General features: G+C 70.7%; 53 protein-coding genes and 2 tRNA genes (1 of these 55 running past the window's edge). 25 read left to right on the forward strand and 30 right to left on the reverse strand.

What is annotated here, in order from left to right; translation table 11 throughout:
- Positions 1 to 475: 475 nt before the first annotated feature.
- The gene (locus Acor_RS45520) at positions 476 to 7,222 is read left to right on the forward strand and encodes a LamG-like jellyroll fold domain-containing protein (protein WP_170317033.1); all 6,747 of its coding nucleotides are present in this window, start codon (positions 476 to 478) and stop codon (positions 7,220 to 7,222) included.
- Between the two features lie 288 nt (positions 7,223 to 7,510).
- Here the strand turns inward: Acor_RS45520 and Acor_RS21965 are convergent, their stop codons facing one another.
- The 13 genes from Acor_RS21965 to Acor_RS22020 form a co-directional block, all read right to left on the reverse strand.
- Entirely contained in the window at positions 7,511 to 7,939 is a 429-nt protein-coding gene (locus tag Acor_RS21965; RefSeq protein WP_155338598.1) for a MarR family winged helix-turn-helix transcriptional regulator, read from the reverse strand.
- Positions 7,936 to 8,316, reverse strand: coding sequence for a hypothetical protein (locus Acor_RS21970; RefSeq protein ID WP_218034411.1), 381 nt, complete (start codon positions 8,314 to 8,316; stop codon positions 7,936 to 7,938). The genes Acor_RS21965 and Acor_RS21970 overlap by 4 nt, the downstream gene beginning before the upstream one ends.
- 20 nt (positions 8,317 to 8,336) lie before the next feature.
- On the reverse strand, positions 8,337 to 8,480 hold the full coding sequence (locus tag Acor_RS43355; RefSeq protein WP_218034412.1) for a hypothetical protein: 144 nt from the start codon (positions 8,478 to 8,480) through the stop codon (positions 8,337 to 8,339).
- Between the two features lie 38 nt (positions 8,481 to 8,518).
- Entirely contained in the window at positions 8,519 to 8,746 is a 228-nt protein-coding gene (locus tag Acor_RS21975; protein ID WP_155338599.1) for a helix-turn-helix domain-containing protein, read from the reverse strand.
- Between the two features lies 1 nt (position 8,747).
- Positions 8,748 to 9,362, reverse strand: a complete 615-nt coding sequence (locus Acor_RS21980) for a DUF2975 domain-containing protein (RefSeq protein ID WP_155338600.1) — start codon at positions 9,360 to 9,362, stop codon at positions 8,748 to 8,750.
- Between the two features lie 45 nt (positions 9,363 to 9,407).
- Positions 9,408 to 10,334 carry a malonate decarboxylase subunit epsilon gene (gene mdcH / locus Acor_RS21985; protein WP_155338601.1) on the reverse strand — a complete coding sequence of 309 codons (927 nt, stop codon included), beginning with the start codon at positions 10,332 to 10,334 and terminating at the stop codon, positions 9,408 to 9,410.
- A 112-nt stretch (positions 10,335 to 10,446) separates the two neighbouring features.
- Positions 10,447 to 11,055 carry a malonate decarboxylase holo-ACP synthase gene (locus tag Acor_RS21990; RefSeq protein ID WP_218034413.1) on the reverse strand — a complete coding sequence of 203 codons (609 nt, stop codon included), beginning with the start codon at positions 11,053 to 11,055 and terminating at the stop codon, positions 10,447 to 10,449.
- A gap of 162 nt (positions 11,056 to 11,217) precedes the next feature.
- Positions 11,218 to 12,024 (reverse strand): biotin-independent malonate decarboxylase subunit gamma, encoded by an 807-nt coding sequence (gene mdcE / locus Acor_RS21995; RefSeq protein ID WP_155338603.1) that lies wholly within the window; start codon positions 12,022 to 12,024, stop codon positions 11,218 to 11,220.
- Positions 12,025 to 12,386: 362 nt separating this feature from the next.
- A complete protein-coding gene (locus tag Acor_RS22000) occupies positions 12,387 to 13,232 on the reverse strand; it encodes a biotin-independent malonate decarboxylase subunit beta (RefSeq protein WP_155338604.1) in 846 nt (281 codons plus the stop codon).
- Positions 13,229 to 13,534 carry a malonate decarboxylase subunit delta gene (locus Acor_RS22005; RefSeq protein ID WP_155338605.1) on the reverse strand — a complete coding sequence of 102 codons (306 nt, stop codon included), beginning with the start codon at positions 13,532 to 13,534 and terminating at the stop codon, positions 13,229 to 13,231. Before Acor_RS22005 ends, Acor_RS22000 begins: the two co-directional genes overlap by 4 nt.
- Before the next feature lie 177 nt (positions 13,535 to 13,711).
- Positions 13,712 to 14,620 (reverse strand): triphosphoribosyl-dephospho-CoA synthase, encoded by a 909-nt coding sequence (locus tag Acor_RS22010; protein ID WP_155338606.1) that lies wholly within the window; start codon positions 14,618 to 14,620, stop codon positions 13,712 to 13,714.
- Between the two features lie 49 nt (positions 14,621 to 14,669).
- A complete protein-coding gene (gene mdcA / locus Acor_RS22015) occupies positions 14,670 to 16,331 on the reverse strand; it encodes a malonate decarboxylase subunit alpha (protein ID WP_155338607.1) in 1,662 nt (553 codons plus the stop codon).
- 233 nt (positions 16,332 to 16,564) lie between these two features.
- Entirely contained in the window at positions 16,565 to 17,437 is an 873-nt protein-coding gene (locus Acor_RS22020) for a sigma-70 family RNA polymerase sigma factor (protein WP_155338608.1), read from the reverse strand.
- A 95-nt stretch (positions 17,438 to 17,532) separates the two neighbouring features.
- Between Acor_RS22020 and Acor_RS22025 the strand changes: the two genes are divergently transcribed.
- From Acor_RS22025 to Acor_RS22035, 3 genes are all read left to right on the forward strand, one after another.
- Entirely contained in the window at positions 17,533 to 18,333 is an 801-nt protein-coding gene (locus Acor_RS22025; RefSeq protein ID WP_155338609.1) for an SDR family oxidoreductase, read from the forward strand.
- A gap of 234 nt (positions 18,334 to 18,567) precedes the next feature.
- Entirely contained in the window at positions 18,568 to 18,915 is a 348-nt protein-coding gene (locus tag Acor_RS22030; RefSeq protein ID WP_155338610.1) for a DUF488 domain-containing protein, read from the forward strand.
- A 66-nt stretch (positions 18,916 to 18,981) separates the two neighbouring features.
- Complete coding sequence (locus tag Acor_RS22035; protein WP_218034414.1) at positions 18,982 to 19,773, forward strand: aminoglycoside phosphotransferase family protein; 792 nt, start codon at positions 18,982 to 18,984, stop codon at positions 19,771 to 19,773.
- A 92-nt stretch (positions 19,774 to 19,865) separates the two neighbouring features.
- Here Acor_RS22035 and Acor_RS22040 read toward each other — a convergent pair.
- From Acor_RS22040 to Acor_RS22050, 3 genes are all read right to left on the reverse strand, one after another.
- Positions 19,866 to 19,939, reverse strand: a tRNA-Glu gene (locus tag Acor_RS22040).
- A 17-nt stretch (positions 19,940 to 19,956) separates the two neighbouring features.
- Positions 19,957 to 20,032: transfer RNA gene (locus Acor_RS22045), tRNA-Leu, on the reverse strand.
- Between the two features lie 275 nt (positions 20,033 to 20,307).
- The gene (locus Acor_RS22050) at positions 20,308 to 21,792 is read right to left on the reverse strand and encodes an RCC1 domain-containing protein (RefSeq protein WP_170317034.1); all 1,485 of its coding nucleotides are present in this window, start codon (positions 21,790 to 21,792) and stop codon (positions 20,308 to 20,310) included.
- 15 nt (positions 21,793 to 21,807) lie between these two features.
- Between Acor_RS22050 and Acor_RS22055 the strand changes: the two genes are divergently transcribed.
- Both Acor_RS22055 and Acor_RS22060 read left to right on the forward strand, forming a co-directional pair.
- On the forward strand, positions 21,808 to 22,275 hold the full coding sequence (locus tag Acor_RS22055; protein ID WP_155338612.1) for a BlaI/MecI/CopY family transcriptional regulator: 468 nt from the start codon (positions 21,808 to 21,810) through the stop codon (positions 22,273 to 22,275).
- On the forward strand, positions 22,272 to 23,156 hold the full coding sequence (locus Acor_RS22060; RefSeq protein ID WP_155338613.1) for a M56 family metallopeptidase: 885 nt from the start codon (positions 22,272 to 22,274) through the stop codon (positions 23,154 to 23,156). Before Acor_RS22055 ends, Acor_RS22060 begins: the two co-directional genes overlap by 4 nt.
- 158 nt (positions 23,157 to 23,314) lie before the next feature.
- Here the strand turns inward: Acor_RS22060 and Acor_RS44575 are convergent, their stop codons facing one another.
- Positions 23,315 to 24,286 (reverse strand): HAMP domain-containing protein, encoded by a 972-nt coding sequence (locus tag Acor_RS44575; RefSeq protein WP_155338614.1) that lies wholly within the window; start codon positions 24,284 to 24,286, stop codon positions 23,315 to 23,317.
- Positions 24,287 to 24,438: 152 nt separating this feature from the next.
- Between Acor_RS44575 and Acor_RS22070 the strand changes: the two genes are divergently transcribed.
- Entirely contained in the window at positions 24,439 to 25,425 is a 987-nt protein-coding gene (locus Acor_RS22070) for an aldo/keto reductase (RefSeq protein ID WP_155338615.1), read from the forward strand.
- Between the two features lie 2 nt (positions 25,426 to 25,427).
- Here the strand turns inward: Acor_RS22070 and Acor_RS22075 are convergent, their stop codons facing one another.
- From Acor_RS22075 to Acor_RS22085, 3 genes are all read right to left on the reverse strand, one after another.
- On the reverse strand, positions 25,428 to 27,098 hold the full coding sequence (locus Acor_RS22075) for an MOSC and FAD-binding oxidoreductase domain-containing protein (RefSeq protein WP_218034416.1): 1,671 nt from the start codon (positions 27,096 to 27,098) through the stop codon (positions 25,428 to 25,430).
- A gap of 66 nt (positions 27,099 to 27,164) precedes the next feature.
- Complete coding sequence (locus tag Acor_RS22080) at positions 27,165 to 28,031, reverse strand: isocitrate lyase/PEP mutase family protein (protein ID WP_155338616.1); 867 nt, start codon at positions 28,029 to 28,031, stop codon at positions 27,165 to 27,167.
- Positions 28,032 to 28,065: 34 nt separating this feature from the next.
- The gene (locus Acor_RS22085) at positions 28,066 to 28,392 is read right to left on the reverse strand and encodes an STAS domain-containing protein (RefSeq protein ID WP_155338617.1); all 327 of its coding nucleotides are present in this window, start codon (positions 28,390 to 28,392) and stop codon (positions 28,066 to 28,068) included.
- Between the two features lie 117 nt (positions 28,393 to 28,509).
- Between Acor_RS22085 and Acor_RS22090 the strand changes: the two genes are divergently transcribed.
- The 7 genes from Acor_RS22090 to lysA all read left to right on the forward strand — a co-directional run bounded on the left by Acor_RS22090 (position 28,510) and on the right by lysA (position 35,723).
- Positions 28,510 to 29,349: an STAS domain-containing protein gene (locus Acor_RS22090; protein ID WP_155338618.1), complete on the forward strand. Its 840-nt coding sequence runs from the start codon at positions 28,510 to 28,512 to the stop codon at positions 29,347 to 29,349.
- The gene (locus tag Acor_RS22095; protein WP_155338619.1) at positions 29,349 to 29,702 is read left to right on the forward strand and encodes an STAS domain-containing protein; all 354 of its coding nucleotides are present in this window, start codon (positions 29,349 to 29,351) and stop codon (positions 29,700 to 29,702) included. The genes Acor_RS22090 and Acor_RS22095 overlap by 1 nt, the downstream gene beginning before the upstream one ends.
- Entirely contained in the window at positions 29,699 to 30,097 is a 399-nt protein-coding gene (locus tag Acor_RS22100; protein WP_155338620.1) for an ATP-binding protein, read from the forward strand. Before Acor_RS22095 ends, Acor_RS22100 begins: the two co-directional genes overlap by 4 nt.
- Complete coding sequence (locus Acor_RS22105; protein WP_155338621.1) at positions 30,085 to 31,074, forward strand: ATP-binding protein; 990 nt, start codon at positions 30,085 to 30,087, stop codon at positions 31,072 to 31,074. The genes Acor_RS22100 and Acor_RS22105 overlap by 13 nt, the downstream gene beginning before the upstream one ends.
- Entirely contained in the window at positions 31,071 to 32,711 is a 1,641-nt protein-coding gene (locus Acor_RS22110) for an ATP-binding protein (protein ID WP_155338622.1), read from the forward strand. Before Acor_RS22105 ends, Acor_RS22110 begins: the two co-directional genes overlap by 4 nt.
- A complete protein-coding gene (locus tag Acor_RS22115; protein WP_155338623.1) occupies positions 32,704 to 34,260 on the forward strand; it encodes a fused response regulator/phosphatase in 1,557 nt (518 codons plus the stop codon). The genes Acor_RS22110 and Acor_RS22115 overlap by 8 nt, the downstream gene beginning before the upstream one ends.
- A gap of 125 nt (positions 34,261 to 34,385) precedes the next feature.
- Entirely contained in the window at positions 34,386 to 35,723 is a 1,338-nt protein-coding gene (lysA, locus tag Acor_RS22120) for a diaminopimelate decarboxylase (protein WP_155338624.1), read from the forward strand.
- A gap of 30 nt (positions 35,724 to 35,753) precedes the next feature.
- Here lysA and Acor_RS22125 read toward each other — a convergent pair whose 3' ends face one another.
- Entirely contained in the window at positions 35,754 to 36,230 is a 477-nt protein-coding gene (locus tag Acor_RS22125; RefSeq protein WP_155338625.1) for a MarR family winged helix-turn-helix transcriptional regulator, read from the reverse strand.
- A gap of 95 nt (positions 36,231 to 36,325) precedes the next feature.
- Between Acor_RS22125 and Acor_RS22130 the strand changes: the two genes are divergently transcribed.
- The gene (locus Acor_RS22130; RefSeq protein WP_155338626.1) at positions 36,326 to 36,886 is read left to right on the forward strand and encodes an NADPH-dependent FMN reductase; all 561 of its coding nucleotides are present in this window, start codon (positions 36,326 to 36,328) and stop codon (positions 36,884 to 36,886) included.
- Positions 36,887 to 37,064: 178 nt separating this feature from the next.
- Here Acor_RS22130 and Acor_RS22135 read toward each other — a convergent pair whose 3' ends face one another.
- Positions 37,065 to 37,343: a hypothetical protein gene (locus Acor_RS22135; protein ID WP_155338627.1), complete on the reverse strand. Its 279-nt coding sequence runs from the start codon at positions 37,341 to 37,343 to the stop codon at positions 37,065 to 37,067.
- Positions 37,344 to 37,451: 108 nt separating this feature from the next.
- Between Acor_RS22135 and Acor_RS22140 the strand changes: the two genes are divergently transcribed.
- On the forward strand, positions 37,452 to 39,971 hold the full coding sequence (locus tag Acor_RS22140) for a helix-turn-helix domain-containing protein (RefSeq protein ID WP_170317036.1): 2,520 nt from the start codon (positions 37,452 to 37,454) through the stop codon (positions 39,969 to 39,971).
- On the opposite strand, the gene Acor_RS22145 is transcribed toward Acor_RS22140, so the two are convergent.
- Positions 39,955 to 40,545: a helix-turn-helix domain-containing protein gene (locus Acor_RS22145; protein ID WP_155338629.1), complete on the reverse strand. Its 591-nt coding sequence runs from the start codon at positions 40,543 to 40,545 to the stop codon at positions 39,955 to 39,957. The genes Acor_RS22140 and Acor_RS22145 overlap by 17 nt on opposite strands.
- A 95-nt stretch (positions 40,546 to 40,640) precedes the next feature.
- Here Acor_RS22145 and Acor_RS22150 point away from each other — a divergent pair, with 95 nt between their 5' ends.
- A complete protein-coding gene (locus Acor_RS22150) occupies positions 40,641 to 42,182 on the forward strand; it encodes an NCS1 family nucleobase:cation symporter-1 (protein ID WP_155338630.1) in 1,542 nt (513 codons plus the stop codon).
- On the forward strand, positions 42,179 to 42,910 hold the full coding sequence (locus Acor_RS22155) for an aspartate/glutamate racemase family protein (RefSeq protein WP_174876183.1): 732 nt from the start codon (positions 42,179 to 42,181) through the stop codon (positions 42,908 to 42,910). Before Acor_RS22150 ends, Acor_RS22155 begins: the two co-directional genes overlap by 4 nt.
- Here the strand turns inward: Acor_RS22155 and Acor_RS22160 are convergent.
- Positions 42,898 to 43,656, reverse strand: a complete 759-nt coding sequence (locus Acor_RS22160; protein WP_155338631.1) for an SDR family NAD(P)-dependent oxidoreductase — start codon at positions 43,654 to 43,656, stop codon at positions 42,898 to 42,900. The genes Acor_RS22155 and Acor_RS22160 overlap by 13 nt on opposite strands.
- 198 nt (positions 43,657 to 43,854) lie before the next feature.
- Between Acor_RS22160 and Acor_RS22165 the strand changes: the two genes are divergently transcribed.
- Entirely contained in the window at positions 43,855 to 44,313 is a 459-nt protein-coding gene (locus tag Acor_RS22165) for a MarR family winged helix-turn-helix transcriptional regulator (RefSeq protein WP_174876184.1), read from the forward strand.
- A gap of 82 nt (positions 44,314 to 44,395) precedes the next feature.
- Positions 44,396 to 45,295, forward strand: a complete 900-nt coding sequence (locus tag Acor_RS22170) for an LLM class flavin-dependent oxidoreductase (protein ID WP_155338632.1) — start codon at positions 44,396 to 44,398, stop codon at positions 45,293 to 45,295.
- Here the strand turns inward: Acor_RS22170 and Acor_RS22175 are convergent.
- The 3 genes from Acor_RS22175 to Acor_RS22185 all read right to left on the reverse strand — a co-directional run bounded on the left by Acor_RS22175 (position 45,292) and on the right by Acor_RS22185 (position 48,641).
- Complete coding sequence (locus Acor_RS22175; protein WP_155338633.1) at positions 45,292 to 46,023, reverse strand: polysaccharide deacetylase family protein; 732 nt, start codon at positions 46,021 to 46,023, stop codon at positions 45,292 to 45,294. The two genes, Acor_RS22170 and Acor_RS22175, sit on opposite strands and share 4 nt — an antisense overlap.
- Positions 46,024 to 46,180: 157 nt before the next feature.
- Entirely contained in the window at positions 46,181 to 47,857 is a 1,677-nt protein-coding gene (gene sulP, locus Acor_RS22180; RefSeq protein WP_155338634.1) for a sulfate permease, read from the reverse strand.
- Between the two features lie 28 nt (positions 47,858 to 47,885).
- Positions 47,886 to 48,641 carry an SDR family NAD(P)-dependent oxidoreductase gene (locus Acor_RS22185; RefSeq protein ID WP_155338635.1) on the reverse strand — a complete coding sequence of 252 codons (756 nt, stop codon included), beginning with the start codon at positions 48,639 to 48,641 and terminating at the stop codon, positions 47,886 to 47,888.
- A 97-nt stretch (positions 48,642 to 48,738) separates the two neighbouring features.
- Between Acor_RS22185 and Acor_RS22190 the strand changes: the two genes are divergently transcribed.
- Positions 48,739 to 49,317: a TetR/AcrR family transcriptional regulator gene (locus Acor_RS22190; RefSeq protein ID WP_155338636.1), complete on the forward strand. Its 579-nt coding sequence runs from the start codon at positions 48,739 to 48,741 to the stop codon at positions 49,315 to 49,317.
- A 13-nt stretch (positions 49,318 to 49,330) separates the two neighbouring features.
- Here Acor_RS22190 and Acor_RS22195 read toward each other — a convergent pair whose 3' ends face one another.
- Together Acor_RS22195 and Acor_RS22200 are read right to left on the reverse strand one after the other, a co-directional pair.
- Positions 49,331 to 50,488: an MFS transporter gene (locus Acor_RS22195; protein WP_155338637.1), complete on the reverse strand. Its 1,158-nt coding sequence runs from the start codon at positions 50,486 to 50,488 to the stop codon at positions 49,331 to 49,333.
- A 16-nt stretch (positions 50,489 to 50,504) separates the two neighbouring features.
- Positions 50,505 to 51,242, reverse strand: coding sequence for an SRPBCC family protein (locus Acor_RS22200; protein ID WP_155338638.1), 738 nt, complete (start codon positions 51,240 to 51,242; stop codon positions 50,505 to 50,507).
- Between the two features lie 281 nt (positions 51,243 to 51,523).
- Here Acor_RS22200 and Acor_RS22205 point away from each other — a divergent pair, with 281 nt between their 5' ends.
- Genes Acor_RS22205 through Acor_RS22220 form a run of 4 tightly spaced genes read left to right on the forward strand, consistent with a single transcriptional unit; the run spans position 51,524 to position 55,812 of the window.
- Entirely contained in the window at positions 51,524 to 54,484 is a 2,961-nt protein-coding gene (locus Acor_RS22205) for a CHAT domain-containing protein (RefSeq protein WP_155338639.1), read from the forward strand.
- 2 nt (positions 54,485 to 54,486) lie between these two features.
- The gene (locus Acor_RS22210) at positions 54,487 to 54,999 is read left to right on the forward strand and encodes a hypothetical protein (RefSeq protein ID WP_155338640.1); all 513 of its coding nucleotides are present in this window, start codon (positions 54,487 to 54,489) and stop codon (positions 54,997 to 54,999) included.
- On the forward strand, positions 54,996 to 55,661 hold the full coding sequence (locus tag Acor_RS22215; RefSeq protein ID WP_155338641.1) for a DUF6338 family protein: 666 nt from the start codon (positions 54,996 to 54,998) through the stop codon (positions 55,659 to 55,661). Before Acor_RS22210 ends, Acor_RS22215 begins: the two co-directional genes overlap by 4 nt.
- Complete coding sequence (locus Acor_RS22220; RefSeq protein WP_155338642.1) at positions 55,639 to 55,812, forward strand: hypothetical protein; 174 nt, start codon at positions 55,639 to 55,641, stop codon at positions 55,810 to 55,812. The genes Acor_RS22215 and Acor_RS22220 overlap by 23 nt, the downstream gene beginning before the upstream one ends.
- On the opposite strand, the gene Acor_RS22225 is transcribed toward Acor_RS22220, so the two are convergent.
- Positions 55,813 to 55,814: a 2-nt sliver of a response regulator gene (locus Acor_RS22225; RefSeq protein ID WP_155338643.1), read on the reverse strand. 670 nt of this gene lie beyond the right edge of the window; just 2 of its 672 coding nucleotides fall inside the window; its start codon lies off the right edge, out of view; its stop codon straddles the right edge of the window (only 2 of its three bases are visible, at positions 55,813 to 55,814).

The following is a 55,814-nucleotide window of genomic DNA, read 5'->3' on the forward strand; positions in this document are numbered from 1 at the left end:
TTTCGCCTTGATGTCACAACAATGGCGTAGCGGTGTCTTGCGGTCGAAATGGTAGGGCCAAGGCCCATCAGAGTGCGGCTGCCGGGAATTACGCGGAACGCAGGTTAGCGATGTCTGTCTTGCTTGATTGTTATTCGTCACGCAATGTGGGGTCTTAGTCCCGCTGATCGCGGGCGGGACGGTCTTTCGGAGGCGGCAGGAGATTGCCACCCGGCGGGTGACCCAGGCGAGAGGGCGGGTGAGCGGATCTGAGAGCCTAACTGTACTTCCGCAGGAAGGAACGTTCCAAGCAGAGGTCACGGACATCCGCCGCGCCGACGACAGGATTGGCGGTGTCGAGGCCTCACGGGCGTCGGGCCGGTCTGTCCGTAAATATGTTTTTTCCACACGCACCCGTTCGCATGTTTCGGGCATGCGTTTCCTCGCTGGTGCGTGGCTTTTCATGTATTTTCCGGGCCGTAAAAGGAGTTCGGTGATGGATGACAAGAATCTGCTGAGGGTTTACAGCGACAGGGAGTACATCTCGACCACGATGGTGCGCCATGCGGGGATGGTGGTGGCGTTCGCGCTGAGCGCCGACCGCAGGATCTACTACAGCGTGCTGGGCCTGGACCAGGCCGATCGGGCGCGTGGAGCGCTGGACGCGGCGTACTGGAACGCCGAACCGGGCCTGCTGCCCTTCCCCACCGAACTCGTCGATGTCAGCGCCGACGTGCCGGTGCCGGAGGTCATGCCGGTGGTGAAGAAGCGCGGCGGGGCCGAGGTGCTCGCCTCCGAGACGCTGCTGGCCGGGGAGAACGACCCGTTTCTGTCCACCACAGCCCGGCTGACCTCCGCCTTTCCCATCCAGGTCCTGTCAGATGGCCGCCACATTCTGCTGTTCCGGCAGTCGATAGCCGCCGACGAGGGCGACGCGGTGTACGCGACGACCGGGGGCGGCGCGGATCTGAAGGGTACCGACGACATCCTGGTCGGCAGAACGCGGGACGCACTGACCGACGCCTCGCTGCTATGCGACCGGTTCGTCCTGGTCGGCTCCGAACTCAAGCCCGTGGTGGAGGTGCGCTACCAGCGCAGCCGCAGCAAGGTCGCGCCAGCCTCCGGAGGCGACACGCTGGGCACCCGCGACATGGAGGGAAAGCTGTTCTTCGAGCCGACCCTGAAGCTGTCGTTCGTGGGCACGCTGAGCGAGGGGATGCTCTCCGTGCTGCTGCTGCCCACCGCGGTGGCCGGATCCTCGCGCTGGCAGATCTTCACCGGCGATGCCGAGACCGGCGCCATCAGCTCCTACAACCTGGAGCAGAGCACCGACGGCCTGTTCAACGTCAAGGGCACCCAGCTGTACACCAGCCCCGATCCGAAATTCGCCGCCTCGGTGCTGGAACGGGCGCCGGGCATCGACTCCCACACGGGGCAGCCGCTGGTGCCGGTACGCCCGAGCCGCGACCGGGCGGGCACCGCGCTGCGTTTCGAAGGCGACACGAGCGGCCCGGTGATCGCGGGCGAGGCGGACACGGCGGTGCCGGCGGGCCCCTACACGCTGGAGGCGTGGATCAAGCCCGCGAGCCCGAAGGGCATCATCGTGGGCCGGACCGACGCGGACGGAGCCGACACCCCGGTTCAGCTGAGCCTGAACGCCGACGGCAAGCTCGTGTTCACCCACGGCGCCCAGACCCTCACCTCCGCCACGGCGGTCCCGATGAAGGTGTACACGCACGTGGCGGCGGTGTTCGACGGATCGCAGATGCGCCTGTTCCTGGACGGCGCGCCGGCGGGAACACACGCCACCACCACGGGCGTGGAGGTCACCGCCAAGCTCCTCGTGGGCAAACGGCACGTCTCGGGCCCCACGGCCGATCCCTTCACCGGTGAGATCGATGAGGTGCGCGTCTGGAACCTCGCCCGCACCGACTTCACCGGCCGGGCCCAACGCCTGGCCGGCACCGAGCCCGGCCTGTTCGCCTACTTCCCCTTCGACGAGGGGGCCGGCGCCGAGGTGCGGGACCGCAGTGCCAACCGGTTCGCCGGCAGCCTGGAGGCCGGCCCGGTGTGGACGAGTTCGGACGCGCCGCTCTACGACGGACCCGGCGTGGTCCGGCACACCTTTTCCATCGCCGGGCGCAAGGTGGTCGCGGGTCTGACGGCGACGATGTACTACCAGCAGGAATCGATGGCGACGGGGTACGCCACCACTGCGGCGCCGGAGAAAAGGCAGGCGCGGGTGCTCCTGGCCTGCGCCACGTCCGGGCCGCCGCCCGAGGGCCAGCCGACCGGACGCCACTATGTGGCCACCGTGGACTTCGCGTTGTCGCAGGAGGGCAAGCTGGCCACGCCGCCGGGGGTGGTCGACCTGAGCTGGCTCGGCCGACCCAACCCGACCGAGGACGAGGATCGACGCGCGGAGGCCGAGGCCGCGGTGACCGCGGCGCGCGGCCAGCTCTACAACGACCAGGCGCTGGCACAGAAGCTTCCGGGCATCATCGCGCGGCTGGACGCCATCCACGACGAGGTGTACGGAGGAGTGCCGGGCTTCACCCTGCACGACCTCAACGAGAACATCAAAGGCCCCGCCCGCGACTGGGGAGGCCACCGCCAACGGGAGCGAGACCTCCTCGCGGAGGCGGCCGGCCTTGAGGGCCGCAAGGCGGAGGGGCAGGCGGCCAGGAGCCGGCTGGGCTCGGACCAGGCGACGTTCCAGGCGGCGCGAAACGCGCTGGCCATCCTCAGCGGCGGCCTGATGGGCGCGGCGGAGGCCGTTCTGCCGATGCCGACGGTGCACACCGACCGCTCGGGGCTGACCGTGCTGGGGGCTCTGCTGTCGTTCGCCTGGACCACCCACGCCCCGGCCCTGCTGGACAGCTCCACCGGTGACGTGGCGCTGTACTTCCGCGGCGGCAAGAACGAGTTCTTCTCCGCCTACTACTCCACCACCATCCACCCGGCCGCCAAGCAGATCGTCCTGGCCGACCAGAAGGCGCTGCGTCTGACCAGCCGCGACACCGCGGCGAACTTGGCCGACTTCGCCGTGACGGTGAGCGCGGACGGTCCCGGCCGGTGCGCCGTGGTGGTGACCCAGGGCGCGGCGACGGAGACGTTCACCGCGGCGCCCGATCAGGCCGACCTGCTGGCCGCCGTCCTGAACGGCTCCACGCGAGGCACGGACCTGGGCGTGGTCGTCGCCGTCAAGGACAAGACCGTGACACTCGCCGAACCGCCGGCGACCTCTCCGGAACCGGGCTCGGCCATCATGGTGGGCGAGCAAAGCCGCACCGTCGCGACCGCGCCGACCGGCTCCGCGCAGATCACCCTCACCACCGGCAACCTCACCGCCGGGCCGGGCGCCCAGGTGCGCACCGCGGTCTACGACTACACCCACGCCACCAGCACCGTACCCGGCATGTCGGCGGCTCGCGGCTCGCTGCTGGTCAGCGCGCACGCCGAGAGCGCCACCAGCCTGGTGCCCGCCGGGACGGCCGAAGACCTCAGCGAGCCGCTGGCGCCGCGCTGGCACGGCGACGCGCCCGGGCGTGCCTTCTCCTTCGACGCCGCCGACGCCCAGCGACTGGAGATGAGGCGCAGGGCGACCGTGGACGACCTGGCCCCGACCGGCGACCTGAGCCTGGAGGCGTGGGCCTATCCGACGTTCGTCGATGGCCCCACCCAGATCGTGCAGGCCGAGCTGAGCAGTGCCGACTACCGCCTGGGGTTGGACAAGGCCACGCTGCCCACCGGCGAGGCCGGCTACGTCATCGTCGCCGAGGTCGACCGCCAGGCCGCCCGCGGCAGCGAAGCCTTTCCCCTGTCCGAATGGGGGCATCTGGCGATGTCGTTCGAGCAGAGCTGGGCGATGGGCATGGACGGGACCGCCTACCTGGACGCCGGCGGGCCCGGCGGCCTGGACATCGTGGACGACCTGACCATCGAGGCGTTCGTGAAACTGGACTCCCTGGACGTCACGCACGGGCTGGTCGGCAAGGGCGCGCTCGGCGCGGGCACCCACCAGGCCGTCCCCTACAGCTTGTACGTGGCCCCCGGCGGGGTGCTGACGTTCGCCTTCGAGTCGGGCTCCGGCGGAACCGATCAGCTGCAGGTCTGCCCATCAGCGCTGACCCTGTCGAAAAACGTCTTCTACAAGGTCGCGGTGACCCGCAGGAACCCCACTACCCCGGACGGCCCTATGGAGATCCGTTTCTACGTCGTCCCGCCCGACGCCAGCCGCCTCCCGTCCAGCCATTCCTATAACTGCGCCAAGCCAGTGGGCAACGACGCGCCGGTGGAGCTGGGCCGCCACCATGTGGGCAAGAACAGCTACGGCCTGCGGGGCGCGCTGTCGGAGGTGCGGATCTGGAACGTGGCCAGGGAACCCGACCAGATCGGGGCCCCGATCACGGAGAAGGCCACGGGCCTGGCCGCGTGGTGGACCTTCCCCGAGTTCGAGGGCTCCCAGACCGCCGACCGGTGCGGCTCCTACCCCGCCACGCTGCACCACGTGGAGCGGGTGCCCACCCCCGACCCGGCCGGCAACCGATTCACCTTCTACCGCAACGGAACCGCCACGCCCGCCACGGTGAGCGCCGCCCCGGCCAGACCCCGAGTGGCCGACCCCAGACCGACGGACCGGTGGTCCGGCGGTCTCGACATCACCGGCGGGTCTCAGCCCCGATTCCGACCACGCTTCAACCTGGCCGCCTCCGAAAAGCCGGACGGATCCTTCCACGAGGCGTTCACCGGGAACCTGGACGAGATCCGCGTGTGGCGCACGATCCGCACCCAGGAGCAGGTGCTGGACAACATGTTCGGCCGCATCCGCGGGGACCGCCGGGACCTGATCGCCTACTACCCCTTCGACCTCGACGACACCGTGGCCGGGGCGGACGTGAGCGACGCGGGCCTGGGCGGCCACCACCTGACCCAGTCCTCCGCACCGCCGGCGATCGTGCTGTCGAACGCGCCGATCTCCACCGACTCCGCCCAGGTCCGCTCCGCGCTCGCTGGCATCGGCACCGCCTTCCACGCCTCCATCGCCCACACCCCGGCCGCCACCGAGTACGGCGACATCCAGGAGATCGCCCACGGCGGGCTGATCGGGGTGATGAAACGCGCCTACACCTACATCCGGGACACTTCCTGGGTGCTGAGCACCGGCTTCAAGGTCGGTGAGCTGACCACCACCTGGGTGGGCCAGGCCCAGTTCGACCCGCAGCTCATCGGCTACATCGAAGGCGCCCCGCCAGTCCCTTCGGAGAACCTGATCGCCGGCGCCGCCGACGACTACGCGGGGGCCTCCTCGATCGCCTTCGTCCAGGCCGACAACGTCGTCAACGCCCTGTCCTCACACAAGAACACCAGCGTCGACGCCTCCCTGAAGATGACCTTCTCCTCGACCGTGAAGGACGACACCTGGACAGTCAGCGCCCCCCTCGGCGTCGGCATCGCCAAACCCGCAGGCTCCGTGGAGCTCGACATGGGGGCCAGCGTCGAGCTCAAGTTCTCCAACAGCTGGAGCCACGACACCAAGGTGTCCCAAGGCGCCAACACCACCCGCACCAGCAAGGTGGAGCTCACCGGCGGCTGGGAGGGCACCGACACATCCAGGCAGGCCAATCCCGTCGCCGGGCAGCGGTGGGTGCCGGCCAACACCGGCTTCGCCGTCGTGCAGTCCGAAACCGCCGACCTGTACGCGCTGCGCCTGGCCCACAGCGGCGCCCTGGTGGCCTACCGGATGCTGCCCAGCCCCGACATCCCCCGCGACTGGAACCTGATCCCCTTCCCGATCAACCCCCGCTACACCAAACAGGGCACCCTGGACGGCATCATCGGGTACGGCGAGCACGGCACGGCCAAGGAACCGGGGCCCTTCGCCGACCCGGACTTCCCCAACGCCGCCACCGGCGTGCGCGGCGAGTTCAGCTACTACCGGCCCGCGGAGGCGTACCGGATCAAGAAGCGGATCCAGCGCGAGCAGCAGCAGCTGCAGGGCTTCTACGACTCGGTCTCCACCGAGACCCACGTCCCGGACCCCACCCACGGCCAGGCCGCCAAGGTGCTCAACGGGATGATGGGCGGCACCGGCGCCGAGGTGACCCAGGGCGGCAACCCCGAGGCGGGACGGGCGGCCGTCCGGGCGGCCTCTCGCCGCAACATCGTCAACACCTACGTGTGGACGGCCGCCGGCGGGTTCTTCGCCGAGACCACCGGCACCACCGATCAGGTCACCGAGACCACGGCCGGCTCCTTCACCTTCAACGCCACCCGCGGCGGTCACTTCTCTCTCGGCTTCGAGGCGTTCGGACAGGGCCTCAAGTTCGGCGTGGAGGCATCCATGGGCGCCGGCTACAGCGTCACCCGCACCAAGTCCAAGGAAGCGACCAGAACCTTCAGCCTGGACGTCCACTGCGCCCCCGGGCGCCGACTGCAGAAACACGACGGCGACACCCCCCTGTTCGACATCGACGGCCGGCCCGCCCTGGTGCCCGGCCGCGTCGACGCCTACCGCTTCATGAGCCTCTACCTCGACACCACCACCGACAACTTCGAGGACTTCTACGGCAAGGTCATCGACCCCGAATGGCTGGATCGCAGCAGCGACCCCAACGCCCAGGCCCTCAAGGCCGCCCGCCAGGCCGAACGCAAGCCGCCGTGCTGGCGCATCATGCACCGGGTCACCTTCGTCAGCCGCGTCCTGTCCACCACCCCCGCCGCCCATCCCTCCCTGGAACAGGCGATGGCCACCCAGAAGATCATCAGCCCGTACGCCCTCATCAAGAAGCTTGAGCCCTACCTCGGCGCCTCCACTGCCGACCCCACCGCGCTGACCGCCGCCACCCGAACCGCCATCACCGAGCGCTTTCCCGCCTTCATTCCCTACCTCAACAACATCACCGCCCTGCTCATCTCCTACTACGAGGCGACCGGCGCCCCCGCCGCTCCCTCAAGCACGCTCGCCACCGACACACCCACCATCGCCAAGGGAACGTTCTTCACCGTGCGCTACTCCACCGCGCCGGACACTCGCAGCGCCAAGAACTGGATCGGCCTCTACCCCGCCAGCAAAAGGCCATCGGAGCAAGAGGCCATCGACTGGAAGTACGCGCCCGACGCGAGCGGCACCATCACTCTGACCACCGGCACCGTGCCCGGACCGGGCAGCTACAGGGCCTGGTACCTCCACGACAACGGCTACATCGCCCTGACCGACCCGCTCACCGTCACCGTGACCTGACCAGGGCAATCGCCCCCACCACGCGACCACCACGCCGACCGCCGACCGCCGACGGATAAGGATCTCCCACCGACCGCCCCGACCCAGGGCGGGCGGTGAGGAGGGCGGGGATGAGTTGGTCGAACAGATGCCCACGCAGTTCCTTCGAATCGGTGAAACGGCCGGGCTCCAGTAGCAACGAAGGATCGCCCGCTACGCCGCCACCCGCGCAGCTGCCCGTGGCATTCCCCATGTCCTCAGGCGGTGACGTGGCCTGGTGGCGCGTCCGAGCCTGAGCGACAGTGAGGATCAGGAGGTCGCGAGTGACTCCAGGGCCGGAAGTGCGGCGGTGAGGGCGGTGCGCTGGGCTGGGGTGAGGGCGGTGACGCCGGCAATGAAGAATGCCGAGCGGTCCTCGCGTAGGTGGGCGAGGTGGCGGTGGCCCTCGTCGGTGAGGCTGAGGAGGGAGGCGCGGCCGTCGGCCGGGTCGGGGGTGCGGGTGGTCAGGCCGGAGGATTCGAGGCTGGCGACCAGGCGGCTCTGGGTGGGGGCGCTGACCCCTTCGTGGATGGCCAGGTCGACCAGGCGTACCGGGCCGAGCGTGTCCAGGGCGGACAGGGTGGAGCGCTGGCTCGCCGTCAGGGTCTGCGGGGCGTGCTGGCGGGCGCGGCGGGCCAGGCGGGACAGGGTGGCGCGCAGGCGTTCGGCGAGCTCTACGTCGGTGAGCGTGTCTGTCATGGTCCGCCCACGGTAACCGGGTTGAGGGGGGAGAGCTGGGCGAGGGTTCCGGTCGGGGCGAGCAGGCTTTCGATCGGGTTGTAGCCGAGGAAGGCGGCGAACAGGGCGCCGACCGGGGGGAGTTGCCCGATGTGGGTGGCTTCGGCGGTCTGTACGCCGTGCTGGGTGAGGCCCTGGGCGAGGGTGGCGACCGCGGTCAGCAGACCGGCCGCGTTCCCGGCCGTGAAGGCGACCAGCAGGCTGGTCAGCCAGATGGCGAACGTCGCGTTGCCCAGCCAGTCGATCCGGGCGCCTGCCACCCGGGAGACGGTCTCCCGCAGCGACTTGTACGCCCAGATCGTCCCGATGACGCCGATCGGCGCGGACGCGAAGAACACCAGCCGCCAGTCGATCTCGCTCAGCAGTCCGCCCGCGATGAGCCCAGGAAGCTGCCCGCGATCCCGGCGACCTGGTTGACGCCCATGGCCATGCCGCGCCGGTGCACCGGAAAGGCGTCGGTGATGATGGCGGCGGACCCAGCGATAGCGGTCCGTCTGCACAAGGACGACCTTCCAGATATTTGCTTGTGCTAACTAACTATCACTGTAGCTCCTCATGGGTGATGAGGTCTCCGGGCTGGCATCGGAGTTCGCGGCAGAGCGCGCTCAACGTGGAGAATCGGATCGCCTTGGCCTTGCCGTTCTTGAGAATCGACAGGTTGACGATGGTGACGCCGACCCGGTCCGCCAGTTCGGTGAGCGTCATTCCCCGCTCGGCCAGCAACCGATCCAGGTGCACGTGAATGCGGTATTGGGGATTGGGCGGCATGTCAGACGAGCCCGTCCGCGTCCTCGCGCAGGCGCGCGCCCTTTCTGAAGATCGTCCCCAGGCCGATCAGGAGGAGGGCGAATCCGACGGGGGCCGCGGTGAACGGCCAATAGGTGTCGATCAGCCCTTCGGCGGGGGTTCCGTCGACCATGTACACCGCCACGAACGTTCTGAGGGGCTCGACGAGCAAGCCGTATCCGGCCACGCAACCGGCCATCAGGAAGATCCGGCGGGCATTGGCCGGTACGAAGGGGTCACCTGACCTGAGGGTCCGGGCGATCTGCCACAGCAGGAAGACGATGATGGCGGTCAGCAGCGCACCGACCACCAGTGGGGTGTTGAGGACGAGGTTCTGCCACCTGTCCGGCCGGTCGATCGAGATGGTCGCGCTGTATTCCAGGGTGGACCTCAGTGGTCCGATCTGCTGGGGGTTGGTTAACGGCCACTCCCGTAACTGGGGCACCTGCATGCTGGCGTGATCCGAGGGCGGCCCCGCGGCCTGCCATCCGGCTTGGGCCAGGTAGACGACGCACAGCGCGAAAGCCAGGTAGACCAGGTTCTCGAAGATCGCCCACCAGATGCGGACTGACCACGTGCGCAGTTCCGTCCATCCCATGAAATCCTCTTTTATCGTTTTTCGATAACAACGATAAACGATAAGTCATGGGCTGTGAAGGCCGCGCGCGAGCGCTGCCGCGTCGGTGACGCGGGTGTCGGCGAGGGTGATGACGCGGGCCCGGGGGTGGGCGGCCTGGGCGATCCGGGCCAGGACATGTCCCGGGGGAGTCTGGATGAACACGGCCGTGCCGAGTTCGCCGAGCAGGGCGATTCCGTCACGCCACCGGACGGTGGTGGCGACGCTCCGGGCGAGATCGTCCAGTACGGCGCCGGAGTCGTGCAGGAGCCGCCCGGTGGCGCCGCCGAGGTAGGGGACACGGAGACGGCGCCGGGGGAGCGCGGCGAGGTGGTCCGCCATCGCGTCGGCGACCCGGGCGAGCAACGGGCAGTGCGAGGGCACGCTGACGTCCAGGCGCTGAACGCGCCGCGCGCCCGCCTGGGCCGCCGCCGCGGCGAGGCGCTCCAGGGCGGCATCGCTGCCGGAGACCACGGCTTGGTGGTCGGTGTTGACGATGGCCAGATAGACGGGTTCACCCTCGGTGCCGGCCGACTCGACCAGCCGCCGGACCTGCGGAATGCTCAACCCCAGCACGGCCGCCATGCCGTAGCCGGAAGGGCAGGCGTCGCGCATAAGCTCGCCACGCCGGCGTACGGCCATGAGGGCTTCGGCGAACGTCAGCACCCCGGCGGCGACGGCGGCCGGAAATGCCCCCGAGGAGTGCCCCGCCACCGCGTCAGGGATGACGCCTTCGGCGAGCAGGGCACCAGCCGAAGCGACTCCGGCGACGCACAGGGCCACCTGCGCGGTGACGGTCGACGCCAACGCCTCCGCGCCGTCCTGCCGGGCCGACCCGGGCAGGACCCGCTCGGCCTCGGCGAGCGCCGCCGCGACGGCGGGGTGATCAGGCAGGTCGTGGAGCATCCCGGGCCGCTGTGTGCCCTGACCGGGGTACAGAAACGCGACCCTCATCCGAGGGTCCAGGGGTGGGTGAGCCCGGCCCGGCTGTCCGGGCAGGGCGCGATCCTCGTTCGGGAGCTCACGGGTGGGCGAGCGCCCCGGCTGTTCCGACAGAACGCGACCTTCATTCGGGAGCCCACGGATCGTCCACCAGTTGCGGGCCGTGCGCGGTGCGGATCATGACGAGACCGTCGGCGTGGGCCCATTCGGTCAGGCTCAGTCCGCCTCGGGGGGTCTCCAGCTGGCAGTCGACCGTGACGGGGACCCCCGTCAGGGCAGTCACCAGCCGCGCAGCCTGAGCCCGGTCCAGTCTGCGTGGTGCCCGTATCAGCAGGTCCAGATCGCTTCCCGGGTGGGTGACTGGCCGCCCGGTGGCGAGTTCGAAGCCGAGGCTGCCGGTCGGCCCCCAGACGGCGTCGTCGCCGAGTTCGGCGGACAGTCGCAGGGTGACGGCGGAGAGGGCGGTGGCGAACTGGGGGAGTCTGGGCGGCCGTTTCCGCAAATCCTCGGGCGTTACGACGCGAACGACCGAGTCCGATGGAACGATGGCGGCGTGCCGCAGCCGCCGTTCGGTTCCGCGCACCCCGACGGGGATGAGACCGGGGGAGCATGGCGCCCGCCGGACGACCGCCCAAGGGCATGCGGCCAGCGACGCGCGGGCCCAATCGGGGAGGGCGGCGTCGGGTGCCGACCTCCCGCTGAGCAGAAGCAGGTCGTGCGGGCGCGCGATCATCCCCATTGGGCGCTGACCCGATTGGGCGCTGACCCGATTGGGCGCTGACCCGATTGGGCGCTGACTCCCATTGCGCAATCACCCCCATAGCGCGGCCACCCCATAGCGCGGCCACCCCATAGCGCGGCCACCGCTATTGCGCGGTCACGTGTCATTGCGTGGTCACCCCCACTGGGCGGTCATCGCCTCGCGGACGCGGATGGACGCGGCCCGGGTCTGGTGCGCGCCGGGGGAGGTCAGCCGGTTGCTCAGGTCACGGGGACCGCGGCGGGCCCGCGCCACGGCGGCCACCAGTGCATCCTTCACCTTCCGGACATCCGTGCCAGCCGGGTCGGCCGCGTTCTCAACCTCCAGCAGGTCGTCACACAGCCCGAGCTTCGCCCACTCGGCGACGTCGTAGGAGAGCGGAGGCACCCGCCGCGCCAACTCGTCAAGCTCCGCCACACTCCGCAGGGTCACCCTCGCCGCGGCCTCCTTGTGCATGGCGTGAATCACCACACCCGGATCGTTGAGCGCCAGGATCTGATTCGCCTGGAATCCGTGCGCCAGGAACCCACCCGACAGCGCCGCCCCGACGATGAGCGCGATCACCGGATGCCCCGCGATACGAGCGCGCACATAGGCGTCCACTGTGACAGCCAGCGCGTGATGCAGCCCAACCAACTCCTCGACCCGCCCATACGCCTGACTCGGCAAATCGACGACGGCGACGATCGGACGCCGCCGATCCTCGGGCAGTCCCGCGTCCGCCCCGACGACGCCGCCCACCGCCCCGGCAAGGGCGAACGCCTCACGGAGACCAACCTCGCCCTTCCGCGCCCGATGGTACGGACTCCCCGGATCCGGAACGACGGCGATCAGCCGGGCGGTGTCGTCCCCCAGCACGGCATCAGCGGTGATCACCGACGGAACCCCCTGGCCGACCTCACCTTCGGCCAGCGCCCGCGTCCAGCTCCAGCCGCGGCTCATGACCGATCCTCCTTCGACGGTACGGTTCGCGCCCCCACCCAGATCACGAGCGATCCATCCTCGACGGCGCGGCCAGCGCCCTCAATTCGGCTCATGGCCGATCTCGCTTCGCTGGCACAGCCAGCGCCCGACTCATGACCGATCCTTCGCCGGACGAAGGTACGACTCGCGCCCTCACCCCGGTACATAGCCGTTCCCCTTCAACGGCACGGCCAGCGCCCCTGCCCGGATCGCGGCCGATCCTTCGACAGGACGGCCAGCACCCCCGCCTGGCTTACGACCGATCCTCCTTCGACAAGACAGCCAGCGCCCTCGTCCTGGCTTATGGCCGTTCCCCTTCGATGGCACGGCCAGCGCCCGGCTCATCGTTCATCCCCCTTCGACGGTATGGCCGGTAGGTCGGCCGGTTCCGGCGGGTCGGTCGGGTCGACGGCTGCGAGTAGCGCCCCCAGCGAGTCGATCCACCCGGAGCGATGATCGGCGGGCACGCCACGGCCAAGGCCCTCGATAACGGCTGCGCGGATGGCCGCGACGTCGTCGGGAACCAGCGTGTCCGCCAGGCCGGTCCGAATACGTTGGGCGCCGCCGTCGATCGACCAGATCAACGGGTGGTCGGAGGCGTCGAACTCGGCGACACCGGCCTCGGACTCGATCACCTGGGGGCCGTCCAGTCCGAGCCGCCCCTCACTGGTGATGATCAACTCGGTGCACAGCCCGGCCGCGATGCTCATTCCGCCGAAACAGCCCAGCATTCCGGCGATGACGCCGATGACCGGCTGCAGCGGCCGTAACTCCAGCAGCGCCGCACAGACCTCCGCGACCGTGGCCAGGCCCAGGTTGGCCTCCTGGAGCCGTACCCCGCCCGTCTCCAGCAGCAGAACCGCCGCGGTGGGGACGCCCGCGCGGCTGTCGCGGGCGGCCAGCGACAGGGCGGTGGCGATCTTCACGCCGGAGACCTCGCCGATGCCGCCGCCCTGGAAGGCCTGCTCGATGCCGATCACGACGACGGCTCGCCCGGCGAGCTTTCCCCGTACCACGACCACCCCGTCGTCGGACTGCGGGACGACACCCTGGGGTTCCAGCCACGGTGACTCGATCCGGTCGAAAGGGCCGCAAAGTTCGCGGGCGGTGCCGCCGTCGAGCAGGGCGAAGGCGCGCGCCCGTGCGTCCAGTTCGATGAAGCTGGCCCGAGCCGTCATCGATGTCATTTCCCGTCCTCCTCCATGCTCTCCTCGACGGCTTGCCGCAGCCGCAGCGCGACCACACCGGGGGTCGCCCCGGCGTCGTTGAGCTCGAAACCGGCGGACACCGGGTGGCGGGCGAAGAAACGCTCCAGCACGACCCGCCACACGGTGTCGAACCCATCGACGCTGGTGCGGACACGCACCCGGGCGACACCTACCGGCCCCGGCGTCATCAGCACCTCCAGATCCCCCGAACCGGCCACCCCGACGTGAGCCCGCCGCGCTGGCGGCCGATCGGCTGGGAACTCGAAGTTCAGCGTTTGCACGAGGCCACCTCCAGATCGCTCGGACCGGGGACCTCGACGTGTGCCCGCCGCGCTGGCGGCCGGTTGGCCGGGAAGTCGAAGTTCAGCGTTTGCACGAGAGCACCCCCAGATCCCCCGAATCGGCGACCTCGACGTGTGCCCGGCGGGCCGGTGATCGGTCGGCCGGGAACTCCATGTTCAGCGTCTGCACGAGACGGCCTCTCGGTCGGTTTCGGCGCCGGACCCATGCCGCGGCACCATGTCAAGGAAGAGCGCGGCGGCCAGGAGATCGCCGCTGCCACCCGGTGACAGCCCGTACGCGCGCAGCCGTTCGTCTAGCTCGGCGAGGGCCGTTCGGCCCGGGACCGTCCCCGTACCGCCCTCGGCCAGGACGCGGGCCGCGCCGGTGCGCACTACCCGCAGTCCCGCGAGGCCGCCGCGATGCAGCACGCAGGTGTCGTTCAGGTGGCTCATCACCGCCAGCAGCGCGTCCAGCCGGGCGACGTCCTCGGCGTGTCCGGCCGCCCGGCCCTGGCGTAGCCGCGGTAGCGCGACCTCCACTACATGCGGGAAACCGGCCGCCGCTTCGCCGCGGGCACCGGGCACTCCGAACCGCCGCCGTACCCGTTCGCCGTGGGAGAGCACACTCGCAGGGACGTCCGCGTCCGGGCTGGCCGCGCTCCCGGACGCGCCCTCCGCGTCGGCCGCGTCGGGGAGCGCGGCCAGCCGGGCCGCCCGGCCGACGGCTGACGGCTCGTCGGCGGCGGTGGCGGCGCCCGCGACCAGCAGCCCGAGCGCCCACAGCGCACCACGGTGCGTGTTCACCCCACGGGTGGCCCCGAGCATGACCCGCTCGCCCGCACGCCCGATCCGCCCCAGTTCGGTACGGAGCCCGCTCCCCACGGCCATCCGCTGCGCCGCCACTGCGAGCGACCGGAAGACGGGCCGCAGCGCCTCGGCGGAAGCCAGCATGAGCGGCAGATCCATGTCGCCGTGCGCGCCGCCGCCACGATGGTCGACCAGGCCTGGCTTGGGCCCCAGCCGCGCCTCCGCGCCCAGGGCCCGGACCGCGAGATCGGCCAGCATCGCCGCACGCCCACCGGTCATCACCGGATCACCAGGTCCGGGTCCGGGCTGGTGGGTGGTCATTGCCGGATCACCAGGTCCGGAACTGGGCCGGCGGATCATAGAGACCTCCCGACCAGGTGACCAGATCCTCGATGCTGCGGGCCGCCAGTAGGGAGCGCTTGGCTTTGCGGACGTCCACTCTCAGGTCCTCGGGTAGTGCCACCAGGCCGTCGCGGCGTAGTGCTTCGACGCGCCGCTCATTCAGGTTTCGGCCGACCGGGGTGGCGCCCGCGATGGCGGCCAGGGCTTCACGCCGTTCGGCCAGGCTGGAGGCCTTGTAGAGGTAGGCCACTCCCTCTTCGGTGACGACGTGGCTGACGTCCGCGCCGTAGATCATGACTGGGGGGATGGGCATGCCGGTGTCCGCGCCCACCTGGATCGCGTCCAGGGACTCCACGAAAGCGGGCGTGCCGCCGGCCCGGAAGGTCTGGGTGATCTGCACGACGAGCTTGCGTCCCCGTAGCGCGGGTGGTTCACCGGCGGGCAGGCTCAGCCACGCGGGGGAGGAGTGGCGGCGGCCGTGCGGGTCGTGCCCCATGTTGGGAGCGCCGCCGAAACCGGTCAGCCGACCCTCGGTTACCGTCGAGGAGTTCGCGGAGGCGTCGATCTGTAGTGAAGAGCCGATGAACATGTCCACCGCGTACTGACCGGCGAGCTGGCACAGCACCCGGTTGGAGCGGAGCGAGCCGTCGCGGCCGGTGAAGAACACGTCGGGGCGGGCGGCGACGTAACGCTCGGTGCCCGGTTCGCCGCCGAAGCAGTGCACCGACTCCACCCAGCCGCTCTCGATCGCCGGGATGAGCGTCGGGTGCGGGTTGAGCGTCCAGTGCTTGCAGATTTTCCCGCGCAGGCCCAGTTCCTCGCCGTAGGTGGGCAGGATGAGTTCGATCGCCGCGGTGTCGTAGCCGATCCCGTGGTTCAGCGCCGTCACCCCGTGCCGCTCGTAGACGCCGCGCAGCGCCAGCATGGCCATCAGGATGTCCACCTGGCCGATCTGGCGCGGGTCCCGGGTGAAGAGCGGCTCCAGCGCGTACGGCCGGGGGCTGGCCACGACCAGGTCCACCCAGTCGCCGGGGATGTCCACCCGGCGCACCTTGTCCACCAGCTCGTTGACCTGGACCAGCACGACGCCGTCGCGGAACGCCGCCGCCTCGGCGATGGTCGGGGTGTCCTCGGTGCCGGGCCCGGTGTACAGGTTGCCGTCCCGGTCGGCCTGCTCGGCGCAGAGCAGGACCACGTCGGGGGCGAGGTCGACGAACATCCGCGCGTACAGCTCGACGTAGGTGTGGATCGCCCCGACCTCGACCTTGCCGTCGGCCAGCAGTTGCGCCATCCGGACGCTCTGCGGCCCGGCGTAGGCGAAGTCGAGGCGGCGGGCCACGCCGCGCTCGAAGACGTCCAGGTGCTCGGGCAGGCTGATCGAGGAGATCAGCAGATGCAGGTCATGCACCACCTTCGGGTCGCAGCCTGCCAGCGCCTCGGCCAGGAAGTCGGCCTGCTTCTGGTTGTCGCCCTCCAGCGCGACCCGGTCGCCGGGACGCAACAGCGCCTGCAGGGCGTCCAGGATCCGCCCGGCGTCCAGCACCCGGCCCGAGGCGAACGGCTCGACGGCTTCCAGCCGTTCCCGCTTCGCGGCCCGCCGCCGGGTCCAGCTCCGCGCGGACGCCGCGGCCTGCCTCGATGCCGACATGGGCTTGTGATGCCTCCGACGGCGGCGCGGCTAACCCAACGGGAGTTAAAGGTGGCCCTTGACCGGCTGCGCGCCGAGGGCGTGATCGAGTTCGAGCGCGAGGAGAGCGTCGAAGACTGGGCGCGCCGCCACCGCCACCCGCCGCCTGCGCCACGCTTCGGCCCCTCCAGGCAGCGCACGTTCGCGCTGGCTGGGCTGGTCGCCGAACCCCTGGGTGACCGTTCGGGATGGCGTCAGAGGTCGAGTACGGCGAGATCGAGCAGGCGGAGACGCTCCGGGTTCGCGATCACGTCGATCTCGGTGATCCGGTCGGCGGCGATCGTGAAGCCGAGGACCACGCGCAGCCGTCCGCGCGCGGCCATCACGAGTCCGACCGACCCGTTCACCAGCGCCGGTTCGGTGAACCTGACCCGTTCGGCGGCGGCGAACGCGCCCCTGGCGACGTTGCGGGAGCCGCGGACGACGACGGGCGAGCGGGTGGGGCCGGCCTCCCGGTCGGCTCGGAGGACCACGTCGGGATGGAGGAGCGCGACCAGCGCGTCGAAGTCGCCGTTCCGGGAGGCGGCCTGGAAGGCGTCCACGACTCGGCGCTGACGATCCAGGTCGGTGTCGGGGGCCGGATCGGCCCCTTTGACCCGGCGGCGGGCGCGGCTGGCGAGTTGCCTGGCCGCGGCGGGAGAGCGTTCGATCATCGGGCCGATCTCGTCGAACGGCACGGCGAACATGTCGTGCAGCACGAAGGCGAGCCGCTCGGCCGGTGTCAGCGTCTCCAGCACGACCAGGAGGGCCAGCCCGACGGAGTCGGCCAGCAGCGCCTCCCCCTCCGGGTCGCTTCCTTCCGACTGGTCGGGCATGCGTACGTCCAGGGGGTGTTCGCGCCGTGAGTCGCGGCTGCGCAGCATGTTGAGGCACACCCGCGCCACCACCGTGGTCAGCCACCCGGCGAGGTTCTCGACGCCGCCGGTCCCGGCGCGGCTGAGGCGCAGCCAGGCCTCCTGGACGGCGTCGTCGGCTTCGCTCGCCGAGCCGAGCATCCGGTAGGCGACCGCGCGCAGACGAGCCCGGTGTTCGCCGAAACGCTCGGTCAGCAATTCCTGCTCGTCCACGTGTCACATTCCTTCCTCGCCGGGTGTCACAGACCTAGACCCCCGAAGCTCCGCGGATGTGACGGGGAGATGGTCCGGACGAGTTTGGAGAAGCCATGACGTCACTCATTCTGGTCACCGGCGGTATGGGCACGCTCGGGCGCCTCACCGTACCGCTGCTGCGGGCGGCAGGAAGCAAGGTGCGGGTGCTCAGCCGACGCGGCCACGAGTCCGGTGACGGCGTCGAGCACGTGACCGGTGACCTGCTCAAAGGCGAGGGGATCGAACCCGCGGTGGACGGCGCCGAGATCGTCCTGCACCTCGCGGGCGGCTCGAAGGGTGACGACGTGGCGACCCGGAACCTGGTGCGGGCCGCCTCGCGGGCCGGGGTGCGGCACCTGGTCTACATCTCCGTCATCGGGGCGGATCGGGTTCCGCTGGGCTATTTCAGGTCCAAACTGGGCGCGGAGCGCGCCGTGACCGGCTCCGGGCTGCCGTGGACGACGTTGCGCGCCGCGCAGTTCCACGACCTGGCCCTGAACGTGGTGCGGACGATGGCGAAGTCGCCGGTGATACCGGTTCCTGGCGGGCTCAGGTTCCAGCCGGTCGACGCGGGCGAGGTGGCGGCCCGGCTGGCGGAACTGACGCTGGGCCCGCCCGCCGGGCTGGTGCCCGACCTGGCCGGGCCCAAGGTGTACGGCCTGGCCGAGCTGAGCCGTGAATACCTGCGGCTGTGCGGCAAGCGTCGTCTGACGATGCCGGTCCGGATGCCGGGTAAGGCGGGCCGCGCGTACCGGGCCGGTGAGAATCTGTCCCTGGCGAGGGCGGACGTGGGCGGGCGGACGTGGGAGGAGTTCCTGGCCGACCGGCTGGGCCGCGCGGTGTCGGAGACGATGGATGAAGGAGACGATGGATGAATGGGTGCGGAGCCGGTCGAGCACGCCCCGGCAGCAGAACCGTCACGGCCAGAATGATCCGCATGCCCAGACCCCCGGCGAAGCGGCATTCCGGGGAGACTATCCACCTTGCGCCGACAAATGGCGCTATTTCGGCAGTTTGGGAACGCGCGAAACATCAGCTGCACTCAGTTTCAGCAGGTCAAGGGCGCTGCGGAACCAGCGTGCCGGTCGCAGGGGTGCGACGATGGAGCCGTGTCCTTCCGCATCAAACGGATCTACGACGAGGTGGATCCCAGTGACGGCTTCAGAGTCCTCATTGACCGGCTGTGGCCCCGGGGCGTGTCCAAGGAGCACGCCTGTCTCGACCTGTGGCTGAAAGAAGTGGCCCCAAGCCCCGAGCTGCGCACCTGGTTCGACCACCGGGCTGACCGTTTCACCGAGTTCACCACCCGCTACACCGCCGAACTCGACACCAACCCGGCAGCCCGCACCCTCCGGCAGCTCGGCCGCGCGCACCCGACGGTGACCCTGTTGTACGGCGCCAAGAACCCTGAAATCAATCACGCCGTCGTGCTGGCCGAATACCTGACCCCGGATTGATCGCCGAAAATCGTTTGCCGTGGCCGGGGCGGGCGGCCGAGGATGACGGCGATGAGCCGGACCAAGATGCATGCCGATGAGATCCACACCGATGGCGCGCTTGTCCGCCGTCTGGTCGCGGGGCAGTTCCCGCAGTGGGCCGGGCTGCGGATCGAACCGGTCCCGTCCTACGGGACGGAGAACGACATCTACCGGCTTGGCGATCACCTGGCTGTCCGGCTGCCGCGTATCGGGTCGGCCGTGGGAGCGGCGGCGCTGGAGGCGCGGTGGCTGCCGGAGTTCGCGCCGCGCCTGCCGCTCGCGGTTCCGGTGCAGGTGGCGGTGGGGGAACCGGCCGAGGGTTACCCGTTCGCCTGGTCGGTGAACGAGTGGTTGCCCGGCGAGAACGCCAACGGCAGCATCCATGATCTGGATCGCGCGGCCGTCGATCTGGCCGAATTCGTGAGAGCACTGCGTCAGATCGACACGGCCGGTGCGCATCCGCGGCTGCCGCATGCCCGCGGCGGGCCACTCGCCGAAGGCGACGAGCAGGTTCGCCGTTCCATCGTCCAGCTCGGCGATCGTATCGACGGCGCTTCGACACTCCGCCTGTGGGAGGAGTCGCTCGGCGCCGCGAAATGGGCGAGCCCGGAGGTCTGGGTGCACGGCGACCTGCTTCCCGGCAATCTGATCGTCGCCGACGGCCGTCTGTCGGCGGTCATCGATTTCGGCGGCCTCAATGTCGGCGATCCCGCCTGCGATCTCCAGCCCGCGTGGAACGTGTTCGCGGGTGCCAGCCGGCAACGTTTCCGTACCGAACTCGGGTTGACGACGCGTCGTGGTCGCGTGGCCGCGGCTGGGCGCTCTATCAAGCGGTGACCGGGCTGGCGTATTACTGGGACACCAATCCCGGAATGATTCGCCAGACCGCGCACGCCCTGGCGCAGATTCTCGCCGACGATTCCCGTTAGTACCCCGTACCGGATTCGAACCGGCGATCTCCCGATTGAAAGTCGGGCGTCCTGAACCGCTGGACCAACGGGGCTGGTGGTTCCTTTCGCGTGCCGCCCCGGGGATTCGAACCCCGACTGCCCCCGTGTCCTGAGCACGGTGCCTCCTGCCGTTGGGCTAGAGCGGCGAATGTCCGGCGCTGCCGGAGCACGATTCGAACATGCGGGAAATCAAAAAGCCGCCTGGTTTCCCGGGCGGCTTTGCGGGTGGTTCCCGTGGGGGTTACCCGGAAGCTCGCCGAGGTCGCAGCGCGAGGCCACGGAGGGACAGCGCGCCGCGCGCCTGTTCCGAGCTGGCTTCGTAGTTCACTGTCCTGTTCCTTCCGGTGCCGATTAAAGGGAGCCGCTGTTTGAATTGCTATTCAGAACCGTAGCCTTCCGGCTTCCCGGCCGCGACGTATTTTCACTCGATGGGACCGGACACCGTCAGGTCGAACGTGGTGGATGCCAGAGACGTCCTGCTGCTGTCGTACCCGTGGACGGTCACCGTCTCCGACCGGATCGGCGCGTCGGGCCCGGCTGTCACGGTCATGACCGAGGTCTGGCCGGGCGGAACCAGCGGGGGATCGAAGGTGACGGTCACCCCTGACGGGAGGCCGGCCGCGGTCAGCTTCAGCGACTCGGTGAGGCCGTTGATCGGTTCGACCAGCACGGTGGCGGTGGCCGAGCGGCCGGCGTTCACGGTGACGCTCTCGGGCTGGACCGTGAGGGTCGCGCCGGGCGGCGCGGGCGGCGGGTCGGCTTGGACGGCGAGGAGATGGCCGTCGCCCATCCCGGCGGTGACGCCGATGGCGGGACCGACGCCGGGCACGATCGCGGGGGTCGGCCGGGCGGCCGGCGCGTTGCCGTCGCCCATCTGCCCCGCCGAGTTGCCGCCCCAGGTGTAGACGTTGCCCCCGGACAGCGCGGCGCTGGTCCGCCGGCCGGCGGTGATGGCGGTGACCTGGGTGAGGGCGGGCACCGGTCTGGGCGCGCCGGGGTTGTGCGGCGTGGTGAGGGTGCCGTCCCCGCGCTGGCCCTTGTCGTTCCGGCCCCACGCCCACAGGCGTCCGGACGCGTCGAGCGCGAGACTGTGGTCGTACCCCGCGGCGACCTTGACGATCTTGGGGGCGCCCGTCACCTGGACCGGCGTCCTGAGCTCGCCGCCGTAGCTGGAGCCGTCCCAGCCGTAGGTGCTGTTGCCCCACGCCCAGACGCTTCCGTCCTCCCGCGCGGCCAGGCTGTGATATTTGCTGACCGCGATGGAGACGACGCCGCCGAGGCTGGGCACCCGTACCGGGGAGAGACGGCGGGTGAAGGTGCCGTCGCCCAGCTGGCCTTCCGCGTTGCGGCCCCAGCCCCAGACGGTGCTGTCGGTACGGCGGGCCAGCACGTGCGAGCCCTTGGCCGCGATCTCCACGACGCCGGTGAGACCGGGTACAGGAGCCGGGACGCCCCGGCTGGCCTGGGTGCCGTCGCCGAGGAAGGGGTAGACGCCCCACGCCCAGACGGTGCCGTCCGAGCGGAGGGCCAGGCTGCCGCTCCACCCGGCGGCGACCTGGGTCACGCCGGTCAGACCGGGGACTCTGGCAGGGGTGCGGACGGGATCGGCGGCGTGGTCGCCGACCTGACCGTCGTCGTTGCGGCCCCACGCCCAGACCGTGCCGTCCTTGGCCAGGGCGACGGTGTGCTCGTAGCCGGCCGCGACCTGGGTGAAGCGGGCGAGCACGCTCCGTACCGGGACCGGGGTGGTCCGGGTCTCGTCGCTGGCGTCGCCGAGCTGACCGTAGGTGTTGGTGCCCCAGGACAGGGTGCGGGTGGACCAGTTCGGTGCGGCGGCGTGCGCGGCCGGAGCCGGCGCGCAGGCCAAGGCGAGGACGGTCGCCACCGACCAGGCCCGTTTCGTCATGGATGGCATCCCTCCATGGAACGCACCAGGGAATGGGGTGAACAGCGCCACTGCTGGGTCAGACGGAGAGGTGAGTGGTTCTGTTGTGTCCGCTATCGTCGTTTGGTAAGTCCTCGCCGGCCACCGGGGACGCTGGAGACGGAGATCCTTACCGTGCTCCACGAAGCGTCCAGCGATCTGTCACCACGTGAGGTCCGGGAGCGGCTCAGCGCCCGGGCCGGTGCCGAGCTCTCCTACAGCGCGATCGTGACCACACTGACCCGGCTGCACGACAAGGGCATCGTCACGCGCAGCCGTTCGGGGCGCGCCTACCGCTACGCGGCCCCTTCGGACCCGTCCGGGCTGGTGGCCTGGCGGATGCGGCGGCTGCTGGACGCGGAGGCCGATCACGCGCGGGTGCTGACGCATTTCATCTCGGGGCTGTCGCCGTCGGACGAGGAACTGGTCCGGCGGGTGCTGCGGCAGGAAAGCGAAGAGCCGTGATCGATCACGTGGTCGTCTCGGCGATTCTGGCGCCCGCGCTGCTGGTGCTGGCGATGCTCGTCATGGTCGACCGGCAGCATCCGGGGCCGACGGCGGTGACGTTCGTCTTCTCCGCCCTGCTGGTGGCGGTGTCGAGCCTGGTGAGCCTGGCGGCGGTGTCGGTCGAGGCGGGGATGATTCTGGCGGGCGGGGATCTGCCGGGTTTGCCGCATCTGGGGACGGTCGTGTTCCTGCTGCTGGTCACCGCGGCGATCGGGGCGGGGGTGTGGCGGGAGCGGCGGTCGCTGCGCGCCGCGCGGGCGCAGGCGGCGGCGCTGCCCGGTGACGACGTCGTGGTGCTGCTGCCCGCCGAGGAGCCGGCCGCGTTCACACTGCCCGGGCGGCCGGGCAGGATCGTGGTGACGCAGGGCATGGTGGGGGCGCTGAGCGCGGCGGACCGGGCCGTGGTCATGGCGCGCGAGCGGGCCCATCTGGCCGGGCATCACCACCGCTGGCTGCTGGCCGGCCGGTTGGCGGTGGCCGCGCATCCGCTGCTGTGGCGGGCGGCCAGGATCTTTCCGTACCTGATGGAGCGGTGGGCCGATGAGCGGGCCGCCGAGCAGGTGGGGGATCGGCGGGCGACCGCGCGGGCGATCGGGGCGGCGGCGCTGGTGGCGGGCGCGGACCCGGCGCCCGGGGCGCTGCCGCTGCTGACCGAGCGTGGGCCCGGGTCGGTGCCGCGCCGGATCGCGGCGCTGCTCAGCCCGCTTCCCGGCGGGCAGGGGGCGCTCATGCTCGCGGTTCCGCTGCTGGTGGCGGTGGGGCCGGGCGTGTGGAGCGCGGAAGCGATCGTCGACGTGATGCAGGCCGGCGGGCCGTGCACGGAGAAGAACGAGCGCTGAGCTTCGAGCGGGGACCTTCGGTCTGCCGGCCTGCCCACGACTAGCCGGGTCGCCGAACTTAGGTTAGGCTCGGCTAACTTCTACAGCCGGAGTGAGTCGCCGGTCAAACCGCTGCTGGACAAGTTCACCCAGCAGAGCGGGATCGCGGTGGAAGCCCGCTACGCCGCGACCGCGGCCATGGCCACCCAGTCCTGGGAGATCGAGTCGTGCAGCTCGCGGGCGATCCTGACCCGTTCGGCCTGCCGCGCCTCGGCCTGCCCGGCCGCGCGTTCCGCGTTCAGCGCCGACTCCAGCCGTTCGGTCATCCGGTTGAAGGACTCCTCCAGCTGGCCGATCTCGTCGCCCTCGGTCACCGGCGCCCGGGGGCGGAAGTCGCCCTGGGCGACCGCGGTGGTGATGGTGGCCAGGTGCCGTACCCGGCCGATCAGGCGGCGCGTGCTCAGCAGGCCGAAGACCAGCCCCACCGGCACGACCAGGATCAGGACCAGGACGCCGGGCGTGAGGAGGCTGAGCGAGTAGTCGGCCGTCGCGCCGCCGTAGCCGATCGGGGCCGCGACCACGACGTATCCGGCCAGCTTGTACGAGCCCGGCGCGGCGGACCTGGCGGTCGCGCCGCGCAGGCCGGGAGGGTAGATCAGCACCGGGCTGGACCACCAGGCGACCGCGCCCATCCGGGTCTTCCCGCTGCCGCCGCCCTCTTGGGGCAGGCCCAGGTCGAGGCGGCTGCCCGGCGGGTAGGAGCCCTGGGCGGAGCCGGCGACCACCAGCCCGGTGGGGTCGACCAGGATTTCGACGGGCTGGTCCACGGCCTTGCCCGCGGTGTAGGTGATCCGCAGGTTCTGGTCCTGGGGCGTGGGGGAGCCGTTCAGGGAGAGGTCCTCGCGCGCCGCCTTCTGGGCCACGTCGAGCAGGTCGGCCAGGCCGGTGCCGGGCACGGCCGCGCCGATGTCGCTGACCGCGAGGCTGAGGATCTTCGCGTCCCGGCCGGCCTGGGCCTGCAGCCGGTTCTGCAGGTCGGAGTCGCCGACGATCGTCGGCAGGTAGACGCCGAGCAGCGCCGCCTCCACGACCAGGACGGCCGCCGCGGTCACCAGGACGTAGGAGGCGGCCATCCGGCGTCTGAGGCCCATGCCGCGAAGCCTAACCTCGCGGCCCGGCCCTTTCCTCTCCCAAAAGAGGGAGCTCTTCTCCGTTGACGTGCAAGTTCTCACAAAGTCGGAATTGTCGATCTTTGGTTGGATATGGCGGGATCGGAAGGGGATCTGCAGAAAGGTGCGTCGCGATGAGTATCAAGTTCCTGCCCGGACGGCTCGGCTTCGGCACGGCGCCGCTGGGCAACATGTATCGGGCCATCCCGGACGAGGAGGCGGACGCCACCCTGGACGCCGCCTGGCAGGCCGGCGTCCGCTACTTCGACACCGCTCCCTTCTACGGCGCGGGGCTGGCCGAGCTGCGGCTCGGCGAGATGCTGGCCCGTCACCACCGGGACGAGTTCGTGCTGAGCACCAAGGTCGGCCGCCTCGTCCTCGACGAGGTCGAGGATTCCGCCTCGAAGAAGCTGTTCGGGTACGGCCGGCCGAACAAAATCGTCTACGACTACAGCGCGGACGGCACCCACCGGTCCATTGAGGACAGCCTCACCCGGATGGGGACCGACCGCATCGACCTCGTCTGGGTGCACGACGTCTCCCAGGACTTCTGGGGGGACGAATGGCTCGCCGCCTTCGACAAGGCCCGAACCGGCGCCTTCCGGGTCCTGCAGAAACTGCGGGACGAAGGGGTCATCAGGGGCTGGGGGCTGGGCGTCAACCGGGTCGAGCCGCTGGAGCTGACCCTGGGCCTGGACGAGCCGCAGCCGGACGCCTTCCTGCTGGCCGGCCGCTACACCCTGCTCGACCACGAGAGCGCGCTGCGGCGGCTGCTTCCCGAGGCGGACCGGCAGGACGTCGACATCGTGGTGGGCGGCCCGTACAGCTCGGGCATCCTGGCGGGCGGGAAACACTTCGAATACCGGGACGCGCCGCGCGCCGTCGTCGCGAAGGTCGAGCGGATCAAGGACCTCTGCGACCGGTACGGCATCAGCGTCAAGGCCGCGGCCCTCCAGTTCTGCCTGGCCAACCCGGTCGTCAGGGCCGCCATCCCCGGCGCCTCCCGCCCGGACCGGATCGCCGAGGACATCGCCGCACTGCACGAGAACGTCCCGGCCGAGTTCTGGACGGCGCTCCGCCAGGAGCGGCTGATCGTCCCGGCCGCCCCCGTCCCCGCCTGAGGTCACAGATCGAGCACCAGGTCGCCCTTCGGCCGGGCGCAGCAGACCAGCACCTCGCCGGGGCCGGGCGGTTCGAGGGGAAGCGGCCGGTATTCCACGTCGCCGGCGAGCAGCGGCGTGACGCAGGTGTGGCACACGCCGGTCCGGCAGGCCCAGCGGGTCGGCACGTCGCAGGCGTCGGCGAGGTCCAGCACGGAGCCGTGCCGGGGCGACCAGGGGACCGACAGGCCGCTGCGGGCGAAGGTGATCATCGGCCCGGTGCCGGGTTCGCCGGGCGGCTGGTGGGGCGGCACGCGGAGGCGGCCGGCCACGCCGGGGTTGACGGGGGAGCGGGCGCCGAACAGTTCGGTGTGGATCCGGTCCGCCGTGAGGCCGATCCGTACCAGCGCGTCCTGAATCGCGGCCATGAAGGGGCCGGGCCCGCACAGGTAGGCCGTGGCCTGGCCGGGGATGCCGAGTTCCGCCAGGCTCGCCACGGTCGGGCGGCCGTGGCGCACCCCGGGGGCGGCGGGTGCCGCGGTGTAGAAGACGTGCTCGTGCGCCTCCCGGAGCGCGGCCAGGAGGGTGTGCGCCTCCCGGGCGAAGGCGTGCTCGCGCCGGTTGCGCGCGACGTGCACCCACCAGACCGGCCGTCCGGCGTGTTCGGCGGCGAGCTGGTGCAGCATCGCCATGACCGGGGTCACGCCGATCCCGGCGGAGACGAGGGCCACCGGGCCCGTGCCGGGGGCCAGCGTGAATTCGCCCCGGGGGGCGGCGGCCTCCAGAACGGCGCCGGCCCGGAGGCTCGCATGCAGATATTTGCTGACAAATCCGTGTTCCTCCCGTTTTACGCTCAGGCGGTAGGCGGGGGCTCCGGGAGCGGAGGAGAGGGAGTAGCTCCGTACCGGGGGAGGGTCGGCGGCGCCGTCGATCCGGAGCGTCAGATACTGCCCGGCCTCGGCGGCGGGCAGCTTCGCGCCGTCCTCCGCTTCGAGCTCGATGGACAGCACCGACGGGGTCTCGTGCACGATCTTGGTCACCCGCAGCGGGCGGAAGCCGTCCCAGCCCGTGGATCTGGCGGCGGGGGCGGCGGCCAGCTCGCGGAAGGACCCCTGCCATCCCGGGCTCAGCGCGGGAATGGCCAGCGCCCGGCGCAGCAGGTCAGGGTCACGGCCGGGAAGGTAGAGCAGCGCGTCGAGGTCGGCGACGCTGAGCGCTTCGGGACCGACCCGCGTCCTGACGATGTCTTCGCCCGCCCGCACGTTCCCCTCGGTGATGACCCGCAGGTAGAAACCGGGCCGATGATGCGAGACCAGCAGCGCGGGCAGCTCCGGTTCGCCGAGGCGCAGGCCCACCCGGTAACAGGTGACGCGCGGCTGGGTCACCTCGAACTCGGCCTCGCCGATCCGGTAGCGGTCGCCGACGCACACCTCGTCGTCCGGCAGGCCGTCGACGGTGAAGTTCTCCCCGAACTGCCCGAACACGAAGTCGGACCGCCCGAAATACTCCTGCCAGTAGGCGTAGGACTGGATCTGGTAGACGAGCACGGCCCGCTGCTCCCCGCCGTGCCCCTGCAGGTCGCCCTGCCCGTCCCCGTCGATGTTGAGCCGCCGGGCCATGCGCGGCCCGGCGGCCGCGCTCTTCCACACCCCGGTGTGTACGGTTTTCCCCTGCCAGGAAACGTCCTTCGGCATCCCGACATTGACTGACAAAAGCTTTGCCATCATGCCCCCGCATTTGGACGACCGCGAAATAGCGTTTCACGACTGGTATCGGCGTTCCAGTTCCGAGTATTCGTCCAGCCCGATCAGCTTGTTGAACTCGTCGAACACGATCATGCCCGTATGCCGGGTGTCGCCCCCGGAGGCCAGTACGTCCAGATAGTCCTTCATACCCTTGGCGGCGGCGAAAGCCAGTCCCAGGGAGAAGATCGCCAGCGCGTACCCCATCTTCTGCAGCCGCGCCACCCCCGGCATCGGCGTCCGCCCGCCCTCGATCTGATTGCTCAGCACCGGCACGACACCGCGGAACGAGTCGCAGATGGTCCACATCTCCGCCTCGCTCTCGGGCGACTCGACGAACAGCACGTCGGCCCCCGCCTCGCGATAGGCCGCGCCGCGATCCAGCGCCTCCTGAAGCCCGTGCGCCGTCCGCGCGTCGGTCCTGGCGATGAGCACGAAATCCGGGTCGGTACGGGCGTCCACGGCGGCCTTGATCTTCGCGACCATGTCGGCCATCGGGATCACCTCCCGCCCAGGCATGTGCCCACAGCGCTTGGGCCAAGTTTGATCCTCGATGTGCATCGCAGCGGCCCCGGCCTTCTCATAGGCCCGGACGGCCCTGCGCACGTTCAGCGGATTGCCGAACCCCGTGTCGCCATCCGCGATCAGCGGCAGGTCCACCACATCCGCCAGCGCGGCGACCCGCTCCACCATCCGCGTCTCAGTCAGATAGCCCACGTCAGGCTGCCCCAGGACGCTGGCGGAAGTCTCGAAGCCGCTCAGATAGACCGCCCGGAATCCGGCGGCCTGCACCAGCCGGGCTCCCGTCCCGTCATAGGCCCCCGGAACCACCAGGATCTCCGGGTCGCTCAGCATCCTGCGCAACCGCGTCGTATGCTCCCCCATCTGATCCCCCGCTCCCACGCTACAACCAGCGGCGTTACCCGCCCAAAGCCTCCTGAAGCGTGTCGTGAATGGGGATATGCCCGGCAAGCCCGACAAGCTCCATCACCTTGCGCGGCGACGGGCGCGGCGCGCAGACCGACACCGTGCCGCCGTGGGCGCGCGCGTGGTGGTAGGCGTCCAGGAGGACGCGGATGCCCGCGCTGTCCATGAACGACATACCCGCCATGTCGAAGATCAGGTCGCCGGAGAGCGTGCGGGCCGCGCGGACCTCGTCCTGGAGCTGGGCCGTGGTCGTGGCATCCAGGTCACCGGTCACCGTTATCACAGCAAAATGTCCATTACGCTCGGTGAGTACATGCATGTGATTCCTCGTCCCGTTCACCTGGCAGGCGTCTACACCTACCACAGTGGTGCCATTTTCAGGACATGCCCCATACTTGGCTGCCTCTAAGGTGAGCTGACCGGAAAAGGAAGTGCGATGGCGGCCGAGATTTTCGGAAATGTAGTGGAACGGTGCCGCGCGGAAGAGGAGTCCCTGCTCGGCCGGTGGCGGGAGATCGTCGCCGAGTCGCTACGCGGCCGGATGACCGGCGCCGAGCTGGACAAGGAACTGCGTGACCTGCTCGACGCCCTGCTGTCCGCACTCGCCACCGGGGGCGGGACCGACCTGAACGCCGAGCCGTACGCGGAGGTCCGGGCTCTGCTGGTGGAGTTGTCACGCAATCGTGCCCACCAAGGTTTCAGTCCCCGGGAGACGGCCGTCGGGGTGTACGCCCTGAAGCGGGCGATCCGCGACACGGTCGGCGCCGAGGCGGGCTTCGCGGCGCTCTCCGATGTGATCGACGAGCTTGGCCTGCTCACCTTTGAGATCTACACCAAGGCCCGCGAAGAGGTCATCACCAACCAGGCGGAGCAGCTGCTGGAACTGGCCACCCCGGTGGTGAAGCTGTGGCACGGAGTGGTGGCGCTGCCGCTGGTGGGCACGCTGGACTCGGCGCGGGCGCAGGTGGTGATGGAGAAGCTGCTGCAGACGCTGGTCGACACCGGCTCAGAGCACGCCATCATCGACATCACCGGCGTGTCCGCGGTCGACACCCAGGTGGCCCAGCACCTGCTGAAGACCATCGTGGCCGCCCGGCTGATGGGCGCCGACTGCATCATCTCCGGCATCCGCCCGCAGATCGCCCAGACCATCGTCGCGCTCGGCATCGAGTTCGGCGACATCGCCACCAAGGCGACGCTGGCCGACGCGCTGATGCTGGCCATCAGCCGCAGCGGGGTCGACTTCGGCACGGAGATGGCGAAGCGGGGTCTGTGATGGAGCGCATCCCGATTCTCAAGATCGGGGACCTGCTGCTGGTCTCCATCCAGGTCGACCTCCAGGACCAGACCGTCATGGCGCTGGAGGAGGATCTGGCCCAGAAGATCGTCTCCAGCGGCGCGCGCGGCGTGATCATCGACATCACCGCGCTGGACATCGTCGACTCCTTCATCGGCCGGATGCTCGCCACCATCGCCTCCATCTCCCGGGTGCTGGACGCCGAGACGGTCGTCGTCGGCATGCGCCCGGCCGTCGCGATCACCCTGGTCGAGCTGGGGCTCTCCCTGGACGGGATCAAGACGGCCCTCGACGTCGAGCGTGGCATGCGGCTGCTGTCCGGCCGCAGATGACCGCGCAGGAGCAGGCGATCGCCGGCGACGCGGATGTGGTACGGGTCCGCCAGCTGGTCCGGACGGTGGCGGTGGCCGCCCGGCTCTCCCTGGTCGACCAGACCAAACTGGTCACCGCCGCCAGCGAACTCGCCAGGAACACGCTCATCCACGGGGGCGGCGGCAGCGCCTCGGTGGAGCAGGTGACCTCCGCCGTCAAGCCGGGGGTGCGGGTGGTGTTCCGCGACAAAGGACCGGGCATCGCCGACATCGCGCTCGCCCTGACCGACGGCTACACCTCGGGCAGCGGGATGGGCCTGGGCTTGGGCGGGGCCAAACGGCTGGTCGACCAGTTCGATATCGTGTCGGACCCGGCCGAGGGCACCACGATCACGGTGGTCAAATGGGCGCGATGACGCCCGGCGTCTGGATCGACGTGGCCGAGGAGAGCGCGGTCTCGGCCGTACGGCGGGCGCTCACCGAGGAGGCCGTGGCGGTCGGCCTGGCCGAGCGGCGGGTCGCCGAGCTCGGGATCGTCGCCGCCGAGATCGTCACCAACCTGTGCCGGCACGCCGGGCGGGGCACCGTGCTGGTCCGCAGGTCCGGGCCGGGCGTCGAGGTGGTCGCGCTGGACTCGGGGCCGGGGATGGCGGACGGCGTGCCGTACGCGGCGGACGGGCATTCGACGGCGGGCACGCTCGGCATCGGGCTCGGCGCGCTGGCACGGCTCAGCGACTGGACCGACGCCTACTCCCGGCCGGGCGGCGGCACCGTCTACGCGCTGCGGGTCGGCGACGCGGAGCCGGCCCAGGACGCCTGGCGGGTGGCCGGCCTGGTCCGGGCGATGAGCGGGGAGAGCGCCTCGGGCGACGGCTTCGCGGTGCGCCGGGAGGGCCCGCGCGTCACCATCATGCTCTGCGACGGCCTCGGCCACGGCCCGCTCGCCGCCTCAGCGGCCAACGCCGCGCTCCGCGCGTTCGAGGACGCGCCCGCGGGCGCCCCGGCCGACCTGCTCACCCACGTGCACAAGGAGATCACCCACACCCGGGGCGCCGCCATCGCCATCGCCGCCCTGGACCTGGCCGCGGGCACGCTCCACTACGCCGGGCTGGGCAACATCGCCGGCGTCCTGGTCGGCGACCGGCAGCGCGGCCTGGTGTCCCTGCCGGGCATCGCCGGGCACCGCGCCGTCGCCATCCGCGCGTACGAGTACCCGCTGCCGCCGCGCCCGCTGCTGGTCATGCACACCGACGGGCTCAGTCAGCGGTGGGACCTCGCCGACTACCCCGGCCTGGCCGGCCGCGACCCGCTGGTGATCGCCGGGGCGCTGCTGCGCGACCGGGGCGTGCGCCGCGACGACGCCGGCGTCCTTGTGGCCAAGGTCGCGTCATGACGCCCGACATGCTGACGATGGCGATCCGTACCGAACCGGACGTCTTCACCCTGCGCCGGATCGGCCGCGAGGTCGCGGCCGGGATCGGCCTCGACTACCAGGACCAGGTACGGCTGGCCACCGCGCTCAGCGAGGTCGGCCGCGAGGTGCTCGCCCAGGCCGGCGGCGGCACCGTGGTGTTCGCCTTCGACGGCACCCTGAACGTGACCGTGCGCGCCGAGTACCGGCTCAGGCCCGGCACCCACGGCTTCGCCGCCGCCGCCCGGCTGGTGGACGAGGTCAGGTACGCGGACCAGAGCGTCACCCTGGTCAAAGGCGTGCCCCCGGCCAGGCTGACGCAGGACCGGCTGGAGACCCTCCGTACCCACCTGGCGGGCCTGGCCGCGGTGAGCCCGCTGGACGAGCTCCGCACCCAGAACCAGGAGTTGCTCACCGCGCTGGAGGACGTGCAGTCCCAGCGGGACGAGCTGGAGGAGACCAACCGCGGCGTGCTCGCCCTCTACACCCAGCTGTCGGAGGAGCTGGAGCACACCAACCAGGGCGTCGTCGCCCTGTACGCCGAACTGGAGGACAAAACCGTCCAGCTGCGGGAGGCGAGCGAGGCGAAGACCCGGTTCCTGGCCAGCGTCAGCCACGAACTGCGCGCCCCCGCCAGCTCCATCCTCGGCCTGGCCCGGATGATCCTGGAACTCGGCGACCCGCTCGACGACACCCGGCGGCACCAGATCGAGCTGATCCGCTCCTCCGGCCGGGACCTGCTCAACCTGGTCAACGAGCTGCTCGACCTGGCCAAGGCCGAGTCGGGGCGGCTGGAGCCCACCCTGTCGGAGGTCGAGCTGCGGCCGGTGGTGGAACGGCTGGCCGCCCAGCTCCGGCCGATGGCCAGGGACGGCGTCGCGCTCGTCGCGGACCTGCCCGGCGAACTCGACCCGCTGCTCACCGACGACGTCATGCTCACCCAGGTGCTGCGCAACCTGCTCACCAACGGCCTGAAGTTCACCGAACACGGCCAGGTCCTGATCCGGGTGACGGACGACGCCGACACGGTGCTGGTCGAGGTGTCCGACACCGGGATCGGCATCCCGGCCGACCAGCTCGACCAGATCTTCGAGGAGTTCTACCAGGTGCGCGGCCCGATCCAGACCCGGGTCACCGGGACCGGGCTGGGCCTGCCGTACGCGCGGAGCCTGGTCGGCATCCTCGGCGGCGACCTGACCGTGCGGAGCGAGGTGGGGGAGGGGACCACATTCGAACTGCGGCTGCCCCGGCTGGACCGGATCACGCTGCCCCGGGTCCTGATCGCCGACGACGACCCCGGATTCCGGGCCACCCTGCGCGACTTCCTGCGCGGCGTCGCCGACCAGGTCGAGCAGGTCGGCGACGGCCGGGCCGCGCTGGCCGCGATCCGGCGCGAACGGCCCGACCTGCTCCTGCTCGACCTGCGCATGCCGGACCTGGACGGCGGGCAGGTGCTGGCCGAACTCCGGTCCGACCCGGAGCTGCGCGACCTGCCGGTGATCGTGGTCACCTCGGCCGAGGCGGGGCCGCTGGCCGGTTCGGTGGCCGTGCTGGAGAAATCCCGGCTGAGCCGGGGCGGTCTGCTACGCGTGATCAGAGGGGTCGGGACCGGTGGCTGAGCGCATCCTGGTGGTCGACGACATCAACGCCAACCGGTATGTGATCGGGCGGTGGCTGGAGCATTCCGGCTATGAGGTGATCGAGGCCGCCAGCGGCCAGGAAGCCCTCATCGCGGTTCGCGAGCAGCTGCCGGACCTGGTCCTGCTCGACGTGCGGATGCCCGACATGGATGGCTTCGAGGTGTGCGAGCGCATCAAGGCCGACCCCGCCACCGCGGCGGTGCCCGTCATCCACCTCACCGCGTCGGCCGTCGAGGTGCGCGACCGCACCCAGGGGCTGGCCCGCGGCGCCGACGGCTATCTCACCGAACCGGTCGAACCCGAGGTCCTGCTGGCGACCGTGCACGCCATGCTCAGGTACGCCGGGGCCAGGCGGCGGGCCGAACGGCTCGCGGGCCAGCTGGCGGCGCTGGCCGACACCACCCTCGCCGTCAACTCGGCGCGCAGCGTCCCGGACGTGGCGCTGGCGGCGGCGCGGGGCGGGGCCCGGATGTTCGGCTGCGCGGTGTCCGTGGTCGCCGCCGACCTGGACGGCACGCACACGCACACCGCCATCGCCGACTCGGACGCGGGCGGCGACGTGGTCCGGATCCCCGCGGCGCAGGCCGACTTCGGCGGGGCCGCGCACGGGCTCACGGTCCTGACCGGCCCCGGCTCCGCCTGGGCTCCGCTGCTGGCGCCCTCGGCGCGGGACGTCGAGGTGCGGGTCGCCCTGGCCCGGCTGCAGGCCCGGCCGCTGGTGGCCGTCCTGGTCCCGGCCGACGTGACCGCGAGCGAGGCCGACCTGCACGTGCTGTCCCAGCTCGGCCAGACCGTGGCGCTGGCGGTGGAGGGGCTGCGCTCGCTGGACGTGGAACGGCGGATCGCGCTCACCCTCCAGCGCAGCCTGCTGCCCCGCTTCCTGCCGGAGGTGCCCGGCATCGAGATGGCCGCCCGGTACATCCCCGCCACCACCGAGGCCGAGATCGGCGGCGACTTCTACGAGGTGATCCAGCTTGGCGACCGGCTGCTGGTGGCGGTGGGCGACGCCATGGGGCACTCCCTGCACGCCGCCACGGTGATGGCCGAGATCCGGCACGCCGTCCGCGCCTTCGCCAGCGAAGGGCACACGCTGGGGGAGATCCTGCGCCGGACCAACCGGCTCATGCTGGACTTCCTGCCCAGGGAGCTCGCCACCGTCGTGCTGCTGCTGGTCGACCCGGTAGGCGGTGAGGTGCTGATGTGCAACGCGGGCCACCTGCCGCCCCTGGTGGTCACCGGCGGCCGGGCCGAATACACCGTGCTCCCCGGCCCGCTCCTCGGCGCGGACCTGCCGCGCCCCGACGAGACCATGATCATGCTGCCGCCCGGCGGGGCGCTGGTCCTGGTCACCGACGGCCTGGTCGAACGCCGCGACCTCAGCGTCTCCGACGGCCTGGCCCGGCTGCGCGAACTGAGCGCCACCATGGAACCCGACCTGGACGTGTTCTGCGACCGGCTGATCGCGGGACTGATGCTCTCCGACCACGAGGACGACGTCGCCCTGGTGGTCCTGCGGCGGACGACGTGAACAGGCGTCAGGATCGCGTACATAAATGCTGGTCCGCCGTCGGGATCCCGTAGGGACATCCCATTTCGCCTGTTATGCGTGCCTAGGTTGGCGGTGTTGGTCTTTTCAAGAAAGATCGGAGCCGCATGATGTGCGCCCTCACCCAGGAACTCGCCGCCACCCGGGCCGGAACCACCGGCCCGTGGAGCAACACCACGCTGTTCGGGCCGCGCGGCGAGGCGACCGTGGGGAGCGTGTCGCTCACCGAGATCGCCGACCGCTTCGGCACCCCCGCCTACGTCGTGGACGAGGCCGACCTGCGGTCGCGCTGCCGCGCCTACCGGCAGGCCCTGCCCGGCGCGACCATCGCCTACGCCGGCAAAGCCTTCCTGTGCCGGTCGGTGGCCAGCTGGATCCGCGAGGAAGGGCTCAGCCTGGACGTGTGCTCCGGCGGTGAGCTGGCGATCGCCCGCGCGGTCGGGTTCCCCGGCGAGCGGATCATCTTCCACGGCAACGCCAAGACCCCGCACGAACTGCAGGACGCGATCGCCTACGGGGTCGGCCGGATCGTGGTAGACAACCTCGCCGAGATCACCCGGCTGGCCGCGCTCGTGCCGCTGGGGCACCACCAGAAGGTGCTGCTGCGCGTCATCCCCGACATCGAGGCGGGCGCCCACCCCGCCATCCGCACCGGCGGCCAGGGCCAGAAGTTCGGCTTGTCCACCCTGTCCGGCGAGGTCGACTCGGCCGTGGCCCGCGTGCTCGCCCAGCCCGGCCTGCGGCTCGTCGGGCTGCACTGCCACATCGGCTCACAGATCACCACCGCCCAGCCGTACGCCCGCGCGGTGCGCATGCTGGTCGAACAGCTCGCCCGCATCCGTGACGCGCACGGGATCACGCTGCCCGAGCTCGACCTGGGCGGCGGCCACGCCATCTCCTACCGGGCCGGCGAATCCGGCCTGGACCTGGCCAAACTCGCCGCCGCCGTCCGGCTGGCGCTGGTGGACTGGTCGGCCGCCTTCAGCCTGCCGGTCCCGGCGCTGACCGTGGAGCCAGGCCGGGCGATCAGCGGCCCGGCCGGGGTCACCCTCTACCGCGTGATCGCGGTCAAGCGGCACGGCGCCCGCACCTTCGTGGCGGTGGACGGCGGCATGAGCGACAACCCCCGCCCCTCCCTGTACGGCGCCCGCTACACCCTGCGCATGATCGGCCGCCCGAACCTGGCGGGCACCCGGCCGGTCACCGTGGTCGGCCACCACTGCGAGGCCGGGGACATCCTGGCCGAAGACGTCGAACTCCCCGCCGACGTCCGCCCCGGCGACGTGCTCGTGGCCGCGGCCACCGGCGCGTACAACCATTCGATGGCCTCCACCTACAACCTCACCGGACGCCCCCCGGTGGTCGCCGTCGACGACGGCCAGGCCAGGCTGGTGGTCAGGCGCGAGGAGCCGGAGGACTTCCTCCGCCGCGACGTGGGCCTGTGACGCGGTGCGGCTTCCGGTGGCCGCCCGTCGCTAAAGGTCGCTGTCCGGATCGGCGGCGACCCGGTCGAAGGCCGTCGCGAGTGCCGCCAGGTCGATGCCCTCGAAGCGGTCGAGCACCCGCCGCCGGGTGCTCACCAGGTTGGTGGGGTAGGCGTCCTCCAGGCGGGCGAAGCCGGTGTCGGTGAGCACCGCGTTCCAGCCCCTGGCGTCCTCGCCGCATCTGACCCGCAGCACCAGCCCGTCGCTCTCCAGGCGGGCGACCGCCCGGCTCATCCCGCTCAGGGACAGGTCGCAGGCGGCGGCCAGGTCGCTCATCCGCATGTGCCGGCCCGGCGCTTCCGACAGGTGCATGAGGATCCCGTAGTCGGTCAGCGAGATCCCGGCGCCGCGTCTCATGTCGGCGTCCATCAGCTTCGGCAGCACGGACATGACGCGCGCCAGGGCGCGGATGGCCGCCTCCTCGGCGGCGCTCAGGGGGCCCGGCTGGTCAGGTGTGACGCGAGACATAGTCCCAGTTTACTTGCTTGCGCAACAAAGCACTAATATGTTTGCTTGACGGAACAAGGACTTTGTCCATGCCGCTGACCAGCAAGGGAACAGTTGTGTCCAAGATCGGAATCATTCTCGGCAGCACCCGCCCCGGCCGTAACGGCGAAGCGGTCGCGCGCTGGGTGCTCGATATCGCCAAGCAGCGCTCCGACGCCGAGTTCGAGCTCGTCGACCTGCTCGACTTCAAGCTGCCCCACCTCGACGAGATCAACTCGCCGATCATGGGGCAGTACACCCAGCCGCACACCCTTGAGTGGGCGCGCAAGATCGCGTCGTTCGACGGGTTCATCATGGTCACGCCCGAGTACAACCACTCCACCTCCGGCGCGCTCAAGAACGCGATCGACTTCCTCTACGCCGAGTGGAACAACAAGGCCGTCGGCTTCGTCAGCTACGGCGCCCTCGGCGGCGCCCGCGCCGTGGAGCACCTGCGCCTGATCGCGGGCGAACTCCAGATGGCCGACGTGCGCGCCCAGGTGGCGCTGTCGGTCTTCACCGACTTCGAGAACTACAAGGTCTTCAAGCCGAACGACTTCCACGCCGAGACCCTGCACACGGTGCTCGACCAGGTCATCGCGTGGAGCAAGGCTCTCGCGCCGCTGCGCGCCGCCTGAACGCACCCGTGGCCCCGGCCCGCCTGGTAGTACTGCCAGGCGAGCCGGCCACCGCCAGACCAAGCAGGTCTGCGACGTGGCCAAGAACGTCCCGTCGGGTTCGATTCTCTGAGCTCCGGAACAGCGAACCCCGACCAGCCGGTCGGGGTTCGCTGCTGTATTGGGCGAAATTTCCGGATTAGTTTCTGTCCGGAGGTAGTTGCCGTACCTCAGGGGAGAGCGCGGCTTGGGGGAAATGCTGGGTATCGCGGGACGCCGGCCGGAATGATGGGCGGAGCAAGTGCCGCAGGGACTGGGCGCAGGCGTCGAGAAGCGCGGGCCGCTCGCCGGGCCGGCTGCCCCACAGCACCATCGCGAGTGCCAGCAGGGCGATGAGCCTGGGTATGAGCACGTGGGCCAGGCCGCAGAGCAGAACGGGCAGGAGCAGGGCCGTCTCGGAGTGCGCGAAGGCGTTCAAGAGCTGTCCTCTCGGGGGTTGTCGACGGGCTTACGCCTTCAGGTTTAGACCTTGTTCCCCTCCGGCCATAGGGGCTCTGACCAGCAGTGAATGGGTGAATGGCAGAAGATGGCAGATCGTGTCGGGCAGCAGAAGAAGCGGGGCAGCGGCGGGCGGACGACCCCGGGGATCGTCCCGCCCGATCCGCTCAGTGTGGATCCCGTCATGCGGCCCTGGGCGGAGTTCACGCGCCTCATCCACGACGAGCTGTATGCCGTCGGTGACCCCGCCACGCGACTGAGCCAGAGCGAGCTCGGCCGGAAGGCGAACATCTCGCGGGCGCACATGTCCAACATCTTCGCGGGCCGCGCGTACACCTGGCAGACGTGCCGGGCGCTGGTGGCCGCGCTCGGCGGTGATCCGGCCGAGTGGGAGTCGCGCCACCGGATGACCGAGGAACGCGTCCGGCAGGGCGCCGTCGATCTGGCCGGCCTGATCCCCCTGCCCGGGGCCGGCTCGGCGACCGAGTCCGCGCGGGAGATCCGTGACTGGGACAGCCGCCGCGGCCGGCGGTGGCGCGGACTGACCCGATGGCTGCGCGCCCTGACGCGGCGGGGCGAAGGAGGCAGCGACGAGAGCCGCGAGGGCACGCTGCACCGGACGATCAGCGCCGCGGCGAAGATCGTGCGGCGGGCCGAGGCCGACTATTACCTGACCCCCCGGTTCTCCGTCCTGGCGGATGCCCCCGTCGCTTCCCGCCGGAAGCGCTCCATCCGGAGAGCGGGCTGGAAGCGTGAACCTCCCCGCCCACGGACCATCCGGGAGTTGTACGCCGCGAGCGGCAAGAGCCTGATGCTGATCGCCCAGCCGGGCCTAGGCAAGAGCACCCAGCTGGCCAAACTCGCCCGCCACCTGGCGGCCGAGGCGCTGGCCGCCTCGCAGGCGGGTCACCGCCACCAGCTCCCCGTCCTGCTCGACCTGGCCACCTACCGCAAGAGCGAGCGGCTGGAGGACTGGATCGCCACGGCGGCCCACCGCCAGCGCGGAGTGGCCGAGGCGCGGGCGCGCCTGTTGCTGGCAGAGGACGCACTGCTGCCGATTCTCGACGGTCTGGACACCGTGCCCGAGGCCGACCGGGAGGAGTGCGTGACCCAGCTCCGCCGGTTCCAGGAGAAATGCACCGGGCTGGTGGTCAGCTGCCGTACCGCCGACGAGGAACTGGCCCGCCGGGTCGGAGCCCTCCTCAGCGTCGAACTCGCCGCGCCGACCACCGACGACGTGCAGAACTACCTGCTGGCCGACCAGGCCGCGCTCACCGACGTGAAAGCCGCGCTCGACGACGACGAGTCGCTGTGGGAGCTGTTCCTGTCACCCTTGATGCTCAAGATCATCCACCGTACCTACGCGGGACGGACCGCACCGGAACTGAAGGTCTCCGCCGATCTCCGGACACGCACCGAGCTGATCTTCGACGCCTATGTGAAACGCATGCTCACCGAGGGCCCGGAGAGCCGTTACCGCCCCGAGCAGACCCTGACCTGGCTGACCTGGCTCGCCCGCACCCTGTCCGGGCGGGGCGAGCAGATCTTCCACCTGGACCGGGTGGGCGTCGACTGGCTCCCCAAGCGCGGGCACACCCTGTTCGCGATCCTCGACGGCTCCTTCGCGCCGACCTTCGTCACCCTGCTGACCTGCCTGTGGCTCATGGCCGCCGACCGGATGGGGGTACTGGACACCGACTTCGCCCAGGCCGGGCAGGTCGTCCTCATCGGCGCGATCATGACAGTGGCCGTGGCCATCGGCTCCAGAGGCGGCTTCGCGGACCAGGACGAGAAGGGCGGCTATCTCTGGATGTTCGGCTGGATCGCCGGCGGCGCTCTGCTGTGCGGCCAGGTCGCCCCTGACGTGCGCTGGTCCGACTCCGGGGTCAGGGTGCTCTGCCTGGTCTACCTCTGGGTCGCCGTCGCCAGCCTGGAGGGCACCTTCCGCTCGGCCCACGTCCCGGTCGAGCAGATCAGATGGACCCTGCGCCCCCGGATGACGATCGCGCCCTCCCAGCGGTTCTTCGCCCTGGGCGTGATCCCGCTCGCCGTCATCGGCGCCCAGGCGGTCCTGTTCGGCTACGTGTTCTCGCTGCTCCTCCCCGGCGGCCTCTGGTTCGCCGCCACCCTCCTCCTCGTCCTCATCTACGGGCTCGGCGACAACATCGAACCGTCCCTGCGGGACAAGCGCCCCCGCCCGAACGAAGGCACCCGCCGCTCGGCCCGCTTCGCGTTCCTGCTCGGCTCCGCCAACGCGATCGCCGTCGCACTCACCATCCTGCTGCTGTTCTGGATCGCCGCCCCCGGCACCCCGCCGGACCGCCTCTGGCTGGCCGTCGGCCTCTTCGCCCCCCTGTACGGCGTGCTCCGCGCCGTCCGCTTCGGCGGCATGGCCGCGGCCCTGCACTGGATCATCCGACTGATCATGGTCATCCGCGGCGGCACGCCCCTGCGCTACCAGCGATTCCTGCACCACGCCGAGCAGTGCATCCTGCTGCACAGCACGGGCAACGGCTTCGTCTTCCCGCACAGCCTGTTCCAGCAGTACCTGAACACCCCGGCCAGGGACCTGACCGCCCGGCTGGGCCTGCTCAGTGATTCACGATGAGCCAGGTCGCCACCGCGGTCGTGGTCTCCGACCGGTTGCCGATGATGTGCGGGAGCCCGCAGGGAAAGGTGATGGAATCACCCGCCGCCAGGGTGACCACTTCGGTTTCGAAATCGATGGTCAGCTCGCCCTGCGTGACCGTGCCCACTTCGTACCCGTCGTGCCGGAGAAACTGCCCGTGCGCGTTGGAGATAGAATTGGGCGGATAGGTCGACTCGAAGAACTCCACATCCGGTATCGGCACCGGGGACAGGCGGCGGAAGGTGATCCCGCCGCTGAGCTGGATGGACGCGATCTCGTGCGCCCGCCGGATCGCGAACCCGTCGACCGGCTTGCTCTCCGGCGCCGTGTCGAAGACCGCCGCCAGCGGCGCCCCGATGGCCGACACGAACGCGATCAACCGGCTCACCGACGGGCGCATGGCGCCCCGCTCGATCTGGGAGACCGCGCTCGGGGAGATGCCCAGCTCGCGGGCGAGCGCGCGTAGCGACATCCCGGACTGAAGCCGCAGTTCACGCAGCCGCCCTCCGAGCCGTTCGGTCGAGAGCGCCTCGATGCGGGGTTCGGCTGTCATGTCACAAAGCCTTTACGTGCGCGAAATTCCGGGCCGGGTGTTCAGTCATACATTCACGTCAAGTGTGAAGTCGGGACTTAACAAGGGGAGTCGCGATGACCGAACCAAGTGCATTATCCCAGCCCAAACCCCACGATCTCGTCGAAGCCGCCGGACATCCCATCGGCGCCGGTCTGATCAAGCCCGGCTACGACCCCCGGCTCGCCAACGAGGACCTGGCGCCGCTGCGCAAGCAGACCTGGTCCTCCTACAACATCTTCGCCTTCTGGATGTCCGACGTGCACAGCGTCGGCGGGTACGTCACCGCGGGCAGCCTGTTCGCGCTCGGCCTGGCGAGCTGGCAGGTGCTGTTCGCGCTGATCATCGGCATCATCATCGTCAACGTCTTCTGCAACCTCGTCGCCAAGCCCAGCCAGGTCACCGGCGTGCCGTACCCGGTGATCAACCGGGCCATCTTCGGGGTGCTCGGGGCGAACATCCCGGCGATCATCCGCGGGCTCATCGCCATCGCCTGGTACGGCGTGCAGACCTACCTGGCCTCGCAGTCCCTCATCATCGTCTTCCTCAAGTTCTGGCCGGCCACCGCGTCCCTGAACGAGGGCGGATTCCTCGGCCTGTCCGCACTCGGCTACATCTGCTACGCGATCCTGTGGGTCGCCCAGGCCGCGGTGTTCTGGAAGGGCATGGAGGCGATCCGCCGTTTCATCGACTGGGCCGGCCCGGCCGTGTACGTCGTGATGGTCGTCCTGGCTGGCTACCTGGTCGCCCAGGCGGGCTGGGAGAACATCAGCCTCGACCTCTCCCAGGGCGAGAACCTGGACTTCGCGGCCTCGGTCCCGGTGATGCTCAGCGCCATCGCCCTGGTCGTGTCCTACTTCTCCGGCCCCATGCTGAACTTCGGCGACTTCTCCAGGTACGGACGGTCGTTCGAGGCGGTGAAGCGGGGCAACTTCCTCGGCCTGCCGATCAACTTCCTGTTCTTCTCGCTGCTCACCGTGATCACGGCCTCGGCCACGGTGCCGGTCTTCGGGGAGCTGATCACCGACCCGATCCACACCGTGGAGCGCATCGACACCCCGGTCGCGATCCTGCTCGGCGGGCTGACCTTCGTGATCGCCACGATCGGCATCAACATCGTGGCCAACTTCATCTCCCCGGCCTTCGACTTCAGCAACGTCAACCCGCAGAAGATCAGCTGGCGGACCGGCGGCATGATCGCGGCGGTCGGCTCGGTGCTGCTGACGCCGTGGAACTGGTACAGCAACCCGGACGCCATCCACTACACACTCGGCCTGCTCGGCGCGCTGATCGGGCCGCTGTTCGGCATCCTGATCGCCGGCTACTACGTGATCAGCCGGCAGCGGGTCTCGGTGGACGAGCTGTTCACCCTCGACCCCGGCGGCCGGTACTGGTTCCGCGGCGGATACAACCCGAACGCGGTCTGGGCGACCGTGGCCAGCGGCGTACCGGCGGTCGTCTCGGTGCTGGTGCCCAAGATGCTGCTCGACCTGGAGCTCAGCACCCTGGATCTGACGTGGATCGCCGACTACAGCTGGTTCGTCGGCTGCGGGCTGGGATTCGTGGCGTTCGTCGCCTTCGAGCGTCTTTCGCCGAGGATCGTGGTCTCCGACGCATGATCCATATTCAGGTGATCAACCCCAACACCGCCCGGGCGATGACCGAGACCATCGGCCGCTGCGCCCGGGCGGCCGCGGCGCCGACCACCCGCGTCACCGCCGTCAATCCGGACATGGGCCCGGAATCCATCGAGAGCCACTACGACGAGGCGCTGGCCGTCCCCGGCCTGCTCGCCGAGATCGGCAGAGCCCAGGCGGACGGCTACGTCATCGCCTGCTTCGGCGACCCCGGCCTGGACGCCGCCAGGGAACTCGCCACCGGCCCCGTGATCGGCACCGCCGAGGCGGCCATGCACGCCGCCACCCTGCTCGGCCGCAGCTTCAGCGTGGTCACCACCCTGTCCCGCACCACCGGCCGCGCCTGGGACCTGGCCACCCGCTACGGCTTCGCCGGCGCGTGCCGAACCGTGCACGCGTGCGACATCCCGGTCCTGGAACTGGACGATCCGTCGTCCTCGGCCCGGGAGGTCCTGGCCGACCTGTGCGCGTACGCGGTGGAACACGACGGTTGCGACTCGATCGTCCTGGGCTGCGCGGGAATGGCGTCCTTCCGCGAGGAACTGACGGCCCGGCTCGGCGTCCCGGTGATCGACGGGGTCGCGGTCGCCGTCAAGCTGGCCGAATCACTGGTCGCCCTCGACCTGCGAACCAGCAAACGCGGCGAATTCGCCCGTCCAGGCCCGAAAAAGTACACCGGCCTGCTTGAGGATTTCGGTCAGAGGTTGTAGCCGCCGGAGACTTCGAGGTTCTGCGCGGTGACCCAGCGGCCCTCCTCCGAGAGCAGTGCCGCGATCATCATGCCGATGTCGTCGGGTTCGCCCACCCGGCCGAACGCGGTCTTCGCCGCGATGGCCGGGATCACCTCGGGGAAGCGCTCGAAGGCGTCGCCGGCGATCCGGGTGCGGGTCGAGCCGGGGGCGATCGCGTTGACGCGGATGCCCCGCTTGCTGAACTCCTTGGCCATGTAGCGGGTGAGCACGGTCAGGCCGCCCTTCATCGTCGCGTAGGCGGAGTAGCCCTCCTCCAGGCCGGAGGCCAGCGCCGAGTTGCTGGTGACGTTGACGATGGCGCCGCCGTCCGTCAGCAGCGGCAGCAGGGTCTGGGTCAGGAAGTACGGCCCCTTGAGCAGGACCCGCATGAACGTGTCGAAGAGCTCCTCGGAGGTGTCCTCGAACATCGCCATCTGCCCGAAACCGGCGTTGTTGACGAGGAAGTCGAACGTGTCCCGCTGCCACGTGTCGCGCAGGGCCGCGACGACGGACTCGCGGAAGGCCGGGAAGATCTCGCTTCTGCCGACGTCCAGCGGCAGCGCGACGGCCTGCCCGCCCTCCTTCTCGATCGCCGCGACCGCGTCGAGCGCTCCGGGCTGGTTGCCGTTGTAGGTCAGGATCACCCCGGTTCCCCGCTTGGCGATCTGGACGGCGGCGCTCCGCCCGATCCCGGAACTCGCCCCTGTGACGATTGCGACCTGCATGGTTCGCCCACCTCTCAATGTCCGATGAGAATCTGTCCTTCTCATTTGACCAGCGTGAGCTGCGGAGATGTTAGAACAATGCTCTTCCATCCTTGCACGATCCTGCTCATGTCCGGAAAGCCCGCAGACGTCATGGGCTTCGGCCTCCGGATAGTTCGCCGCACGAATTACATGGATGGCCGATGTTATCCTGACCGCGTGGGTAAGCATGATAATGGCCAGATAGGAGTGGTGGCCGCGCTGGTGCGGTCCTCGTTCTTGGTGAATGCGGTGTACGCGGATTCGGGGCGGGAGCACGGTCTGACCCCGCAGCAGGGGCAGTTGCTGTGCGTGCTGATGGCGCAGCCGTACGGCATGAGCGAGCTGGGTGTGGTGCTGGGGCTGGCCAAGTCGAGTCTCACCGGCCTGGTGGATCGCACCGAGCGGAACGGCCTGGTGCGGCGTGAACCGGATCCGCAGGACCTGCGCGCGGTCCGGGTCGCGCTCACACCGCGGGGGAGCAGGCTCGCGGAGGAGTTCTACTCCGAAACCTGCCGGCGGGTCGAGAAGTTGTCGGCAGGGCTCACTTCGGCCGAGCGTGACACGCTCGCGGACCTGCTCGGCCGCGTCGTGCTGGACAACAATGTCCCGATGGTCTTTCTGGAACCGGGCGAATAAGCCTCCGCCGGGTTGTAGTTCGTTCCACGAACTAATATAGTTCGTGGCACGAACTTGGCTCTTGTCGCGGGGGGTAGGAACAATGGAACTCGTCTTCGGCTTTGGCGCGCCCAGCGGCGTCGGCGAAGCGCCGGAACTGCTGCGCCTGGCTCAGCAGGCCGACCGCGACGGGCTTGACGTCTTCTCGGTGTCGGACCACCCCTACCTCGGCGGGCGCCTGGACGCGTACGCCGCCGTCGGATTCCTCCTGGGACGCACCCAGCGCATCTCGGGCTTCGCGAACGTCACCAACCTGCCGACCCGGCCAGCCCCCATGCTGGCGCGGATGGCGACATCGCTGTCCGCGCTCTCCGGCGGCCGGGTCGTGCTCGGCATGGGCGCGGGCGGGCTGTGGGATCGGATCTCCGACATGGGAGTGCCGCGGCTCTCACCCGGCGATGCCGTGGCCGCCTTCGAGGAGGCGATCGTCCTGATCAAATCGCTGGCGGGCGGCGGCCCGCCGGTCACCTACCGGGGCAGCCACTACCAGGTGGACCGGATCGAGCCGGCGCCGGTGGCCGCGCCACCGGTGTGGACCGGGTCGGTCGGCCCGAAATCCCTGGCCGTCACCGGCCGGGTGGCCGACGGCTGGATCCCCGGCCACGCGGCGGACTGGCTCAGCGCGCGATACCGGGAGTCCCGGCCGGTCATCGACGAGGCGGCGGCGGGCGAGGGCCGCGATCCGCGCGAGATCCGCACGATCTTCAACTTCCCCGGCCGCGTCACCGGCCGACCGTTGCCCGCCACCCGCGACCGCGACGGCCGCTGGCTCGGCGGTTCAGTCGGCCAGTGGGTCGAGGAGCTGACCGGCGCCGTGCTGGAGCACGGCGCCTCGGGCTTCGTGGTCTTCTCGGCCGACCACGCCTCGCCGGACCTCGGCTTCCTCGGCCGCTGGGCCACGGAGATCGTCCCGGCCGTACGCGAAGCGGTCGAGAAGGGTTAGGGAGCTACGGCCACTGCGTGGAAGAACGTGTCGGCGTACGGGATGTCGCGGCGGGTGAAGACGATTTTGCCGGGGCAGAGGCCGCGTTTGCGGAGGTTGCTGACGATCTGCGGGACGGCGTCGACGGACGGCTGGGCCCAGTCGTGCATCAGGATGATTCCGCCGGGCTGGAGGGTGTCGGCGGCGGCGACGATCTCCGCGGTGGTCGCGCCGGCCCAGTCCCTGGAGTCGACCGTCCAGAGGACTTCGAGCAGCTTCAGGCGGGCCGCGTCGGCGCGGACCTGGTCGCTGGTCTCGCCGAACGGGGGGGGGAACAGGGTGGGGCGCTGGCCGGTGATGTGCCGGAGGATCTTCTGGGTGTCGGCGATCTCGTTGAACGCGGCCGGTTCGCCGATCTGGGGGAGGTGCGGGTGGGTCTTGGTGTGGTTGGCGATCCACATGCCGGCGCGCTGCTGGGCGCGGACGAGTTCGGGGTGGGCCTCGGCGGCGGTGCCGGTGTTGAAGAAGGTGGCCTTGACGTTGGCCTGGCGCAGGGCGCGGAGCAGGCTGGAGGTCGTCTCCGGGGTGGGGCCGTCGTCGTAGGTGAGGCCGACGTAGCCGTTGCGGCAGTGGGACGGCGGGTGGGCGGCCGAGGCGGCCTGCGCGGGGATCGTCGCGACCATCAGCGCCGCGGTGGTGAGCACGGTCAGCTTGCCCGGCTGGGTCAGGCGGCGCAGGTGTCTGATCATCTTTGCTCCCGGAAATGCGGTCAGAGGGGATCGCTGGAAACGTTTCGAAATATCTGCGAATTGTTTCGAGGAACATATGACGTCTCCCCGGACAGGTCAACAGCGCGGAACGGGGCGGCCCTCAGCCTTGGCGATACCGGTGAAATGTTCATCCGGATCACTCCGGACGGCTCGACCGCCAGCTCTCGTACGCGGCCACCGCGGTCGGCAATGTGGGGAAGATGTGGTCCTCGCCCACCGAGGCCGTCAGCCCGAACGCGTCCAGGGAATCGCGAAGATCCTTCTTCACCCGGGCCAGGCCGAAGACGATCCCCCGCCCGGTCAGTTCGGCCCGCAGCGACTCGACCGAGTCCAGCGCGGTGATGTCGACTTCCACGTTCGCCTCCGCGTTGAGGACGAACCACAGCACCGGGCCGTCGTGGGCGTCGGCGGCGGCCAGCGCGCGGCGGCGGAAGTTCTGGGCGTTGGCGAAGAACAGCGGGGAGTCGTAGCGGTAGACGACCAGCCCGGGGATGGTCCTGGCCCGCGGATAGTCGTCGACGTCGTGCATGCCGGCCAGGCCGGGCACGACGCCGAGGATCGCGTCGTGCGGGCGCGCCACCCGGGCCAGCATCTCCGCGACGGACAGAGCCACCGCGAGCAGCACGCCGTACAGGATGTCGAAGACCAGGACGCTGGCGCAGGCCGCGAGCGCCAGCAGCAGTTCGCTCCGGCGGAAGGCGAGCAGGCGGCGGAACTGGGCCACGTCGATGAGCTGGGTCGCCGCGTAGATGACGAGGGCGCCGAGGGCGGCGACGGGGAACAGCGCCAGCAGCGGCCCGGCGGCCAGCAGCACCACGATCACCAGGACCAGCGCGACATACGAGTACACCTGGGTGCGCGCGCCCGCCGCGTCTCCCAGCGCGGTACGGCTGCCGCTGCTGCTGACCGGAAACCCCTGGAAGATCCCGGCGCCCACATTGGCGGCGCCGAGGGCGAGCAGTTCCTGATTGGCGTTGATCTCCTGCCGGTGCCGCGCGGCGAAGGACCGCCCGGTGAGCACGTTGTCGCTGTAACCCACGAGAAGCACACCGAGGGCGGGCAGCAGAAGCTCGCCCAGCCCGACGCCGAAGGGCAGCGACGGAGTCGGAAGCCCGGAGGGGATCGAGCCCACGACCTCGATCCCATAGCGTTCCAGGCCGAACACCGCGACCGAGGCGGTCGCGAGCAGAACCGCGAGCAGCGGGGCCGGCAGCGCGGGAAACAGCCGTTTCAGCAGGAAGAGGAAGACCAGCACCGCCACCGCGAACAGCACCGTCCACCAGTGGATTCGCGGCAGCCCTCGCGCGAACGAGGCCAGCTCGTCGAAGAACTCGTTCCCCGACACGGGCACCCCGGTGGTCCGCTCCAGCTGCCCGACGATCATGGTGAGCCCGAGCCCGGTCAGATACCCGACCAGGATGGGCCGGGACAGCAGATTGGCCACGAAACCCAGCCGGAGCACCCAGCAGGCCAGTGCGAACAACCCCACCAGGATCGCCAGGGCGGCGGCCAGCGCCGGGTACCGGGCCGGATCGCCCGCCGCCAGCGGCCCGATCGTGACCGCCGTCATCAGCGCGGTCGAGGACTCGGGCCCGATCGAGAGCTGCCGGGAGGAACCCAGCAGCGGATAGAGCGCCAGCGGCACCAGGATCGCCCACAGCCCGGCGACCGGCGGCAGCCCGGCCACGGTCGCGTACGCCATGACCTGGGGCACCAGATACCCGGCCACGGTGACCCCGGCGAGCAGATCACCCCGCAGCCACGTACGCCGGTATCCCCGCAGATCCGCGAGGACCGGAGGTAGCTGGATCATGACCGTCAGTGTCCCACCCCCGGCCGGCTCAGAGGGAGGTGAAGCCCCCGTCGACGAACAGAGTGGCGCCGTGGATGTTGGCCGCGCCGTCGCCGGCCAGGAAGACCACCGCGGCGGCGACCTCGGACGGCGTGGTCAGCCGGCGGCCGGGAGTGGCCGCGACCATCGGCTCCAGCCGGTCCCTGATCTGCTCATTGCGTTCGGTGCTGGTCGGGCCCGGGGCGACGGTGTTGACCCTGACCCCCGCCGGTCCGAACTCCGCCGCCCAGGACTTGGTCAGCGAGTGCATCGCGGCCTTGGTCATGCTGTAGAGCGCCGACCCGGCCATGCCGCGCACCCCGTTGATCGACCCGAGGTTCACGATCGCGCCGCCGCCCGCGGCGGCCATCCGAGGCGCGATCCGCCCGGTCAGCAGGGTCGGAGCCTTCACGCTGACCGCGAACGCCCGGTCGATCAGCTCTTCGGGCAGTTCGCCGGTGGCCTGCGGATTGATCAGCAGCGCGGCGTTGTTGACGAGCACGTCCAGCCGCCCGCCCGCCAGCCCGGCCACCTGATCGGCCAGCGCGTCCACCGCCGCCGAGCCCCCGGCCAGGTCGGCGGCGACGAAGTCGGCCCGGCCGCCAGCCTCCCGGATCTCGGTGACCACGGCCGCGCCCCGCTCGGTGTTCCGCCCGGTCGCGATCACGTGCGCGCCCTCCTCGGCCAGCGCGACCGCGATGGCGCGGCCGATCCCCGTGGTCGCCCCGGTGACGAGGGCGCTGCGGCCCTTCAGGTTGGTGTTCACGGCGAGCCTCCAAAATGGACTATTTGGTCCAGTGTGGAGCGCGTAGGATTGGACCGTCAAGTCCAATCAGGTAAAGGCGGAGCGCGTGCCACAGGGGATGACGAGCAAGGGAGCCGCCACCCGGCAGCGCATCGTCGAAGGCGCCGCGGTCGAACTACGGCGGCGCGGCCCCGGCGTCTCCCTGGACGAGATCCGCGAGGCCACCCGGACCAGCAAGAGCCAGCTGTTCCACTACTTTCCCGACGGCCGCGCCCAGCTGCTGCTCGCCGTCGCCCGCCACGAGGCCGACCAGGTCCTCGCCGACCAGCAACCCCACCTGGGCGACCTCAGCAGCTGGGACTCCTGGACCGCCTGGCGCGACCAGGTCATCGAACGCTACCGCCGGCAGGGCCGCCACTGCCCCCTCAGCTCCCTGCTCGCCCAGCTGGCGCCCAACGACGAGGGCGGCAGAACCGTGGTCCTCGACCTGTACGCCCGCTGGGAGCACGCCCTCGCCGAGGGGGTCCGGCGCATGCAGGCCGGCGGGCGGATGACCGCCGCCCCGCCGCCCGCCCAGGCCGCGCAGGCCCTGCTCGTCGCCGTCCAGGGCGGGGTCGTCGTGCTGATGGCCACCGGCGTGGCAGAGCACCTGGAGACGGCACTCGACCTCACCCTGGCCAACCTGCGTACCCCGTGAAATCGCCGAACCGTCACGCGTCGGCGGTGACCGGTTCCGGCTGCGCACGCCCCGTCCGGAGGGTGATCGCGGCGGCGACGGCCAGGCCCAGGAAGATGACCGCCCCGACGGCTCCGACCACGTTGAGGCCGGTGGTGAACGCGGCCCTGGCCGCGTCGAGCAGGCCGGGCACCTCGTCGGCGACCGCGACCGCGGCGGTCAGGCCGGTCCTGGCCACCGCCGGGGCGATCATCGAGCCGATGACCATGGCGACGTTCTGCGGGATCAGCCGTACGCCGGTCTCCAGCGGGGACAGTCCGGCGACGTTCTGCAGGTACAGGCTGGACAGCAGCGACAGCCCGGCCATCACCACGCCGCCGAGCAGCATGATGCCGAGGGCGGTGCTGAAGACGCGGTTGGCGAACAGCCGCAGGTCCAGCAGCGGGTCGGGCAGGACGCGCTGGCGGCGGACGAACACCAAACCGAACCCGACGCCGACGACGACCGCGACGAGCGGCAGGAGGTTCCAGCCGTCGCGGGCCAGCGACTTCAGGCCGTAGATGACCGGCAGGATCGCGGCGAGCGACAGGCCCACACTGGCGAGGTCGATCGGGTGCTCCGGCTTGGCCGGCTTGTACTCGGGCAGCAGGATCGGGCCGGTCACCAGCAGCAGCACCATGAACGGCACGCCGAGCAGGAACGCCGAACCCCACCAGAAGTGCTCAAGCAGCAGGCCGCCGACGAGCGGGCCGAGCGTCATGCCGCCCATGAAGCAGCTGAACCAGACGCCGATCGCGGCGCCCATCCGCTTGGGGTCGGGGAACATGTTGCGGATCAGGGCCATCGTGGACGGCATCAGCGTGGCGCCGGCCACGCCGAGCAGGGCGCGGGCGGCGATCAGCAGGGCCGCGCCGGTGGCGTACGCGGCCACGACCGAGGCGACGCCGAACGCGGCGGCGCCGATCAGCAGCAGCCGGCGGCGGCCGATGCGGTCGCCGAGGGCGCCCATCGTGACCAGGAATCCGGCCAGCATGAACGAGTAGATGTCGAGGATCCACAGCTGCTGGGTGGCGTCGGCGTGCAGGTCGGCGCTGAGCTGCGGCAGGGCGACGTACAGGACGGAGACGTCGAGGGAGAGCAGGAGGGCGGGCAGGGCGAGGACGGCCAGGCCGACCCAGGGGTTGTTCTTCATCGGTCCGTATCCCTTCTCAGGCCAGCGCGGCGGCGAGCCACTCGCCCCAGATCCGCTCGGCCTCGGCCGGGTCCACGTCGCTGAAGAGGTGGTGGCCGGTGAGCACCATCCCGCCGCCGCCGACGAACCGCAGCAGCGCGTCGTCGGTGCGCACGCCCAGGAACGACGGCTCCAGCACGGTGTCGACCACGCCGTCCACCTGCTCGCCGCCGACCGTGAAGTGCGCCTTGTCGCCCTCGTGCACGTCCTGGGAGAGTCCGGCGGCGCGGGTGACTGCCGCCCAGACCGTGTCCTGGTCGGGCTGCTGCGGGCCGAACGCGGTCACCGGCACGGCGGTCCGGCCGGGGAAGTGCTTGAGGTACTGGGCCAGGGAGCGCAGGTAGAGCGGGTTGCCCTTGCGCAGCGCGTCGTACTCGAACTCCCAGTCGCCGGTCAGGATGCCGCTGTGCACCATCCGCAGCGCGGTGGCGCCGCCGTCGCTGGCCTCGATCAGGTACTCGAACGCCATGAACGAGCCGTCTTCGGCGGGCGGGCTCTGATGGGCGAAGCGGCGCCCCGGCTCCCAGGCGGTGACCCTGGACTCACCGGTGAAGCCGGGCATCGCCATGCTGGTGACGCCGCCCTCACGGGGCTCGATCTCGTTGCTGCCCATGAACCAGGAGTCGACGCCCGGTCCGGTGGCGATGGCCGCCCACACCTGCTCGGGGGTGGCTTCGAGCTCGATGTCGTGGGTCAGCTGGAATTCATGCGACATATCAGGACTCCTGGATCTCTCAGTTCTTGACCTGCGACCAGCCGCGCCGCGATGGCCGGCGTGACTCCCGCTTCGAACATGCCCTCACGCTAGTCCCCGACAATTCTCATTGTCAAGACAAAAAAAATCGTCGGTGGATTTGCGGCAACACCCCCGGGGGCGGCTGCCGTTGGGACAGAATTGGGGTGTCGTCGGGGAGATCGCGTGGACTACTCGGGTGTGGGAGATGTCCAGATGCACTGCGAAGAACGCGGCGAAAGCACGCTGCCGCCGGCGTCGAGATGAGGCGATCCGATGAGCTGCACCGGATCGTTCAGCAGATCATGTGGCTGGGGTCGCGTTCCCTCGGCAGGTCGGTGGCCGATCGGCCCCTGTCGAGCAGGCTGGTACGGCTCGCCGAGCAGGGCCTGACCCTCCTCCGCGACGAGGACGGCGACGAGGTGCGCGCGTGGCTGCAGATCATCCTGGGCCAGGCGCTGAGCAGCGCCGACGAGGGCAACCGGGTGATCAACCTGGAACGCGCCATCGGCATCCTGGTCCGCGTGGCGCGCGCCGTCTCCCGGCAGGAGCGGCCGGAGGGCTGGGCCGTCGCCCAGTTCGAGGCCGGCCGGGTGTACGAGATGCGCGACATCGGCGACCGCTGGGCCAACCAGGAGCTGGCCATGCGGTATTTCCGCGCCGCCCTGGAGGAGGCCACGCCGGACCGCGATCCCACCCTCTTCGGGCGGGCCCAGACCGCGCTGGCGAAGGTGCTGATGGAACGCGGCACCCAGCTCGGGCGGGAGCCGGTCGAAGAGGGCATCGCCCTGCTCGAACAGGTCGTGGCGCGGCTCGACCCGGCCGGGTTCAAGGAGCTCTGGTGTGACGCGCAGAGCGCGCTGGCCGGGGCGTACAACGTCAGGGAGGCGGGTGATCCGGCCGTCAACCTGGAGCGGGCGCTGCGTATCTACCGGCGGATCGACGCCGTGGAGTCGGCCGAGACCGACCCGGAGCAGTGGGCGAACACGCAGGTCAGGCTGGGGGTGCTGCTGATGAAGCGGAGCCGCGGAGACCGGCTCGACAATCATCGGCTGGCCCGCGAGCACTTCACCGGGGCGCTTGAGGTCTACCTCCGGGTCGGCGATCGCGATGAGGCGTCCAGCACCTACGACAAGCTGTCGATCGTGGCCGGCACGTTCGGCGAGCATGAGGAGCAGCTCCGCCTGCTGCGCGCCGCGCTCGCGGACCGGAGCAGGCAGGGCGCGCCGCACCTCTGGGCGCGGACCGCCCTGAAACTGGGCGCCGTGCTGCTCGACCATCCCGAGGCCGCCGATTCCGGGGACCTGCTCGCGACTCGGCGGCAAGGGCTCCAGCTGGTCGAGGACGGCGTCGCCGCGTACGAGGACGTGGTCACGGTGGGCGAGCACGGCATGGCGCTGTACCGCCTGGCGGTGGCCCGGCGCCGGATGCGGGAGTGGGACCCCGCCGTGTCGCGTACCGACGAGATCGCCGCGCTGGAGGCGGCCGTGGCCAAGCTGCGCGGCCGGTTCGACATGCTGGTCACCGTGGCGGCCGACCTGGGTGACGCGCTGGCGGAACGGGGCGAATGGGCGCGCGCGGCGCAGGCGTACGAGCTGGCGGTGGCGGCGGCCGATGAGCTGTTCCGCGCCTGCCTGGTGAGCACCTCCCGGCGCCGCCGCCTGACCTTCACCGGGAACCTGCACCAGCGGGCCGCGTACGCGCTGGCCCGGGCGGGACGGCCGGGGGACGCGGTGCTCTGCCTCGAACAGGGCCGGACGCGGACCTTCAACGAGGCGCTCTCGCCCGACCAGGACCAGCTCAGGCAGGTCGCCAGGACCGACCCGGAGATCCACGCGGCCTACCTGCGCGCGGCGGAGGCAGCCCAGGACCTGGCCGCGCGCAACCGCGAGCTCGGCCGGTTCACGTCGGCCGTCGATGGCGGGCGCGCGGTTGACTCGGCCGAGTACACGCTGGGTGAGCAGGTCGAGCGAGTGCGGGCGGAGTTGGCGGACGCCATCGCGGGCGTCCGGGCGCTGCCGGGGATGAACGCGTTCCTGCGCGAGGTGACGATGGCGGACGTGACGATGGCCACCCGGCCGGAGGAGCCCGTCGTCTACCTGGCGGCCACGCCGTCCGGGAGCGTGGGCCTGATCGTCCGGCATCCGGACGATCAGGGGCCGCCGCTCGACGTCGTCTGGGCTCCACTGACCTCGGAGCGGGCGGAGGCCGCGGCGCGGGAGATCGCCGAGGTCGGCCGGACCAACGGGCGAGGGTTGCGCGCGCTCCTCACGCTGCTGGGCGACGAGCTGGTCGGGCCGCTCGCCGACCGTCTCGGCCCGGCCGAGGCACTGGGCGGGGATCTGGGCGGGGATCTGGGCGGGGCACTGGGCGGGGATTCGGGCGGAGGTCTGGGCGGAAGTCTGGCGGAGGGCCCGGTGGCGGGCCTGGTCGTGGTGGCCTGTGGCGCGCTCGCGCACCTGCCGCTGCACGCCGCGACCCTGCCGGGGACGGGGGAGCCGCTGGCCGGGACGCACGCGGTGGCGTACGCGCCGTCCGTGCGGCTGCTGCTCGCCGCGCGGCGGCGGGCCGAGGCTACGCAGCCGCCGCCGGTCCTGGTCGCGGCGTACGACACCGGCCAGGGCGGCGGCATCCTGGCCGAGCCGGAGGCGACCGCGCTGCTCGGAGTGTTCGGCGGCGGACGCCGGGTGACCGGCGGGCTGCTCGGCGAACTGCCGTCCGGCACGCACATCCACCTGGCGTGCCACGGCGGCTACGTGCCGGAAGATCCGCTCGCCTCCGGGCTCGACCTGCACGGCGGCCGGATCACGCTGGCCGACCTGCTCGACGCGCGGCCGCGACCGCTGGAACGCGCCAGGCTGGTCACGCTGTCGGCCTGCGAGACCGCGATGATCGACGCCGGGCTGCCGGACGAGGTCGTCGGCCTGCCCGCCGGCATCCTGCTGGCGGGGGGAGCGGGGGTGGTCTGCACGCAATGGGAGGCGCGGGACAGCGCGGCCGTGCTGCTGATGATCGCGTTCTATCGGCGGCTGCTCGGTTCCGGCGCGCCCGCGCGGTCGCTGCGTGCGGCCCAGGCCTGGCTCAGGTCGGCGACGGTGGCCGACATCCTCGCCGAGGAGTGGCTGCCCGCCGAGCTCAGGCGGCGGCTGGCGGCCCCCGGCGTTCCCGAGCGGCCGTTCCGCCATCCGTACATGTGGGCGCCCTTCGTGCTGGTGGGGGTGTGAGCATGGACGAGGTCGCGGCGATGCCCGCGTACGCGCGCATCGCCCACTACCAGCTCGTCGAGCATCCGGCGATCAGGCGCGGCGCGCTCGGCGACGAGGTCGACGCGCGCACGCTGAGTCACGTGCTCGCCCTGCTGTGCATGGCGTACGCGGACGAGGAACGCTACGAGGAGGCGATCGCCGCCGGGGAGCGCGCGCTGCGGATCGCCCCCCAGGACGACGCACTGCGCGGGCCTGTCCTGCTCAACCTGGGCGTCGCCCACAGCAGGAGCGGCGACCTGGTCGCCGGCCTGGCCTGCCACCGGCGGAGCTGGGCGCACGCCCGGCGGGCCGGCGACCTCGGGACGCTGCTGAAAGCTGGCGGCAACTCGCTGCTGGCGCTGGAGTCGGGCCACCCGCTGGGCGAGCCGGAGCTCGCGTTCCTGACCGAGTGCCTGCCCGTGTTCGAAGAACTGGAGCGGCGGCCGGAGATGGCCAGGGCGGCCCTTCTCCTGGAGAAGGCGAGGCGCGGATGACCCCGAGCACGGTGGAGCAGCTGGCGATCGTGGTGCTGCTCGTCCTGCCGGGCACCACCTACCTGTTCGCCAGGGAACGCCTGCTCGGCGTCCGGGAGGCCGAGCAGGACACCGGCAACCGTTTCCTGCGCGCCATCGGCGTCGGCGTGCTCCTCGACACCCTCTACCTGATCGCGGCGGGCCCCGGGCTCGTCGCCCTGCTGCGCGGCCGGGGCGCCACGCCGCTGGCCGGGCTGACCGAGCAGCCCCGCGCGGCCGGGCTCTGGCTGCTGCTCCTCATCATCGTGGCGCCGACCCTGCTGGCCTGGGCGGAGGCCCGGTGGGTACGGCGCCGCCGCCCGGCCAGGCACGACCGCACGCCGACCGCCTGGGACGCGCTCTTCCAGAACCGGGGGCCGTGCTTCGTCCGGATCCGGCTGAAGAACGGGGGCTGGGCGGGCGGTTGGTACGGCTCCAGATCCCGCGCCTCCGCCTACCCGCAGCCGGGAGACCTGTTCCTGGAGTCGCAGTACCGGATGAAACCCGACGGCTCCTTCGGCCCGCGCATCCCGGGCACCGGCGGCCTGTACGTCAAGACGGCCGACATCGACCTGCTGGAGATCCTCGAACCCCGCGCCCGCCCCGAAGAAGGAGCCGCCGATGCCCAGCCCCGACCCCGATGACTACCCGGACCTCGACGACATCGACGCCTGGGCGGGCTCGCCGCGCGGCTGCCACCACCCGAAGGAGACGGTGTCGGAGGCCGACTCGATCCCCCCGGACGAACCGCCAGGCGTGTCCATCCCCGTCGAGCCCGAGCCCGAGCCGGGCTGATC

Origin of the sequence: Acrocarpospora corrugata, assembly GCF_009687845.1 — a bacterium.
GTDB lineage: Bacteria > Actinomycetota > Actinomycetes > Streptosporangiales > Streptosporangiaceae > Acrocarpospora > Acrocarpospora corrugata.

Excerpts from the sequence above, each read along its gene's own strand:
- Acor_RS45520 (WP_170317033.1), top strand. The coding sequence starts at position 476 with ATGGATGACAAGAATCTGCTGAGGGTTTACAGCGACAGGGAGTACATC.
- Acor_RS21965 (WP_155338598.1), bottom strand. The coding sequence starts at position 7,939 with ATGACAGACACGCTCACCGACGTAGAGCTCGCCGAACGCCTGCGCGCC.
- Acor_RS21975 (WP_155338599.1), bottom strand. The coding sequence starts at position 8,746 with ATGCCGCCCAATCCCCAATACCGCATTCACGTGCACCTGGATCGGTTG.
- Acor_RS21980 (WP_155338600.1), bottom strand. The coding sequence starts at position 9,362 with ATGGGATGGACGGAACTGCGCACGTGGTCAGTCCGCATCTGGTGGGCG.
- mdcH (WP_155338601.1), bottom strand. The coding sequence starts at position 10,334 with ATGAGGGTCGCGTTTCTGTACCCCGGTCAGGGCACACAGCGGCCCGGG.
- Acor_RS21990 (WP_218034413.1), bottom strand. The coding sequence starts at position 11,055 with ATGATCGCGCGCCCGCACGACCTGCTTCTGCTCAGCGGGAGGTCGGCA.
- mdcE (WP_155338603.1), bottom strand. The coding sequence starts at position 12,024 with ATGAGCCGCGGCTGGAGCTGGACGCGGGCGCTGGCCGAAGGTGAGGTC.
- Acor_RS22000 (WP_155338604.1), bottom strand. The coding sequence starts at position 13,232 with ATGACATCGATGACGGCTCGGGCCAGCTTCATCGAACTGGACGCACGG.
- Acor_RS22010 (WP_155338606.1), bottom strand. The coding sequence starts at position 14,620 with ATGACCGGTGGGCGTGCGGCGATGCTGGCCGATCTCGCGGTCCGGGCC.
- mdcA (WP_155338607.1), bottom strand. The coding sequence starts at position 16,331 with ATGTCGGCATCGAGGCAGGCCGCGGCGTCCGCGCGGAGCTGGACCCGG.
- Acor_RS22025 (WP_155338609.1), top strand. The coding sequence starts at position 17,533 with ATGACGTCACTCATTCTGGTCACCGGCGGTATGGGCACGCTCGGGCGC.
- Acor_RS22035 (WP_218034414.1), top strand. The coding sequence starts at position 18,982 with ATGCATGCCGATGAGATCCACACCGATGGCGCGCTTGTCCGCCGTCTG.
- Acor_RS22050 (WP_170317034.1), bottom strand. The coding sequence starts at position 21,792 with ATGACGAAACGGGCCTGGTCGGTGGCGACCGTCCTCGCCTTGGCCTGC.
- Acor_RS22055 (WP_155338612.1), top strand. The coding sequence starts at position 21,808 with ATGGAACGCACCAGGGAATGGGGTGAACAGCGCCACTGCTGGGTCAGA.
- Acor_RS44575 (WP_155338614.1), bottom strand. The coding sequence starts at position 24,286 with ATGGGCCTCAGACGCCGGATGGCCGCCTCCTACGTCCTGGTGACCGCG.
- Acor_RS22070 (WP_155338615.1), top strand. The coding sequence starts at position 24,439 with ATGAGTATCAAGTTCCTGCCCGGACGGCTCGGCTTCGGCACGGCGCCG.
- Acor_RS22075 (WP_218034416.1), bottom strand. The coding sequence starts at position 27,098 with ATGCCGAAGGACGTTTCCTGGCAGGGGAAAACCGTACACACCGGGGTG.
- Acor_RS22080 (WP_155338616.1), bottom strand. The coding sequence starts at position 28,031 with ATGGGGGAGCATACGACGCGGTTGCGCAGGATGCTGAGCGACCCGGAG.
- Acor_RS22085 (WP_155338617.1), bottom strand. The coding sequence starts at position 28,392 with ATGCATGTACTCACCGAGCGTAATGGACATTTTGCTGTGATAACGGTG.
- Acor_RS22090 (WP_155338618.1), top strand. The coding sequence starts at position 28,510 with ATGGCGGCCGAGATTTTCGGAAATGTAGTGGAACGGTGCCGCGCGGAA.
- Acor_RS22095 (WP_155338619.1), top strand. The coding sequence starts at position 29,349 with ATGGAGCGCATCCCGATTCTCAAGATCGGGGACCTGCTGCTGGTCTCC.
- Acor_RS22100 (WP_155338620.1), top strand. The coding sequence starts at position 29,699 with ATGACCGCGCAGGAGCAGGCGATCGCCGGCGACGCGGATGTGGTACGG.
- Acor_RS22105 (WP_155338621.1), top strand. The coding sequence starts at position 30,085 with ATGGGCGCGATGACGCCCGGCGTCTGGATCGACGTGGCCGAGGAGAGC.
- Acor_RS22110 (WP_155338622.1), top strand. The coding sequence starts at position 31,071 with ATGACGCCCGACATGCTGACGATGGCGATCCGTACCGAACCGGACGTC.
- lysA (WP_155338624.1), top strand. The coding sequence starts at position 34,386 with ATGATGTGCGCCCTCACCCAGGAACTCGCCGCCACCCGGGCCGGAACC.
- Acor_RS22125 (WP_155338625.1), bottom strand. The coding sequence starts at position 36,230 with ATGTCTCGCGTCACACCTGACCAGCCGGGCCCCCTGAGCGCCGCCGAG.
- Acor_RS22140 (WP_170317036.1), top strand. The coding sequence starts at position 37,452 with ATGGCAGATCGTGTCGGGCAGCAGAAGAAGCGGGGCAGCGGCGGGCGG.
- Acor_RS22145 (WP_155338629.1), bottom strand. The coding sequence starts at position 40,545 with ATGACAGCCGAACCCCGCATCGAGGCGCTCTCGACCGAACGGCTCGGA.
- Acor_RS22150 (WP_155338630.1), top strand. The coding sequence starts at position 40,641 with ATGACCGAACCAAGTGCATTATCCCAGCCCAAACCCCACGATCTCGTC.
- Acor_RS22155 (WP_174876183.1), top strand. The coding sequence starts at position 42,179 with ATGATCCATATTCAGGTGATCAACCCCAACACCGCCCGGGCGATGACC.
- Acor_RS22160 (WP_155338631.1), bottom strand. The coding sequence starts at position 43,656 with ATGCAGGTCGCAATCGTCACAGGGGCGAGTTCCGGGATCGGGCGGAGC.
- Acor_RS22170 (WP_155338632.1), top strand. The coding sequence starts at position 44,396 with ATGGAACTCGTCTTCGGCTTTGGCGCGCCCAGCGGCGTCGGCGAAGCG.
- Acor_RS22175 (WP_155338633.1), bottom strand. The coding sequence starts at position 46,023 with ATGATCAGACACCTGCGCCGCCTGACCCAGCCGGGCAAGCTGACCGTG.
- sulP (WP_155338634.1), bottom strand. The coding sequence starts at position 47,857 with ATGATCCAGCTACCTCCGGTCCTCGCGGATCTGCGGGGATACCGGCGT.
- Acor_RS22190 (WP_155338636.1), top strand. The coding sequence starts at position 48,739 with ATGACGAGCAAGGGAGCCGCCACCCGGCAGCGCATCGTCGAAGGCGCC.
- Acor_RS22195 (WP_155338637.1), bottom strand. The coding sequence starts at position 50,488 with ATGAAGAACAACCCCTGGGTCGGCCTGGCCGTCCTCGCCCTGCCCGCC.
- Acor_RS22200 (WP_155338638.1), bottom strand. The coding sequence starts at position 51,242 with ATGTCGCATGAATTCCAGCTGACCCACGACATCGAGCTCGAAGCCACC.
- Acor_RS22205 (WP_155338639.1), top strand. The coding sequence starts at position 51,524 with ATGAGGCGATCCGATGAGCTGCACCGGATCGTTCAGCAGATCATGTGG.
- Acor_RS22210 (WP_155338640.1), top strand. The coding sequence starts at position 54,487 with ATGGACGAGGTCGCGGCGATGCCCGCGTACGCGCGCATCGCCCACTAC.
- Acor_RS22215 (WP_155338641.1), top strand. The coding sequence starts at position 54,996 with ATGACCCCGAGCACGGTGGAGCAGCTGGCGATCGTGGTGCTGCTCGTC.
- Acor_RS22220 (WP_155338642.1), top strand. The coding sequence starts at position 55,639 with ATGCCCAGCCCCGACCCCGATGACTACCCGGACCTCGACGACATCGAC.